Origin of the sequence: Stenotrophomonas sp. FR010 (assembly GCF_047520755.2) — a bacterium.
Lineage (GTDB): Bacteria > Pseudomonadota > Gammaproteobacteria > Xanthomonadales > Xanthomonadaceae > Stenotrophomonas > Stenotrophomonas sepilia.
Map to the genome: position 1 here is coordinate 56,187 of NZ_JAXBQT020000015.1, position 56,339 is coordinate 112,525.

The 56,339-nt window shown below is 66.4% G+C and carries 52 protein-coding genes and 3 pseudogenes; 24 read left to right on the forward strand and 31 right to left on the reverse strand.

Annotated elements, in window-relative coordinates:
• Positions 1–32: 32 nt before the first annotated feature.
• From ACM0PK_RS14605 to ACM0PK_RS14620, 4 genes are all read right to left on the reverse strand, one after another.
• Positions 33–716: a flagellar hook assembly protein FlgD gene (locus tag ACM0PK_RS14605; RefSeq protein ID WP_005416460.1), complete on the reverse strand. Its 684-nt coding sequence runs from the start codon at positions 714–716 to the stop codon at positions 33–35.
• Positions 717–739: 23 nt separating this feature from the next.
• Positions 740–1,147 carry a flagellar basal body rod protein FlgC gene (gene flgC / locus ACM0PK_RS14610; protein ID WP_005416461.1) on the reverse strand — a complete coding sequence of 136 codons (408 nt, stop codon included), beginning with the start codon at positions 1,145–1,147 and terminating at the stop codon, positions 740–742.
• 3 nt (positions 1,148–1,150) lie between these two features.
• Complete coding sequence (gene flgB / locus ACM0PK_RS14615; protein ID WP_005409576.1) at positions 1,151–1,546, reverse strand: flagellar basal body rod protein FlgB; 396 nt, start codon at positions 1,544–1,546, stop codon at positions 1,151–1,153.
• A gap of 138 nt (positions 1,547–1,684) precedes the next feature.
• Positions 1,685–2,629 (reverse strand): chemotaxis protein, encoded by a 945-nt coding sequence (locus ACM0PK_RS14620; RefSeq protein ID WP_005416462.1) that lies wholly within the window; start codon positions 2,627–2,629, stop codon positions 1,685–1,687.
• Positions 2,630–2,860: 231 nt separating this feature from the next.
• Between ACM0PK_RS14620 and flgA the strand changes: the two genes are divergently transcribed.
• The 4 genes from flgA to ACM0PK_RS14640 all read left to right on the forward strand — a co-directional run bounded on the left by flgA (position 2,861) and on the right by ACM0PK_RS14640 (position 5,545).
• Positions 2,861–3,517, forward strand: coding sequence for a flagellar basal body P-ring formation chaperone FlgA (gene flgA / locus ACM0PK_RS14625; protein WP_414607322.1), 657 nt, complete (start codon positions 2,861–2,863; stop codon positions 3,515–3,517).
• A 75-nt stretch (positions 3,518–3,592) separates the two neighbouring features.
• A complete protein-coding gene (gene flgM / locus ACM0PK_RS14630) occupies positions 3,593–3,898 on the forward strand; it encodes a flagellar biosynthesis anti-sigma factor FlgM (RefSeq protein WP_005409579.1) in 306 nt (101 codons plus the stop codon).
• Complete coding sequence (locus ACM0PK_RS14635; RefSeq protein ID WP_014037132.1) at positions 3,895–4,233, forward strand: FlgN family protein; 339 nt, start codon at positions 3,895–3,897, stop codon at positions 4,231–4,233. Before flgM ends, ACM0PK_RS14635 begins: the two co-directional genes overlap by 4 nt.
• A 91-nt stretch (positions 4,234–4,324) precedes the next feature.
• Positions 4,325–5,545, forward strand: a complete 1,221-nt coding sequence (locus ACM0PK_RS14640) for an ATP-binding protein (RefSeq protein WP_414607323.1) — start codon at positions 4,325–4,327, stop codon at positions 5,543–5,545.
• Between the two features lie 93 nt (positions 5,546–5,638).
• Here the strand turns inward: ACM0PK_RS14640 and ACM0PK_RS14645 are convergent, their stop codons facing one another.
• Entirely contained in the window at positions 5,639–7,411 is a 1,773-nt protein-coding gene (locus ACM0PK_RS14645; protein ID WP_005416466.1) for an EAL domain-containing protein, read from the reverse strand.
• A 4-nt stretch (positions 7,412–7,415) separates the two neighbouring features.
• On the reverse strand, positions 7,416–9,518 hold the full coding sequence (locus ACM0PK_RS14650; protein WP_072166974.1) for a sensor histidine kinase: 2,103 nt from the start codon (positions 9,516–9,518) through the stop codon (positions 7,416–7,418).
• 154 nt (positions 9,519–9,672) lie between these two features.
• Here ACM0PK_RS14650 and ACM0PK_RS14655 point away from each other — a divergent pair.
• Together ACM0PK_RS14655 and ACM0PK_RS14660 are read left to right on the forward strand one after the other, a co-directional pair.
• A pseudogene (locus tag ACM0PK_RS14655) lies at positions 9,673–10,378 on the forward strand (PAS domain-containing protein); the annotation flags it as partial.
• The gene (locus tag ACM0PK_RS14660; RefSeq protein ID WP_495498534.1) at positions 10,357–12,408 is read left to right on the forward strand and encodes an EAL domain-containing protein; all 2,052 of its coding nucleotides are present in this window, start codon (positions 10,357–10,359) and stop codon (positions 12,406–12,408) included. The pseudogene ACM0PK_RS14655 and the gene ACM0PK_RS14660, both read left to right, overlap by 22 nt.
• Positions 12,409–12,539: 131 nt before the next feature.
• On the opposite strand, the gene ACM0PK_RS14665 is transcribed toward ACM0PK_RS14660, so the two are convergent.
• The 8 genes from ACM0PK_RS14665 to ACM0PK_RS14700 form a co-directional block, all read right to left on the reverse strand.
• Complete coding sequence (locus ACM0PK_RS14665) at positions 12,540–13,046, reverse strand: hypothetical protein (RefSeq protein ID WP_414607325.1); 507 nt, start codon at positions 13,044–13,046, stop codon at positions 12,540–12,542.
• A 108-nt stretch (positions 13,047–13,154) separates the two neighbouring features.
• Positions 13,155–13,619: a hypothetical protein gene (locus ACM0PK_RS14670; RefSeq protein ID WP_164144557.1), complete on the reverse strand. Its 465-nt coding sequence runs from the start codon at positions 13,617–13,619 to the stop codon at positions 13,155–13,157.
• 134 nt (positions 13,620–13,753) lie between these two features.
• Positions 13,754–13,969 (reverse strand): hypothetical protein, encoded by a 216-nt coding sequence (locus tag ACM0PK_RS14675; RefSeq protein ID WP_414607326.1) that lies wholly within the window; start codon positions 13,967–13,969, stop codon positions 13,754–13,756.
• Positions 13,970–14,067: 98 nt separating this feature from the next.
• Positions 14,068–15,258, reverse strand: coding sequence for a methyl-accepting chemotaxis protein (locus tag ACM0PK_RS14680; protein ID WP_005416472.1), 1,191 nt, complete (start codon positions 15,256–15,258; stop codon positions 14,068–14,070).
• A 216-nt stretch (positions 15,259–15,474) separates the two neighbouring features.
• On the reverse strand, positions 15,475–16,089 hold the full coding sequence (gene hflD / locus ACM0PK_RS14685; RefSeq protein WP_005416473.1) for a high frequency lysogenization protein HflD: 615 nt from the start codon (positions 16,087–16,089) through the stop codon (positions 15,475–15,477).
• On the reverse strand, positions 16,086–17,228 hold the full coding sequence (gene mnmA, locus ACM0PK_RS14690) for a tRNA 2-thiouridine(34) synthase MnmA (RefSeq protein ID WP_005416474.1): 1,143 nt from the start codon (positions 17,226–17,228) through the stop codon (positions 16,086–16,088). The genes hflD and mnmA overlap by 4 nt, the downstream gene beginning before the upstream one ends.
• Entirely contained in the window at positions 17,225–17,686 is a 462-nt protein-coding gene (locus ACM0PK_RS14695) for an NUDIX hydrolase (RefSeq protein ID WP_414607327.1), read from the reverse strand. The genes mnmA and ACM0PK_RS14695 overlap by 4 nt, the downstream gene beginning before the upstream one ends.
• A 1-nt stretch (position 17,687) precedes the next feature.
• Positions 17,688–18,161 carry a hypothetical protein gene (locus ACM0PK_RS14700; RefSeq protein WP_005416476.1) on the reverse strand — a complete coding sequence of 158 codons (474 nt, stop codon included), beginning with the start codon at positions 18,159–18,161 and terminating at the stop codon, positions 17,688–17,690.
• A 112-nt stretch (positions 18,162–18,273) separates the two neighbouring features.
• Between ACM0PK_RS14700 and clpS the strand changes: the two genes are divergently transcribed.
• Positions 18,274–18,600 (forward strand): ATP-dependent Clp protease adapter ClpS, encoded by a 327-nt coding sequence (clpS, locus tag ACM0PK_RS14705; protein ID WP_005416477.1) that lies wholly within the window; start codon positions 18,274–18,276, stop codon positions 18,598–18,600.
• Between the two features lie 173 nt (positions 18,601–18,773).
• On the opposite strand, the pseudogene ACM0PK_RS14710 reads toward clpS, so the two are convergent.
• A pseudogene (locus tag ACM0PK_RS14710) lies at positions 18,774–19,590 on the reverse strand (APH(6) family putative aminoglycoside O-phosphotransferase).
• A gap of 138 nt (positions 19,591–19,728) precedes the next feature.
• On the opposite strand from ACM0PK_RS14710, the gene clpA reads away from it, so the two are divergent.
• Entirely contained in the window at positions 19,729–22,014 is a 2,286-nt protein-coding gene (gene clpA / locus ACM0PK_RS14715; protein WP_414607328.1) for an ATP-dependent Clp protease ATP-binding subunit ClpA, read from the forward strand.
• A gap of 72 nt (positions 22,015–22,086) precedes the next feature.
• Here the strand turns inward: clpA and ACM0PK_RS14720 are convergent, their stop codons facing one another.
• From ACM0PK_RS14720 to ACM0PK_RS14735, 4 genes are all read right to left on the reverse strand, one after another.
• Positions 22,087–22,581, reverse strand: a complete 495-nt coding sequence (locus ACM0PK_RS14720; RefSeq protein WP_414607329.1) for a hypothetical protein — start codon at positions 22,579–22,581, stop codon at positions 22,087–22,089.
• An 89-nt stretch (positions 22,582–22,670) separates the two neighbouring features.
• On the reverse strand, positions 22,671–22,889 hold the full coding sequence (infA, locus tag ACM0PK_RS14725; RefSeq protein WP_005409596.1) for a translation initiation factor IF-1: 219 nt from the start codon (positions 22,887–22,889) through the stop codon (positions 22,671–22,673).
• Positions 22,890–22,975: 86 nt separating this feature from the next.
• Positions 22,976–23,716, reverse strand: coding sequence for a leucyl/phenylalanyl-tRNA--protein transferase (gene aat / locus ACM0PK_RS14730; RefSeq protein ID WP_164229454.1), 741 nt, complete (start codon positions 23,714–23,716; stop codon positions 22,976–22,978).
• Positions 23,717–23,781: 65 nt separating this feature from the next.
• Entirely contained in the window at positions 23,782–24,906 is a 1,125-nt protein-coding gene (locus tag ACM0PK_RS14735) for a GNAT family N-acetyltransferase (protein ID WP_065196735.1), read from the reverse strand.
• Between the two features lie 191 nt (positions 24,907–25,097).
• On the opposite strand from ACM0PK_RS14735, the gene ACM0PK_RS14740 reads away from it, so the two are divergent.
• Positions 25,098–25,946 (forward strand): hypothetical protein, encoded by an 849-nt coding sequence (locus ACM0PK_RS14740; RefSeq protein ID WP_414607330.1) that lies wholly within the window; start codon positions 25,098–25,100, stop codon positions 25,944–25,946.
• Positions 25,947–26,606 (forward strand): N-acetylmuramoyl-L-alanine amidase family protein, encoded by a 660-nt coding sequence (locus ACM0PK_RS14745; RefSeq protein ID WP_414607331.1) that lies wholly within the window; start codon positions 25,947–25,949, stop codon positions 26,604–26,606.
• 100 nt (positions 26,607–26,706) lie between these two features.
• Here the strand turns inward: ACM0PK_RS14745 and trxB are convergent, their stop codons facing one another.
• Positions 26,707–27,678 carry a thioredoxin-disulfide reductase gene (trxB, locus tag ACM0PK_RS14750; RefSeq protein ID WP_005416486.1) on the reverse strand — a complete coding sequence of 324 codons (972 nt, stop codon included), beginning with the start codon at positions 27,676–27,678 and terminating at the stop codon, positions 26,707–26,709.
• Positions 27,679–27,911: 233 nt separating this feature from the next.
• Between trxB and ACM0PK_RS14755 the strand changes: the two genes are divergently transcribed.
• From ACM0PK_RS14755 to ACM0PK_RS14775, 5 genes are all read left to right on the forward strand, one after another.
• Positions 27,912–30,272 carry a DNA translocase FtsK gene (locus ACM0PK_RS14755; RefSeq protein ID WP_005416487.1) on the forward strand — a complete coding sequence of 787 codons (2,361 nt, stop codon included), beginning with the start codon at positions 27,912–27,914 and terminating at the stop codon, positions 30,270–30,272.
• Between the two features lie 39 nt (positions 30,273–30,311).
• Positions 30,312–32,255 (forward strand): DUF3857 domain-containing protein, encoded by a 1,944-nt coding sequence (locus ACM0PK_RS14760; RefSeq protein WP_065184880.1) that lies wholly within the window; start codon positions 30,312–30,314, stop codon positions 32,253–32,255.
• A 111-nt stretch (positions 32,256–32,366) separates the two neighbouring features.
• Positions 32,367–33,005 (forward strand): outer membrane lipoprotein periplasmic chaperone LolA, encoded by a 639-nt coding sequence (lolA, locus tag ACM0PK_RS14765; RefSeq protein ID WP_005416489.1) that lies wholly within the window; start codon positions 32,367–32,369, stop codon positions 33,003–33,005.
• Between the two features lie 241 nt (positions 33,006–33,246).
• The gene (locus ACM0PK_RS14770) at positions 33,247–34,524 is read left to right on the forward strand and encodes a replication-associated recombination protein A (RefSeq protein WP_414607332.1); all 1,278 of its coding nucleotides are present in this window, start codon (positions 33,247–33,249) and stop codon (positions 34,522–34,524) included.
• Between the two features lie 188 nt (positions 34,525–34,712).
• The gene (locus tag ACM0PK_RS14775) at positions 34,713–35,084 is read left to right on the forward strand and encodes a DUF805 domain-containing protein (RefSeq protein ID WP_164229451.1); all 372 of its coding nucleotides are present in this window, start codon (positions 34,713–34,715) and stop codon (positions 35,082–35,084) included.
• Between the two features lie 73 nt (positions 35,085–35,157).
• Here ACM0PK_RS14775 and ACM0PK_RS14780 read toward each other — a convergent pair whose 3' ends face one another.
• Positions 35,158–35,532 carry a hypothetical protein gene (locus tag ACM0PK_RS14780; RefSeq protein ID WP_005416493.1) on the reverse strand — a complete coding sequence of 125 codons (375 nt, stop codon included), beginning with the start codon at positions 35,530–35,532 and terminating at the stop codon, positions 35,158–35,160.
• A 320-nt stretch (positions 35,533–35,852) separates the two neighbouring features.
• Between ACM0PK_RS14780 and ACM0PK_RS14785 the strand changes: the two genes are divergently transcribed.
• From ACM0PK_RS14785 to ACM0PK_RS14825, 9 genes and pseudogenes are all read left to right on the forward strand, one after another.
• Positions 35,853–36,881, forward strand: a complete 1,029-nt coding sequence (locus tag ACM0PK_RS14785; RefSeq protein ID WP_414607333.1) for an alpha/beta hydrolase — start codon at positions 35,853–35,855, stop codon at positions 36,879–36,881.
• 122 nt (positions 36,882–37,003) lie between these two features.
• A pseudogene (locus tag ACM0PK_RS14790) lies at positions 37,004–38,378 on the forward strand (YncE family protein).
• A gap of 51 nt (positions 38,379–38,429) precedes the next feature.
• Positions 38,430–39,476, forward strand: coding sequence for a heme/hemin ABC transporter substrate-binding protein (locus tag ACM0PK_RS14795; protein ID WP_414607334.1), 1,047 nt, complete (start codon positions 38,430–38,432; stop codon positions 39,474–39,476).
• On the forward strand, positions 39,473–40,516 hold the full coding sequence (locus tag ACM0PK_RS14800) for a FecCD family ABC transporter permease (RefSeq protein ID WP_164229446.1): 1,044 nt from the start codon (positions 39,473–39,475) through the stop codon (positions 40,514–40,516). Before ACM0PK_RS14795 ends, ACM0PK_RS14800 begins: the two co-directional genes overlap by 4 nt.
• On the forward strand, positions 40,513–41,274 hold the full coding sequence (locus tag ACM0PK_RS14805; RefSeq protein WP_164229445.1) for a heme ABC transporter ATP-binding protein: 762 nt from the start codon (positions 40,513–40,515) through the stop codon (positions 41,272–41,274). Before ACM0PK_RS14800 ends, ACM0PK_RS14805 begins: the two co-directional genes overlap by 4 nt.
• 64 nt (positions 41,275–41,338) lie before the next feature.
• The gene (locus tag ACM0PK_RS14810; RefSeq protein ID WP_065178577.1) at positions 41,339–42,088 is read left to right on the forward strand and encodes a hypothetical protein; all 750 of its coding nucleotides are present in this window, start codon (positions 41,339–41,341) and stop codon (positions 42,086–42,088) included.
• Positions 42,089–42,503: 415 nt separating this feature from the next.
• A complete protein-coding gene (gene fusA, locus ACM0PK_RS14815; RefSeq protein WP_414607335.1) occupies positions 42,504–44,540 on the forward strand; it encodes an elongation factor G in 2,037 nt (678 codons plus the stop codon).
• 201 nt (positions 44,541–44,741) lie between these two features.
• Positions 44,742–45,014, forward strand: coding sequence for a hypothetical protein (locus ACM0PK_RS14820; RefSeq protein ID WP_005409616.1), 273 nt, complete (start codon positions 44,742–44,744; stop codon positions 45,012–45,014).
• A 110-nt stretch (positions 45,015–45,124) separates the two neighbouring features.
• Positions 45,125–45,880, forward strand: coding sequence for a SapC family protein (locus ACM0PK_RS14825; RefSeq protein ID WP_053496662.1), 756 nt, complete (start codon positions 45,125–45,127; stop codon positions 45,878–45,880).
• On the opposite strand, the gene ACM0PK_RS14830 is transcribed toward ACM0PK_RS14825, so the two are convergent.
• The 10 genes from ACM0PK_RS14830 to ACM0PK_RS14875 all read right to left on the reverse strand — a co-directional run bounded on the left by ACM0PK_RS14830 (position 45,837) and on the right by ACM0PK_RS14875 (position 56,337).
• A complete protein-coding gene (locus tag ACM0PK_RS14830) occupies positions 45,837–48,206 on the reverse strand; it encodes an ATP-binding protein (RefSeq protein WP_414607336.1) in 2,370 nt (789 codons plus the stop codon). The two genes, ACM0PK_RS14825 and ACM0PK_RS14830, sit on opposite strands and share 44 nt — an antisense overlap.
• Positions 48,203–48,829, reverse strand: coding sequence for a response regulator transcription factor (locus ACM0PK_RS14835; protein WP_414607344.1), 627 nt, complete (start codon positions 48,827–48,829; stop codon positions 48,203–48,205). The genes ACM0PK_RS14830 and ACM0PK_RS14835 overlap by 4 nt, the downstream gene beginning before the upstream one ends.
• Before the next feature lie 317 nt (positions 48,830–49,146).
• Positions 49,147–49,680 carry a lipocalin family protein gene (locus ACM0PK_RS14840; protein ID WP_005416504.1) on the reverse strand — a complete coding sequence of 178 codons (534 nt, stop codon included), beginning with the start codon at positions 49,678–49,680 and terminating at the stop codon, positions 49,147–49,149.
• Between the two features lie 8 nt (positions 49,681–49,688).
• The gene (locus ACM0PK_RS14845) at positions 49,689–50,762 is read right to left on the reverse strand and encodes an SAM-dependent methyltransferase (protein WP_005416505.1); all 1,074 of its coding nucleotides are present in this window, start codon (positions 50,760–50,762) and stop codon (positions 49,689–49,691) included.
• Complete coding sequence (locus tag ACM0PK_RS14850) at positions 50,759–51,544, reverse strand: DUF1295 domain-containing protein (protein ID WP_414607337.1); 786 nt, start codon at positions 51,542–51,544, stop codon at positions 50,759–50,761. The genes ACM0PK_RS14845 and ACM0PK_RS14850 overlap by 4 nt, the downstream gene beginning before the upstream one ends.
• Positions 51,541–52,086, reverse strand: a complete 546-nt coding sequence (locus ACM0PK_RS14855; protein WP_139727076.1) for a DUF2878 domain-containing protein — start codon at positions 52,084–52,086, stop codon at positions 51,541–51,543. Before ACM0PK_RS14855 ends, ACM0PK_RS14850 begins: the two co-directional genes overlap by 4 nt.
• A 1-nt stretch (position 52,087) precedes the next feature.
• Positions 52,088–53,347 carry an SAM-dependent methyltransferase gene (locus tag ACM0PK_RS14860; protein ID WP_065184860.1) on the reverse strand — a complete coding sequence of 420 codons (1,260 nt, stop codon included), beginning with the start codon at positions 53,345–53,347 and terminating at the stop codon, positions 52,088–52,090.
• On the reverse strand, positions 53,344–54,111 hold the full coding sequence (locus tag ACM0PK_RS14865) for a DUF1365 domain-containing protein (RefSeq protein WP_065178582.1): 768 nt from the start codon (positions 54,109–54,111) through the stop codon (positions 53,344–53,346). Before ACM0PK_RS14865 ends, ACM0PK_RS14860 begins: the two co-directional genes overlap by 4 nt.
• Positions 54,108–55,385, reverse strand: a complete 1,278-nt coding sequence (locus tag ACM0PK_RS14870; protein WP_053496656.1) for an NAD(P)/FAD-dependent oxidoreductase — start codon at positions 55,383–55,385, stop codon at positions 54,108–54,110. Before ACM0PK_RS14870 ends, ACM0PK_RS14865 begins: the two co-directional genes overlap by 4 nt.
• Position 55,386: 1 nt before the next feature.
• The gene (locus ACM0PK_RS14875; RefSeq protein ID WP_414607338.1) at positions 55,387–56,337 is read right to left on the reverse strand and encodes an acyl-CoA desaturase; all 951 of its coding nucleotides are present in this window, start codon (positions 56,335–56,337) and stop codon (positions 55,387–55,389) included.
• Between the last annotated feature and the right edge of the window lie 2 nt (positions 56,338–56,339).

Consider the following 56,339-nt stretch of genomic DNA (forward strand, 5'->3'; position numbering starts at 1 on the left):
GGGATGCTCCTGGTTGATGCGGGATGTGCGGCTCAGCTGACGCGGAGCACGTAGTCGATCGGGGCCGTGCCCAGGCCCTTGAGGTTCAGGTACAGGCCGTCGGATCCGACGGTCACGCTTTCCACCGGCGCCTGCACATAGGTGGACAGCTTGGTGCTCTTGCCGGCGGTATCGACATGGTTGGCAACGATGGAATACTTGCCCGGTTCCATGCGCTTGCCGTTGGCGTCCTTGCCGTCCCACTGGAAGGCGGTTTCGCCTGCTGCCTTGGCTTCCACGCTCAGCGAGGTGACCTTGGCGCCGGTGGCATCGGTGATATCCACGGTGATGATGCCGGCCGACGGCGCGGCCACCGTGCCCTCGACGCTGCCTTCCTTCTCCAGCACCAGCTTTTCCGATGGCACCAGCACCTGGTGGCCGACCAGCGCCGCGCCACGCAGCACCTGGTCGCTGGCCATCGATTCCTGGAAGCCCTTCACCGTCTTGTTCAGATCGGTGATGCCCTGCACGGTGGACATCTGCGCCATCTGCGCGACCATCTGCGTGTTGTCCATCGGCTTCAGCGGATCCTGGTGCTGCAGCTGCTCGGTCATCAGGCGCAGGAAGTCGGCCTGGTCGAGCGTGTTCTTCTTTTTCGTGGCGTTGCTGTTGGGGGCGTTCAGGCCCAGCGCGGAATAGACGTCCTGGCTGGTCTGATTGTTGACGGCGGTGGTCATGGCGGTATCCGGTGCTGCGGGCCTCAGCGGCCCATGGTCAAGGTGGCCAGGGCCAGTTCTTTGGCGGTGGTCAACATCTCCACGCCGGCCTGGTAATTGCGCGAGGTCGAGATCAGGTTGACCATCTGCGCCACCGGATCGACGTCGGGCTGGTAGATGTAGCCATCGGCGTCTGCCAGCGGGTGGCCCGGCTCGTAGCGCTTGATCGGCGCCGCCTCGCTCTGGGTGATCTCCTTCACCTTCACCGAGGTGATGTTGGGATCGTTCTTGCTGGTGACGGCCTGGAAGATCGGCTCCAGCGGCTTGTACACGGCGTCGGCAGAACCGGCGACGGTGTCGGCATTGGAGAGATTGGAGGCGATGGTGCTCATGCGCACCGACTGCGCCTGCAGCGCGGAGCCGGCGATATCGAAGATCGGCAGGTTGCTCATGGCTTATTGCCCCGTGATCGCGGTCAGCATGGAACGCACCTTGCTCTCGACGAAGCTGAGCGAGGCGCGGTACTCGAGCGCGGCTCGGCCATAGGCGGCACGCTCGGCATCGGGATCGACGGTGTTGCCGTCCAGGCTGGGCTGCACGCCCTCGCGCGCGATCTGGAACGGGTTCAGGCCACTACTGATTTCGTAGTGCTGCTCATGGGTGGTGGCCATCAGGCCGTTGGCATCCTGCCCCTGGGCATGGCGCAGGGCGGCATCGAAGTCCAGGTCCTGGGCCTTGTAGCCGGGCGTGTCGGCATTGCCGAGGTTGCTGGCGATCAGCTTCATCCGCTGTTCGCGCAACGGCATGGCCTGGGCGTGGACGCCCAGGTAGTCGGTAATCAGGTTGCGCACGGTGCACTCCCACGGGAACGTTGCCCGGGAAGCTGCAAGGGGTGTGCCAAATTCGAGAGGGTAGTGCCGGCCGCTGGCCGGCTCCCCGATGGATCTGCGGTTGCCGGCCAGCGGCCGGCACTACCGGATCAGTGGCCGTCAGGCCGCCATCGCCACCTTGCGCAGGCGGTCCAGCACGAAGTCAGCCAGCTCATGCGGCGAGTACTTGGCGACGAAGGCGTTGGCGCCGACACGCTCGACCATGGCGTTGTTGAAGACACCCGACAGCGAGGTGTGCAGCAGCACGTAGAGGCCGGCCAGGCCCGGATGGCGCCGGATTTCCGTCGTCAGCGTGTACCCGTCCATGGCCGGCATCTCGATGTCGGAGATGACCATGGCATAGCGTTCGGCGGGGTTTTCGCCCGAGGCTTGGATCTGCAAGAGGTGGTCGAGAGCCTGCTTGCCATCGGAAAGCAGGGTGGCACCCACGCCCAGCTGATCCAGCACGCTGCGGATCTGCTGGCGGGCCACGCGCGAGTCGTCCACCACCAGCACCTGCAGCTGGGGGCCATCGGCGGGCATTGCCATCGCCGGATCGAGTACGGCGTCACCGCGGACCTGGGCGATATCGGCCAGCACGCTTTCAACGTCGATCACCTGGATCAGCTCACCCTGGAAGCGGGTTACCGCGGTCAGGTAGCTCGACTCGGCGCCAAGCTCCGGCGGCGGGTGGATGTCTTCTACCGCGATGTTGACGATGCGTTCGACGCCGCTGACCAGGAACCCCTGGATCGAGCGGTTGAATTCGGTGACGACCAGGTAACCCGGCGAGGTATCGGCATCGGGCTCACGTTCGGGGTGGCCGATGGCCAGGCCCAGGTCCAGCACCGGCACCGAGCGGCCGCGCACGTCGGCCACGCCGGCGAACTGGCTGGGCAGGCCGGGTACCTGGAACAGCTCCGGGCGCCGCAGGACTTCCTGCACCTTGAAGACATTGACGCCAAAAAGCTGACGTCCGCCGAGACGGAACAGCAGCAGCGCCAGGCGGTTGTGGCCGGCCAGGCGGGTCCGCTGGTCGATCCGGTTGAGCAGGTCATGGGACATGGCTGCTGTATCGGCGCGTTGGGTGCCAAACTTGAGGGCGCTCTGCCACTGCGCGCTCCACACCGCAATTGTGGTGTCGCGCCATGTTCGACCGAGGCTCTTGTAGCCTCGAGCGATGCTCGGCTGGCTATTGGGCGCAAAGCGGTCGAGCATGGCCTGACTCTACAAGTGCCCCTCTGGCACACCCCTTGCACGCACCTGGGCCAGCTCTTGCCGATTGAAGGAGGCGCCATGTGCCGGGTCACATCTCTATTCGCCATCGCGCTGGCCGTGGCCTCGCCGTGGGCGGCTGCCGCCGACTGGCAGCCGGTGACAAGCATCCGCGCGGCGGCCTTGTCGACGCTGCCGGCGGGCAGCGAGGGCGAGGCCCAGGTGGCCGATGCGCTGCGCCTGCCGAAGTGCGGGGGGGCGCTAGAGGTGCAGCCCACCGCCAACACCACGGTGGAAGTCAGCTGTCCGGACGCGGGCGGCTGGCGCCTGTTCGTGCCGGTAAAGGTGCGGCGCAACCAGACCGTACTGGTGCTCAACCGCGGGATCGGCACTGGAGAAACCCTCACTGCCGCCGATATCACCACTGCCCAGCGTGACGCTGCCCGGATTGCCGGCGCGGTGCTGTCCGATCCCAATGCAGCGATCGGCCGCGTCGCCCGCCGTCCGTTGCAGGCCGGAGCCCTGCTGTCGAACAACGATCTGGTGGTGCAGCGTCTCATCAAGCGAGGAGACAATGTGGCCCTGGTGTCGCGTCGCGGCTCGGTCGAGGTCCGCATTGCCGGCCGTGCGATGGGTGATGCCGGTGAGAACGAACGGGTCTCGGTCGAGAACCTGTCCTCGCGGCGGATCGTGCAAGGCACGGTCGATGCCGCAGGTGACGTAATCGTGGCGCGTTGAATTACCGCAAAATATCCCTAAAGATCACGGCCCTGCGGCCGTTATCCCTTGTGAACGGCAACTCCAGGACACCCCATGAGCCAGAAAATCGACGGCAACCTGCAGGTCCCCCAGGCACTGCGCAGCGTGACGACCCCGGCCAACAAGCCCGGTGTCAGCACCGATGCGGCGGCGCGCCCGGTCGAGGCGGCCGACAGCCTGCGCCTGACCGGTGAGGCCACCAATCTGCAGGCCATCGAGCGCGAGCTGACCACCGCCCCGGCGATCGACGCCCAGCGCGTGGCCGCCGTGCGCGAGTCGCTGCAGAACGGCACCTACAAGATCAATCCGGACGCGATCGCATCGCGCATGCTCGATCTGGACCAGCAGCTGCACGGATGACTGCGGCGATGAGCGAGCCGCTGCAGCGTCTCGCCCAGGCCCTGGACGTTGAACGCCAGGCCCTGGTCGAGCACGACGTGCACGCCCTGATCCGGGCTACCGGCGCCAAGCTGGAAGCGTTGCGTGCGCTGGAAGGCGCGCCACCGGTGGGCGAGGGCGAACAGCTGCAGGAACTGGCCGAGCGCAACCGGGCCAACGGCGTGCTGCTGTCGCGCCGCCGCCGCGAGGTGAACTGGGCGCTGCGCCAGCTCGGCCGCACCGAAGACGCCTCGGCCTACGATGCCAAGGGCCAGTCGCACACGGTCAGCATCGGCCGGCCCCTCGCCGTCGCCTGAGGCGACGGCGGTCGCATAACCCCTCCCGGCGGGCTGAAGCCCGCTGCATGACCGCGTATATTGGGCGCCTGTTCGAACGTCCCGAGTCGCCGTGTCCGCTGCCAACGCCCTGGTTACCGCCCCCCTTCCGCCGCAGCCGGTGCTGCAGGCCCTGCTTGAGCGCCTGCGCGAAGGCCTGCTGCTGTTCACCGATGACGGGCGGGTGGCCCTGGCCAATCCGGCCGCACAGAACCTGCTGGCCGGTGGCGAGGACGGCGGGTTGCCGCCGCCGCAGCGCCTGCGCGAACTGCTGCCGCCCGATGCGCTGGAGCAGGCTCGCCAGCATGGTCACTGGAATGGCAGCCTGCCGCTGGGCGAGGGCGTGGTCATCGCCCATCTGTACCACCATGGTCCGGTCGGCCAGGGGCATTTCCTCGCCCTGTTTCGCCACATCGAAGGGCAGGAAGACTACGAACGCGAGCTGCAGCAGCGCCATGCCGAACTGCGCCAGGCCTACCTGCGCCTCAATGGCACCCAGGAAAAGCTGCTGCAGTCGGAGAAGATGGCGTCGATCGGCCAGCTGGCCGCCGGCGTCGCGCACGAGATCAACAACCCGATCGGTTACGTGCACTCCAACCTGGGCAGCCTGCAGGAATACCTGCGCAGCCTGTTCACCGTGATCGAAGCCTACGAGCGCGCCCTGCGCGCGCCGGACCCGAAAGCGCTGATTCCGGAAATCGATGATATCCGTGACCGTCTGGATATCGATTTCATCAGCCGCGACCTGCCGCAGCTGATGGCGGAATCGCGCGAAGGCATCGAGCGGGTCACCCGCATCGTGCGCGACCTGAAGGATTTCTCGTATTCCGGCCGCGACGAGTCGTGGAAGCTGGTCGACCTGCACGCGGGCCTGGAATCGACCATCAACATCATCTGGAACGAACTCAAGTACAAGGTCACCCTGGTGCGCGAGTTCGGCCAGTTGCCCCTGGTGGAGTGCCTGCCATCGGAGTTGAACCAGGTCTACATGAACCTGCTGCTCAACGCCGGCCATGCCATCGCCGAGCGCGGCACGATCACGGTGCGTACCGGCGTTGATGGCGATCACGTTTGGGTCGAGTTCGAAGATACCGGCGGTGGCATCTCGCCGGAACTGCGCCAGCGCATCTTCGATCCGTTCTTCACCACCAAGCCGGTTGGCAGTGGCACCGGCCTGGGCCTGTCGATCTCCTACAGCATCATCAACAAGCACCACGGCCGCATCGACCTGGACAGCACGCCCGGCGTGGGCTCGCGCTTCCGCGTGGTGCTGCCGGTCAAGCAGCCGCGCTGACCGCTTCTGGCAGTGCCGGCCGCTGGCCGGCAACCTCATTGAACCCGATATCCAGAGCCGCCGGCCAGCGGCCGGCTCTACCAGAGGGGAGGGTTACCGCAATGGGCGATCCTCGCCGCCATCTCCGCTCTCCACCGGCGCCGGGCCGGCATTGCTGCGGCGCTGTTCCTCGTACGTGCGGAACGCCTGGTGGATGTGCTTGCGCAGCTCGTCGTCGTTCCACGGCTTGGTCAGGAAGCGATAGATCGCGCCGCGGTTGATCGCATCGGTCACCGTGTTCAGATCGGTGTAGCCCGACAGCACCAGGCGGATCGTATCCGGGTACAGCATCTTCACCCGGCCCAGGAACTCGGTGCCGCTCATGTCGCTCATTCGCTGGTCGGACAGGATCACCTGCACGTCGTTGATCGCCAGCAGGTCGAACGCATCGCGCACGTTGCCGGCGGCCAGGATGCGGTAGCCGTCGCGGCGGAACAGGCGCACCAGTGAGCGCAGCACGTTTTCCTCATCATCCAGCAGCAGCAGCGTCCGGTCCGGACGTGTCTCAGCGAAGGCTTCCGGGCGCAGGTAGCGGCGGCGCAGGGTCATGCCGGCGGCATCGGCCGACATCGGTTCGCCGAACAGGTAGCCCTGGAACACGTCGCAGTCGTTGCGGCGCAGGAAGCCCAGCTGCGCCTGCGATTCCACGCCGTTGGCAATCACGGTCATGCCCAGCTGGTGGCCCATGGCGATGATCGCGCGGGCGATGGCCGCTTCACGATTGCCGGCCGGCGCGCTCTTGATGAAACTGCGGTCGATCTTCAGCTTGTCCACCGGGTAGCGCACCAGCGCGCTGAGGCTGGAGTCGCCGGTACCGAAGTTGTCCAGGCTCAGGCTGATGCCTTCGTTGCGCAGGTTGGCCAGCGTTTCGTGGACGAAATTGACGTTGTTGGTCAGCGCACTCTCATTGATCTCCAGCGTCAGCATGTGCGCCGGTACGCCCGCCGCCTGCAGCAGTGACATCACTTCGGCGAAGAAATTCGGCCGCAGCAGCTGCAGGGTGGACACGTTCACTGCGATGGTGAAGTCATCGAAGCCCTGGTCGCGCCACAGCCGCGCCTGCTTCAAGGCGCCTTCCAGCACCCAGGTGCCGATCTGCACGATGATGCCCAGGCGTTCGGCGGTGCGCATGAAGCGCTCCGGCACCAGCATGCCCAGGGTCGGCGACTGCCAACGCAGCAGCGCTTCCATGCCCACCACGTGGCCGTCGCGCGCGCTTACCAGCGGCTGGTAGCGCAGCTTCAGCTCGCCATTGGGAATGGCATCGACGATCTGGCGCGCGATGATGCTCTCGCTGTGCGCACTCGGCGGGGTGTCCACCGCATGGATGCGCACGGCATTGCCGCCTTCGCGGGCGGCCTGGTACAGCGCATCCTCGGCATGGTCGAGCAGGCGCGAGGTGCTGCTGGCATGTTCCGGGCACAGGCTCACGCCCAGCTTGCCGGTCATGAACAACGTGTACGGCAGCACCGACAGCGGCAGCTCCATCTGCTGGCGGATCTCCTCGGCGAAATCCTCCGGCAGCGGCAGATCGGCGGTGCGCGGCACCGCGATCAGGAACTCGTCGCTGCCATGCCGCCACAGCTTGCCGCGCCCGCGCAGGTAAGACTGCAGGCGCTGTGCCACCAGCACCAGCGCCTGATCGCCCACTTCGGCACTCATGTTCTCGTTGACCGATGCGAAGTGGTCGATGTCCACGTGCATCAGCATCAGCGCGATACCGCCGGAGGCCGCCTCGGCAACCATCGCCTGCAGCTCGGGGTTGCCGGCGCCAAGGCGGTCGGGGGCATCATCGATGCTGACCGGGGGCAGGTTGGGATTCCACATAGGCTCAGTATTCCGGTGAATCGACGGCAGCCCTGCTGGCCGCCTGGTAGGGGAGGTGGACATCGACCAAGGTGCCTTCGCCATGCGCGGATTCAATCCGCACGTGGCCACCGACGCTCTGTGCGCGCTCGCGCATCACGATCAGGCCCAGGCCGCGCGGGCCGTCCGGATCGAAGCCTTCGCCGTCATCGCGGATCTGCAGATGCAGGCCGCGCTGGCCGACATCGCGCAGCTGCAGCAGGACCTGGCTGGCGCGCGCATGGCGCAGCGCATTGGTCAGGCTTTCCTGTGCGATGCGGAAGCAGGCCTGTTCGATGCTGTTGTCGGGGCGATGCGGCAACGGCTCGATCTCGGCCCGCAGCTCCACCGGCGAGGAGCGGAACAGAACCCGCGCCTGCCAGCTGAGCGCTGCCTCCAGGCCCAGTGCATCCAGCTGCGGGGGGCGCAGCAGGGTGGAGATGTCGCGCAGTTTGGCCACGGTGGTGTCGGCCAGGCTGACGATCTGCGCCAGATCCTGCCCACGCCGCTGCGGATCGTCCTCTTCCAGCGCCGCGTGCGCCGACAGCTTGATCGCGGTGATGGCCTGGCCGATGTCATCGTGCAGGTCGCGCGAAATCGCACGACGCTCGTCTTCCTGCAGCGAGAACAGCCGCCCGGCCATCGCCTGCAGTTCGCGGTTGCTGGTTTCCAGCGCGCTGCGGATGCGTTCGGAATCACTGAGATCGCGCACGATCAGCAGCTTGCAGTCGCGGCCACCGTAGCGCACGTCGCCCACCGCCAGGCCGGCATGGAAGCTGCGGCCGTCGCCGCGCTGCATGGCCACCACGCTGCTGTGGCCCGGTCCCAGGTGCGGCTGGCCGGCACGCAGCTGGCTGCGCACCCGCGGCAGGTCTGCGGCAGCGACCAGCGCCGACAAGGGCTCGCCCAGCAGGGTATGGCTGCCGTAGCCGAACAGGCCGGCGGCCCAGGCGTTGGCGTACAACACATGTTCGTCGGAGAGGATCACCACGCCGTCGGGCAGTACCCGCACCAGCTCGCGGAACTGCTCCTCGCGCTCGCGCAGCAGTCGCCGCGACTGCTCGCGTTCGGTCACGTCCTGCAGCGTGCCCAGCACGCGGTTGCGGCCAGCCTCATCGAGACCACTGGCGGCGCGCAGGTGCACCATCAGCGCGCGCCCGTCCATCGACAGCAGCGGCAGCAGCACGTCCACCTGTACCGGCTCGCCGGAGCACAGCTCGGCCAGCAGCTGCTCGGTCTGGGTGGCGGTGGCCGGGTCGGCCGGCACCAGCAGTTCGTCGAAGCGGTGCCAGCGGCGGGCTTCGGGCGGGCGGCGGCCGAGCAGGCGATAGACCTGGTTGGAATAGCGGCCCAGCCCGGTGGACGGGTCCAGCTCCCAGGCGCCGATGCGGGCCAGTTCGTGGGCTTCTTCCACCCGTGCCAGCGCCTGGTCGCGACGCAGCTGGGCCAGGTCCTCGGCAGTGCGATCGATGGCGATCAGCAGGCGCGCATTGTGACCGTCGTAACTGATCGCGTTGGAGCGCAGTTCCATCTGCCGCAGCGCGCCATCGCGCAGCTGCAGCTGCGCGCGCAGGATGCACAGCTCGTCGGGCGCCTCGCGGATCGCCTCCAGCTTGGCCTGCAGCGCCTGGCCCTGGCCGGGTGGCCACAAGGCGTCGATGGTCTGTTCCAGCAGCTCATCGCGCTCCCAGCCGAAAGCGGTGCAGGCGGCTGGGTTGGCGTCGAGGATCGCCAATGTGTCCAGGTCATAGACGAGGATCGGGCCGGGGTTGCCCTCGAACATCTGCCGCAGGCGCAGCTCCGAGGCCTGCTGGCGGGCGTGGGTATGCAGCACGTGCTCGGCCAGCGGGCGCAGCAGCAGGTACAGCAGGCCCGCGCTGGCCAGGGCGAAGAACGAGCCCTTAAGGCCCTGCCACAGGGCCGCCTGCTGCGGATCGGGCACCAGCGCCTGCACCACGCTGTCGGTGGAGATCATCCAGGCCAGCGCCATTACCAGGTAGCTCAACACCACCCGTCGCCGGTCACGGCTCAGCGCCTGCGCCATCCGCGGGTCGGGAACTGGGGCGTTGCCGGTCGGTTCTGCGGGCATGGACGGGGTGGGTGAAAGGGGCGCCGGTCATCTTACCCCGCAGCGTGCCGTCACCACTCAATTATCCGCCGCAGGCGCCGTTAACCACTGCGTGCCCCGCTGACGGGCGAGTCATCCGGAGCAAGATCGCGTGGACCAAGGGATCATCGCCAGCCTGCTGCAGCACCCGCTTGCGTCGGCGCTGGTCATCGTCGACCGTACCGGGCGCCCGCTGGCGGCCAATCCGGCCGCGCGCGAGCATGGCCTGCCGGCCACCGTGGCTGCCTATGCGCCAATGCTGGAAGATCTACGCCTGATGGCCGCCGATGGCGGCATCGTGCCCTGCACGCTGCCAGGCGGCCCGCGCGGCCACTACGACGGCCACCTGCGCGCCGTGCATGACGGTGCCGGCAACCTGCTGGCGTTCACTCTGAGCATTCCCGAGCCGGTGCCGGTCGATGGGGGTGGGCGCTGGGAGCTGGCACTGGACAGCGCCGGCCATAGCCTGTGGGACTGGGACATCCCCAGTGACCGGGTGGCGCGCACGCCGGCGCTGGGTGACGAGACCGCCACTGAATTCCTGTCTCGCGTGCACGGCGAGGACATCGCCCAGGTGCGCGCCGCGCTCGACGAGCACCTGCGCGGGCACAGCGAGCAGTACAGCGCACAGTTCCGTTTCCGCCAGGCCGATGGCCAGTGGCGTTGGGTGCTCGATCGTGGCCGCGTGGTCGCTCGCACCGCCGATGGCCAGCCCCTGCGCATGGTCGGCACGCATACCGATATCGAGCAGCAAAAGCAGCTCGAATCGCTGCTGCAGGAACAGCAGCTGCACCTGAGCGAGGCCCAGCGCATCGCCAGCATGGGCAGCTGGTCGTTTGATCCCAACAGCGGGCATTTCTGGTGGTCGCCGGAACTGCGTTCGCTGCTGGCACTGGAGCAGGGCGCCGTTCCGGGCCAGCGGCGGTGGCTGAAGCAGCTGCATCCACGCTCCCGCGGCGCGCTGCGCGCGGCATGGCGGCGGTTGTGGCGCGATGGTCGTGGCGCCAACCTCGAGCTGGAGCTGACCCGCGGCCATGAGCCTTCGCAGCACCTGCGGCTGTGGATGCAGCCGCTGCTGGACATGGACGGGCAGCCCAAGCGCCTGCTCGGCCAGGTGCAGAACATCACCGAACAGCACCAGACCGATGCGTTGATCCGCTGGCGCACCGAACTGCTGAACCGGGTCTCCGCGCTGGGCCGCATCGCCGGCTGCGAGATCGAAGTGCAGACCCGCAGCATGCAATGGACCGAGGAGTGCTACCGCATCCATGGCCTGCGCAAGGAACCGATCACCCTCGACCAGGCGCTGGCGCTGTACACGGAGGACTCGCGCAACGCGTTCGAGGCGGCGCTCGCCCGTATCGCCAACGGCGGCCTGCCCGAGCAGCTGGACCTGTGCTTCTACCGCCAGTCCGGCCTGCGCGTCTGGGTGCAGGTGCTGATCGAGCTGGATCGTCGTGACGGACTGCCGCCGCGCTTCGTGGTGCTTTTCCGTGATATCACCCGCGAGCGCGAGGCCAACGAGCGCATTGAACTGCTGGCCCACTACGACCTGCTGACCGGCCTGCCCAATCGCGTGCTGCTCGGCGAACAGACCGCCGAGGCCATCGAGGAGGCTCGTGATCGCGGCACCTCGTTGGCGATGCTGTTCATCGACCTGGACGGCTTCAAGACCATCAACGACAGCTTCGGCCACGCCACGGGTGATGCGCTGCTGAAGGCTGCCGCCACCCGCCTGCACCAGAACCTGCGCAACAATGATCTGTTTGGCCGTTTCAGCGGCGACGAGTTCATCGTCGTACTGCGCGACCTGGCTGAGCCCGAGGATGCGGGACATGTCGCCCGCAAGCTGATCGCCTCGCTGGCCGAGCCGCTGCGCCGTGGCGAGACCACGCTGAAGGTCGGTGCCAGTGTCGGCATCGCGATGCTGGGCGATGCGCAGACCGATTTCGATTCACTGCTGCGCGCGGCCGACGCCGCGATGTATGCGGCCAAGGAAGCCGGGCGCAACACCTACCAGTACTACAGCCAGGACGCCTTGGCCCGCATCCAGCGCAGGCTGGAGCTTGAGCACGCGCTGCACGGTGCGATCGAGCGCGAGGAGTTCAGCCTGGCCTATCAGCCGCTGCTGCATGCCCACCAGGGCGAGCCGCCGGCAATCGAAGCACTGCTGCGCTGGCATCGCCCCGGCATCGGCTATTGCAGCCCGGCCGAGTTCATTCCCATCGCCGAGAAATGCGGCGAGATCGTACGCATCGGCGACTGGGTACTGAACGAAGCCTGCCGTCAGGCAACCGCCTGGGACCGGGCTGGACTGCACTTCGACCGCATCGCGGTCAACGTATCGGCGGTGCAGCTGCGCGACCGTGGCTTCGCCGAACGTGTGATCGAGATCTGCCATGCCCACGGCTGGCCGCCGCAGCGGCTGGAGCTGGAGCTGACCGAATCGGCGCTGATCCGTGACACCGACATCCTGCGCCACTGCTTCGACGTGCTCGAACGGCACGGCGTGCCGCTGGCGGTGGACGACTTCGGTACCGGCTTCTCCAACCTCAACTACCTCAACCGCTTCCCGGTGGGTCGCCTGAAGATCGACCGCAGCTTCGTGCAGGGCATGCTGCATGATTCGGGCACGGCCGAAGTGACCCAGGCCATCGTGCACCTGGGCCATGCGTTGGGCATGAAGGTGGTGGCCGAGGGCGTGGAAACGCACCAGGAAGAAGACATGCTGCGCCGCCAGGGCTGCGACGAAATCCAAGGCTACCTGTACTCGCGCCCGCTCAGCCCGCGCGACCTGGCGCAGTGGCTGCGCCAGCAGCGTCCGTTACCGATACGCACCGACGCCAGTAGCGAAGCAGTGCTGGTGCGCTGACCACCCGACGCTGGTAGGTGCCGACCTTGGTCGGCACGAATGCCTGCGCTCGGCGTAACCCCACCCTCGTGGGCATGGATCTTGGTCGGCACCAATGCCTGCACATGCGACCCTCCACGCGTGGCGTGGATCTATTTCGGAAACTCCGCCTTCAACTGCATGCGCAGCGCCTCGACAATGGCCGCATAGCGCCGCTTCTGCACCAGATAGCTGGCCAGAAACAGTGGCAGTACCAGCAGCATCGGCGCCACCATCGGGCGCATCGCCACCAGCGGCAACAGCAGCAGCGACAGCATCGCCACGAACCAGCTGCACAGGCCGATCACCCGTACCTCGTGCCGCCGTGCGTTGAGCACGACGCGTCCACGCATCACCGGGAAGTAGCGCAGGCCGAAGCTCGGCGCGAAGCTCTCGCGGAACGCCATGCTGCCATCGGGCAGCGCATGGAAGGCCAGTCGCAGCCACTTGTCCTGCGGCAGGTCACGCTCCAGGCTGCCCAGCGAGAGGCGGGCCTGCATGGCCGGTGACGCCGCGATGCGTTCGTTGAACAGGGCGATGCCCCAGCTGAAATAGCCGGCCACCCAGGCCATCAGAAGGACCGTTTCGATCAGGAGTACTGCGATCAGGGCGATGGCCATCGGTCTTCCATGGACGGGACCGGGCAATCATGTCATAGGCAGCCGTGGCCGGCCCCGCGGGGGGCGAGTCCGTGCAGTAGCTCATGCGTTTCTCGGGATCGACTTGGGTCAATCTTCTTCGGCGAGATCGCTTAGGTCCAGGATCTGCGGATCAACGCTGCTGGCTACGATGCTTCTGATCAGCCCCGGGCGGCGGCGAAGCGAGTAGGCGCGAATCGCATGGATGGGACTGAATTCACACAGGGGGTAGCGTGAGTGCCCCATGATGACGGGCCTGTTGAAGTGGATGTCCTTAGGGTCATCAAGTGGCAGGGCCCACTTCCCGCCGTGCAGCAGCCTGACGGTCTCCCCTAGATATCGGGCGAACACGACCCTCAGAGAGTCCCGCTCGTCCTCAGATAGCGTGGCTGCCATCAAGTCATGGAGGCGTTCCAGCCTGTCGAGGCTTTCGGGGCTGCCATCCAGTTCAATGCCATGCGTTTGAGCCTGCGCGACCAGCCATTCTATCTGGCCGTCCATCAGCATAAGGAATTGCTCAAAAGCCTCGCGGGCTTCTTCCAGATTGAACGTCATGCGGAGGCCAGAGAGACAGGGGGAGTGGGCAGTGTGTCCTCGTCCCCTTCCTCAGGCTATGCAACAAATCCTAAAAGGCGACAGGCAAAGCAGAGGTGCAGATATCGCGGCGGCCATCCACGCATGGCGTGGATCTACTTCAGGGCTTCGCCATCCAACCCCAGGTCCCACGCCAGCCCCAACAGCTCGTCGTCCGCCGGCGATGGCGCCGGGCGCGCGTCCGCCAGCTGCTGCAGCTCGCAGATTTCCTCGCGGGCGACCTCTTCCAGCTTTTGCAGCTGCTCACGCACGCTCGCGTTGCGCGGGCGCTCGGTGTCGGTGAGGGAGGGCAGGGCGCAGATCAGGGGCATGGTGCGCGTACAGGATGCATCCAGCGGCGGGTTACAGGCAAAGGCCCCGGACGAACCGGGGCCTTGCGGGCTGCCGGCGAGGGCAGCGGACATCAGGATCAGAACAGCTCTACCGTGCCGGCACCCATGCTCTGCTGGGCAACCGGCTTGTGCGGCGGGCGTTCCCATTCGCTGCGCAGTTCGCGCAGGCGGTTGCCGGTGCGCTGCAGGGCCGTGGCGATCTCTTCGTCGAACACGCCGCCATTGCGGTGCAGCAGTTCCTGCAGGGCCACCGCTTCACGGTTGATCGCGGTCAGGCGGTCCAGGTGGGTGTGCACGCCGCCCAGCGCCTGGGTGGCGATGTCTTCGAACTGCAGGGCGCGCACGGCTTCGGCCACGCTGCCATCGATCGCACGTGCGCACTCGGAGACTTCGCGCATGCCGTCGCCGAGCGAGGCATTGATCTGCGCGACATTGTCGAGCATTGCCGCCGCTTCCTGGCGTGCTTCGCGGGAGCGGTCCATGTCACGCGAGGCCATGTGCGAGACCGTCTCGCGCACCTTGGCGATGGCGTCCTTGGAGCTGTGCGCCAGCTTGCGGATCTGCTCGTTGAAGGTGGTCGAGCGCTCGGACAGGTTGCGCACTTCGTCGGCGACCACCGCGAAGCCTCGGCCGGCTTCACCGGCACGCGCGGCTTCGATGGCGGCGTTCAGCGCCAGCAGGTTGGTCTGGTCGGCGATCGACTTGACGTCTTCCAGCAGCGCGAAGATGCCATCCAGGTGCTGTGCCATCTGGTCGATGTGCTGCACGGTGGTGCTGCTCTGGCCGCTCACCTGTTCCAGCGCTTCCACCAGCTGTTCCATGCGGTGGCTGGCGTGCTGGGCGAAACGGGCAACGTCGAGGCCGGCATTGCCTTCATCGCCGGCGCGGTCGACGATGCGCGACAGCGCCTGGCTCTGCTGGCGCGACTTGCGGTTCATCGCATCGAAGCTGCCGCCCAGGCTGGAGACCGCCTGGCGGATCAGGTCGCGGGCGCGTTCCACTTCACCACGCGAACCGTCGATTTCGTTGCCGACGAAGTTGCGCAGTTCGGTCAGCAGCTGGTCCTGCTCACGCAGGACACGGGCATGTTCCGGGGAACGATGCGCCTGGGCGCGGGTGGTCCACCACGCAAAGCCGAGCCAGCTCAGCGTCATCGTGGTCAGGATCGCCCAGCGCAGGGCGGCCGGCCATTCGAAACCGATGGCGAAGGGGAGCAGCAGGGTCAGAGCCAGGGGGGCGGCCAGACGGATGAAAATGCGTGAGTACATGGACGTTCTCGGGAGGTGCACGGAGGATGTATCGGCCGTACCCCCTTTCTCTTTAACGTCGATGTGCTTGGAAGTGAATTCTGAATGCGCCGGTTTTCCGGCGCTTGGCGGCTTCGGGGTCAGAGCCCTTTCCGTGCCGGAAAGGGATCCGACCCCTGGGTAGGCAGCGGCGGGGTCGGATCCCTTTTCATGGAAAAGGGCTCTGACCCCACAGCCTTACGCCAGCTGCCGGTCCACGGCCTCGATCATCGCCTTGCGGCCGAACAGGAAGTCCCAGTAGCTGCCGCCCAGCTGGCGCCACAGCACTGCCGAGCGCACCGCGGCCAACAGCAGGGCACGGATCTCGGCCACCACGCCGGCCTGGCCCAGGTAGTGCGGGTTGCCCTGCACCATCACCCGCGGCTTGAGGTGGCTGATGGTGTCCGCGTACAGGCTTCCCAGGCTGGCCAGCACATCCGGGTGGCCGCTGTCGCCCAGTTCGGTGGCCTGGCGCTGGGCACGCTCGATGCCCGAAGCAACCTTGTTCACGGTGGCGCCATCCTGAACAAAGCGGCGCTCCAACTGCAGCACCGACAGCGCCAGTTTCGGCAGGATCGGATCCTGGCCCTGGTTGCGGAAATAGTTGTGCAGCAGGCGCAGCCCGGCCTTCAGTGCATGGCGGTCACCGAACACCGCCTGCGGCGAGGACGCATCGACACGGAACACGCTGTCCACGGCGGTGCGCACGGCGGCGGCGTCGGAATGGCCGGTATCGGCGATGCGGCGTACCTGCTGCAGGGCCTGGGCAATGCCGGCCAAGGCCAGGACGCGGTCGTCGACAGTGAAACTCATGCAGCGATTACCTCAAAAGGGGAGGGGGTGGTGCGCAGGCGCTGTTCCAGCGGCGCATCGGTGGCGGCGATCACCGCGCCACCCAGGCACACATCACCGTCATACAGCACCAGCGATTGACCGGGGGTAACGGCACGCTGCGGGCGCGCGAAGGTGACCAGCACGCTGCCATCGTCCAGCACGTCGACCGTACACGGCTCATCGGGCTGGCGGTAGCGGGTCTGGGCGGTGCATTCGAAGCGTCGCGCGGGTGGCGAGCCCGAGATCCAATGCGCCGGCTCCGATCGCAGGCGCTCGGACAGCATCCATGGGCTGTCGCGGTCCTGGTCGACGTACAGCACGTTGCTGGCCACATCCTTGCCGACCACGTACCACGGTGCGGCCGGGCGGCCGCGTACGCCGCCGATGTTCAGGCCCTCGCGCTGGCCCAGGGTGAAATAGAACACGCCCGGATGTTCGGCGATCACGCTGCCGTCGGCCGGGTCGAGGATCTGGCCGGGCCTGGCCGGCAGGTAGCGGCCGAGGAACTCGCGGAAATCCCGCTCGCCGATGAAGCAGATGCCGGTGGAGTCCTTCTTGGCATGGGTCGGCAGGCCGACGTCGCGCGCAATCCGGCGCAGGTCGGTCTTCTCCAGGTCGCCGATCGGGAACAGGGTGGCCGCCAGCTGCTCCTGGCCCAGCTGGTGCAGGAAGTAGCTCTGGTCCTTGGAGCGGTCGGCACCGCGCAGCAGCAGCCACTGGTGGCCGCGCTGGGTCACCCGTGCGTAGTGGCCGGTGGCGATGCGCTCGGCGCCCAACTCGCGGGCGGCATCCAGGAAATGCTTGAACTTCACCTCGCGGTTGCACAGCACGTCCGGGTTCGGCGTGCGGCCTGCGGCGTATTCGGCCAGGAAGTGCTCGAACACGCCCTGCCAGTACTCGCTGGAAAAGTCCCGGAAGTGGAACGGGATACCGAGCAGGCCGCATACGGCGACCGCATCGCGGCGGTCATCCTCGGCACGGCAGTCACCGCTGCCGTCGTCGGCCCAGTTCTGCATGAACAGGCCGGCCACGGCCTCGCCCTGCTGGACCAGGCGCCAGGCGGCGACCGAAGAGTCGACACCACCAGAGACGCCCACCATCACGCGCGGCGTGCTCATGCGACCTCCCGGACCAGCGAAAGCGGGTGGCGCTGGCCACCCAGGTAATCCGCCACCACCTGCCAGACCAGCGGGCTGCGCTGGCGCTCACCGGCGGCCTGCAGCTCGGCCGGGGTCAGCCACAGCGCGCGGTCGATGCCGGTGTCCAGCGGTTGGGCCGGGTCGTGCGAGACCGGGTATGCTGCGTAGCAGAAGCGCAGGAAGGCGGTGCCGTCGCCGGCAGTCCACTGGTAGCAGCCGATGAAATGGGTCAGCTGCACGGTCCAGCCGGTTTCCTCCCGGGTCTCGCGCAGGGCTGCCTCGGCCAGGCTTTCGCCTGGCTCGAGGTGGCCGGCCGGCTGGTTCAGCACCTGGCGGCCTTCAATGGTCTCTTCGACCAGCAGCACGCGGCCGCCGTCAACCACTACCGTGGCGACGGTGGCGTGCGGTGCCCAGCGCGGGTCCGGCGTGGCGTTCAACTCAGAACTCGTCCTTCTTGGTCAGCTCCAGCTCCATCGCGTCGGCGGTGCGGATGGCCGCATCGATGGCGTCGCTGAGCTGGTCCGGGGTGGCATCGGCGTCGATCTTCACCACGAACATGGCGGTGGTGTCCTGCTTTACCCAGCCCCCCATCTTGGCGTCCTGCGAATCCTCCAGCAGGCGGTTGGCCACGGCCACCGGGAACTGCTTGGTCTTGGCGTTGTAGGCCGGCGACCAGATCTCACGGATGTTGTGGCTGCCGAAATCCTCCACCGCCGAGCGCACGTAGACCATCTGGGTGCGGTCACCCTCGACGTCGAAGACCATGCGGTAGTCGCCATCCTCGTCGACTTCGTAGGTATAGCCCAGCTTGTCCAGATGGCGCGCCACGGACTTGTCGGCACTGGTTGCGGCAGTGGCAGAGCCGGCAGCGGCCAGCGCGATCAGCAGGGCGGGAAGAAGGGTCCTTTTCATGAAGATCCTGTGAAACAGTGTTGGGAGAGGATGCAATTGTGACGGTGGGCGTGCGTGCCGTCCAATCTGCGGCGGGCCGACGCAGGCCTGCCCGAGCCCCTATAATGGATGGATGCCCCATGAGTCCTCCCCCGATTCCCAGCACGAGCACGGCGTTGCCGTAGAGCCCGCGCGCCCGGAAGTGGCGCCGCCGCCGTTCTACCAGGTGATGCTGCTCAACGACGACTACACCCCGATGGATTTCGTGGTGGATGTGCTGCAGCAGTTCTTCAGCATGGACCTGGACAAGGCCACCCAGGTGATGCTGCACGTCCACACCCGCGGCCGCGGCGTCTGCGGTGTCTTCACCCGTGAAGTGGCGGAGACCAAGGTTGCCCAGGTCAACGAGTACTCGCGGATGAACCAGCATCCGCTGCTGTGCACGATGGAAAAGGCCTGACTGGCTGGTGATTCTCGTCCGGGCACAACGATCCCGGACCCAGTGTGCCCACCAAGGCGGGCACCTACCGAAGCAGAGGCCTGTAGAGCCGAGCCTTCGCTCGGCTGCTTTTCGTGCAGATGTTCCGCATTCCCGGAAGCACAGTCGAGCATGGGCTCGGCTACAGGTCGAGATCACCCCGCCGCCAGCGCCTCCAGCGCCAACCGTGCCACGGCCTCGTCGACCTCGGCAGGGTCGCCATCATCCCTGAACCATACCGCCGACAGCCCCGCACTGGCCGCGATCCAGCGCAGCAGGCGCGTGCGCTCCAGGCCGGCCAGTGCGCTGACCTGTTCCAGCCGGGCAGCAAACCGCTCCGGCCGCGTGGCCACGTGGATGCCCGGGCCACAGAGATCCGGATTGCTGAACATCGTCGTGTAGTCGAACGCACGGTCGCCCAGCAACCGCTTCGGGTCGATCGCCAGCCAGCCGCGCGCGCCGAAATCGAGCACGTTGTCGTGGTGCAGGTCGCCATGCAGGGGCCGGACCTCGCGCTCTTCCTGCAGCAACCCCTCCGCCAGTGATCTGCACTGTTCCAGCAGTGGCGGCAGCGCAGCCCTTGGCTGCAGCAGATCGGCGAACCATGTACGCAGGCAGACCAGTTCCGCTGGCGGCGCGCTCCGTGGCCGGTGCAGCCGTTGCAGGACCTGGCACAGGATCATGGTGCAGGCCTCATCGTCGCCCTCGATCGAGCGTTGCCGCAGCGAGTCGCCGCCGGCACGCTCGCTCGATCAGGATCGCCGGCCCGGCGTGGGCCAGCAGGCGGGCAGCGCCGTCGCCGTCCCACCAGCGCAGGAGGCGGTGGCTGTTCTGTTCCTCGGTTTCGCTGCTGATCTTCAGCATCGCCGGCGTGCCGGCAGCGGTCAGCACCGGCCAGAGCCGGGCATGGGCCGTTTCGATGGCCGGGCCATCACGCCGCAATCGCCAGCGGCTCAGGTAGGGTTCGCTCATGCCGGTTGAGGTCTTCTGGAGTGAACGAAGATCAAGCGTTCTGCAGTGCTAACGCCATCTGAACGCAGCAATCCGCTAGGGTGATGGAAATCGCGTAGTCAGGCCGCATATTGTTCCCATCTGCCGCCGGAGTAATCCATGTTCAGCAAAGACCTCGAACACACCATCGGCCAGTGCTACAAGCGCGCCCGTGAGGCCCGGCATGAGTTCATGACGGTCGAACACCTGCTGTTGGCACTGCTCGACAATCCGTCCGCCCAGGCCGTCCTGAAAGCCTGTGGTGCCGACGCCGAACGCCTGCGCCAGGAGCTGGAGCAGGCCATCGAGGCCTCAGTGTCGCGCCTGGCCGAAGATGACGGTCGCGATACCCAGCCGACCCTGGGCTTCCAGCGCGTGCTGCAGCGGGCCGTGTACCACGTGCAGTCCTCGGGCAAGAAGGAGGTCACCGGCGCCAACGTGCTGGTCGCCATCTTCGGCGAGAAGGACTCCCACGCCGTCTACTACCTCAACCAGCAGGATGTGACCCGGCTGGATGTGGTCAATTACCTGTCCCACGGCATCGCCAAGCTGGGCGAGGAAGGCGAGCAGCCGTCCTCCTCCTCCGACGGCGAGGGCCGCATGGAAGGCGGGGAGGGTGAGCCGAAGGCTGATGCCCTGACCGAGTTCGCCAGCAACCTCAACGAACAGGCCCGGTCCGGCCGCATCGATCCCCTGGTCGGTCGTGGTGACGAGATCGAGCGCACCATCCAGGTCCTGTGCCGTCGCCGCAAGAACAATCCGCTGTACGTGGGCGAGGCCGGCGTGGGCAAGACCGCCATCGCCGAGGGCCTGGCCCGCCGCATCGTCGAGGGCTCGGTGCCCGACGTGCTTGCCGACGCGGTGATCTATTCGCTCGACCTGGGCGCGCTGGTGGCCGGCACCAAGTACCGTGGCGACTTCGAGAAGCGCCTGAAGGGTGTGTTGACCGCGCTGAAGAAGGTGCCCAACGCAGTGCTGTTCATCGACGAGATCCACACCATCATCGGCGCCGGCTCGGCGTCGGGCGGCACCATGGATGCGTCCAACCTGATCAAGCCGGCCCTGGCCTCCGGCGAGCTGCGCTGCATCGGTTCGACCACTTTCCAGGAATACCGCGGCATCTTCGAGAAGGACCGGGCACTGGCCCGCCGCTTCCAGAAGATCGACATCGTCGAGCCGACCGTTGGCGAGACCTACGAGATCCTGCAGGGCCTGAAGTCCAAGTACGAGCTGCACCACGGCGTGACCTACTCCGACGAGGCGCTGCAGGCGGCGGTTGACCTGTCGGTGAAGCACATCGGCGACCGCCTGCTGCCGGACAAGGCCATCGACGTGATCGACGAGGCCGGTGCCCGCCAGCGCCTGCTGCCGGAAGGGCAGCGCAAGGAGCTGATCGACGTCGAGGAAGTGGAGGCGATCGTGGCCAAGATGGCGCGGATCCCGACCAAGCAGGTCAGTGCCACCGACAAGGACGTGCTGCAGCACCTGGAGCGCAACCTCAAGATGGTGATCTTCGGACAGGACCCGGCCATCGAGACGCTGTCCTCGGCAATCAAGCTGGCCCGTTCGGGCCTGGGCAATCCGGAAAAGCCGATCGGCAACTTCCTGTTCGCCGGCCCGACCGGTGTCGGCAAGACCGAGGTGACCAAGCAGCTGGCGCTGCAGCTGGGCATCGAGCTGGTCCGCTTCGACATGTCCGAATACATGGAGCCGCATTCGATCAGCCGCCTGATCGGTGCCCCTCCAGGCTACGTCGGCTTCGATCAGGGCGGCCTGCTGACCGAGAAGATCGTCAAGACGCCGCACTGCGTGCTGCTGCTGGACGAAATCGAGAAGGCGCACCCGGACATCTTCAACATCCTGTTGCAGGTGATGGATCGCGGCGTGCTGACCGATACCAACGGTCGCGAGGCCAACTTCAAGAACGTGGTGCTGGTGATGACCACCAATGCAGGTGCGGCGCAGGCCTCGCGGCGCTCTATCGGCTTCACCAAGCAGGACCACGCCACCGACGCGATGGAGACCATCCGCCGCAGCTTCACCCCGGAATTCCGCAACCGCCTCGACGCGGTGGTGCAGTTCCAGGCGCTGGGCTTCGAGCACATCCTGCGCGTAGTCGACAAGTTCCTGATCGAGCTGGAGATGCTGCTGCAGGACAAGCACGTCAGCCTGTCGGCCACGCCGACCGCGCGCGACTGGCTGGCCCACCACGGCTTCGACCCGCTGATGGGTGCGCGTCCGATGGCCCGCGTGATCCAGGACAGGATCAAGCGTCCGCTGGCCGACGAGCTGCTGTTCGGCAAGCTGGTCAACGGCGGCAAGGTGAGCATCGATGTGCGCGACGACGAACTGGTGGTCGAAACCCAGGCCGAACCGGAGCGCCTGCTGCCGGTCACGGTGGAATGAACTGACCCCCGGCCGGTTTCGGCGGACCTGAAATGACAAGGGCGGCTTCGGCCGCCCTTGTTGTACGCGACGTCAGCGGCTGCGCTGGCGGGCTTTCTTCTTGAAGGTGGCCTCGTCAACTGGTTCGATCTGCGACACGATGCAGCGGCTGGAATCGGTGTTCAGCTGGCTGCGGCCGGCAGCGCACAGCAGACCCTGCTGGCCGTCCGTAGCGAAGCTCAGTTTCCGCGAGTAGCCTGCCGCCGAGCAGTCGTCCTGGAAATGCACGACGTAGTGGTCCTGGCCATTGCGCAGCAGGATGTTGCGCGAGGCGCCGGCGCGCACCAGTTGCTGGTCGCTGCCCAGCTGGACGCAGTCACTGGAGGTGGAAAGAGTGTCGGCGGCGTGCACGGGCGCTGCGCTGGCGGACACGGCAAGGGCGACGAGCAGAGCGGTCAGCGGGAGCATGTTCATGGCGGGGCAGGGGGATGGCGATCCGGACTGGATCGGGTCCCACGATGCCGCCACGGATGCAGATGCGAATCTGCCGCAAGCAGGGCTGACCGACGTCACGGTGAGTTCGGTCACGATGACCTCCGGCAGGGCCGGATTGCAGGCATGACAAAAGGCCAGCAACCAGGGCTGGCCTTGTCGAAATGGCGCAGCGCGCCGACCGCTTACTTCATGCGGTAGGTGATACGACCCTTGGTCAGGTCGTACGGGGTCATTTCAACCTTGACCCGGTCACCGGTGAGGATGCGGATGTAGTTCTTGCGCATGCGGCCGGAGATGTGGGCGATGATTTCGTGCCCATTTTCCAGACGAACGCGGAAAGTGGTGTTCGGCAGCGTCTCGCTGACGGTGCCCTCGAACTCGATGGAATCGTCTTTCGACATGTAGTCCTGTGCGGTTCAGAAAACGGCCACGCTGGGCCTAAGGCGCGGTATTTTACGCGTGACCGGCCCAGCTTGCAAAGTTTGTGTTAACCGCCGGCCAAATGCTGGGCTGGCAAGCGTCCGACGGCCTGTGTCCACGAGCCTTCACGGCTGTCACGGCGCACGGCCTGGCGCACGTGCTGCAGGAATTCCGCGCGCGGCAGGTGTTCGGCGCCCATCCGCAGCAGGTGCGGATTTTCCACCTGGGCGTCGATCAGCTCCCAACCCCAGCCGTGAAGCGTGGACGCCAGTGCCGCCAGCGCGATCTTGGAACCACCGCTGGCGCCACTGAACATGCTCTCGCCGAAGAACATTGACCCGATGGCCACCCCGTAGATGCCGCCGACCAGCGACTGACGGTCCCAGACTTCGAAGGAATGGGCGAAGCCGAGGTCGTGCAACTGGCTGTAGGCCTCGACCATGGCCGGGCTGATCCAGGTGCCGTCCTGGCCGGGCCGAGGTGCCGCCGCACAGGCGCGCATCACCTGGCTGAAGGCGGTGTCCGCGCTGACCTCCCATGTACTGCTGCGCAGCTGGCGGCGGAAGCGGCTGGACAGGTGCACGCCGTCGGTGCGGAACACCATGCGCGGATCAGGCGACCACCACAGGATCGGCTCGCCCTGGCTGAACCACGGAAAGATGCCGCCTGCGTAGGCGTTGAGCAGACGCGCTGGATGCAGGTCACCACCCACCGCGAGCAGGCCGTCGGGCTGGCGCAGGGCGGTCTCGGCAGGAGGGAAGGGAGCGTCCGGCGCATCGGCCAGGCGCCAGGGCAGCTGGCGGGTCATGCCGGCATTGTAGTCGTCGCGGCCCCGCGCGAATGCCGTGGTAGATGCCAACGCTGGTTGGCTGGTCACCCGTCCGCGCGAAATGGGCTGTGCCCCAACAGCTCCTGCCGGTACCGCCGCACATCGCGCCGCTCCTGCCGGCACCACTCCTGCAGCGCCTCGGCGAAATCCGCGTCGGCCACCCAGTGCCGGCTGCGTACCAGCGTCGGCAGGAAGCCTCGCGCCAGTTTGTGCTCGCCCTGTGCGCCCGGCTCGAAACGGCTCAGCCCTTCGCGCAGGCAGTATTCGATGCCCTGGTAGTAGCAGGCTTCGAAATGCAGGCCGGGCAATGTGGCGCCACCCCAGTAGCGACCGTACAGCGTGTCACCACCGCGCAGGCAAAGTGCGCCGGCGATTGGCTGGCCTTCCTGCTCGGCCAGGAACAGCACCAGCCCACGTCCCAATGAAATGGCCAGATGGCGCAGGAAAGCCTCGGTCAGCGCCGGGGCATTGCCGTACTCAAGGAAGGTCTGCAGGTAGAAGCGATACATCGCCTGCAGGTCGGCGCGGCTGGCCTCGTCGCCATGCACCACGCGGAACGTGATGCCCTGGCGGGTGACCTTGGCCCGTTCCTGGCGGATGTTCTTGCGGTGCTTGTGGTTCATCGCGCCGAGGAACTGGTCGAATGTCGCCCAGTCACCCGGGTTCTGCCACTGGAACTGCACGTCCTCGCGCAGCAGCCAGTCATCGCCGAACAGCGCCTCGTCCGCTGCGGTGTGGAAATTGATATGGGCCGATGACACCTCCAGTGCTGGCAGTGCATCACGCAACACCGAAAGCAACGCGGTGCGATCTGAATCGTGACGGGCCAGCAGGCGCGGCCCGGTGACCGGCGAGTACGGCACCGCGCCCAGCCACTTCGGGTAGTAGTCGCGGCCATGGCGGGCATAGGCGTTGGCCCAGGCATGGTCGAACACGAATTCGCCGTGGGAGTTGGTCTTCAGGTAGCCCGGAATGGCGCCGATCAGGCGCTCGCCCTCCCACAGCGTGCAGTGCCGGGGCTGCCAGCCCCAGTCCTCGCGCAGGCAGCCGTGCTGTTCCAGGCCTGAGAGGAAGGCGTGGCTGACGAACGGGTTCTGGCCGTCGTGCAGGGCGTCCCAGTCCGTGGCGGGAATGGACTGCAGGGAGTCGAGGAAGCGGGGGGAGGGCATGGTTGGCAAGGATAGGCCAGGTGGATCACGAATGGTGTTGGCGGGGCTGGGTTGGTTTGTTTCGGTTGGAGGTGAGGAAAATTTGAATTCTCCATCCGTGTGCGCTGGGTTGCGGAATGCCTGAATTCGAAAGGACAGAGTGAGCTGCGCCGCTGGAGCGGTGCATTCACTCTTTGCATGGAGTAGCCAAAATGAACCAGAAGCTTCGCCTTGGATCCCTTTCTGTTCTGCTGTCTCTTGTGGGCGGCGGACTGTTGATCAGCCCCGCGCAGGCCGTTGACGCTCCTCGTGCGGTGGAGCAGGACACTGGGCTCGACATCCTCTTGACCCAGAAGGCACGCGACATTCTGGAGCGCGTTCGTCTTGTGGATGGCCAGGCGCGCAGTCGCCGGGTTGAGGTATCAGCAGATATCGCCAACGGTGTAGTGACCGTGGCGCTGGATCGGGTCTTCCTTCCTGCCGATTACGGGCCGTCGTTCGAGGATCAGCGAAGCGAGATCAGTTTTGGACTACTGCATTGGGCCGAGCAGGCGGCTCCGTTCAGTCGTGTCGTTTTTCTGTATGACGGGAAAGAGATCGAATACTACTTTCCTGAGATAAAGGCTGCGGACGATGCGGCGCGGGAAGCGGGGGAAGCGCTGCGGCGGACGCGTGGAACGCCTGGGTCCGGGATGGCGTTTGTCGCAGCCGGGCATGGGTATTTCTACAGCTACAAGGACAACCGGTGGGTGACCTCAAGGGATGAATGGAATGGCGTCTCCGAGGGGCTGTTGACTCCGTCGTACGCCGCAGACCTGAAGGCGATGATCGAGCAAAGGAGCCAAATGCCTGTCGTCCGTCCGCGCGTTCAGATCACGGGGACGACTCATCCGCCGAGTGGTGAGGAGTGGTGGACCATAGCTGCGCGCTACGCAATTGCGGAGCAGTATCCGGCCGAGACAAAGATATGGAATACGTACGCAGGCAGTACGCTTTGGGATCGGGAGGAGCGCGAAGACATCAATAGTCGGCCGCTTCTTGCAAACCATCACGGCGCTTAGGTGCCGATTCATCTGCACAGCAATGGAGAACCCACGGGGGCCGCGCGCGGTACTCGTGTGATCGTGCAACCTGGTAGGCCGATGGATGCTGCCCTTGCACAGAGCGTCCTGTGCTCTATGAAGGAGCTGATTCACTCGGTTCCGGTGTATGCCGATTTTGCGGTAGCCCCAGCTCCCCACGCTGAAAACAAAGGGGAGAATCGTGAGGCAAAGATGCCGTCAATCATTGTTGAGACGGCCTTTCATACCAATCCGGATGATGCCAAGGCCCTCCAGGATCCCGTCTTCCGCACCGCCTCCATGAAAGGCGTCGAGAAGGGCTATCGCCTGTGGGCACAGGGCAAGGCTTGTGAGCCTTTGATGCTCCACCCTATCCCCGATGTCGAGGTTCCGCTGCAGGCGATGCGCGAGCTGACAGTGGCTTTCGCGGGCAATCCCCAGTACCCCCTGGAGCTTGAAGTGGTCGTGGCAGATTGTGATCGGCCCGGATACTGCACGCCGTGGAAGGGCCGCTTTGAGGATCCGGATGCGCCGGTGAAGTTCGGAGTGAGCTGCTCATCCACGGAGCCCGGCTCAGTCCGCTGGAATGTCCTGATGCGCGATGCGGACGATGTCGTCGCGGCGCCGGTGGCGTTCACCCAGTCCTGTGTCCGGGCCTGAGTGGTGCCTGGAGCGGGTAGTGGGGTTGCGAAAACGGGCGCTTGCGCGCCCGTTTTCCTTAGTCGAGCATGGCTCGACTCTACAGAAGCAGGTTCGCTTCTCAGCTGGCCTTCCCCTGCGCGTCCAGGTAGCGCTCGGCGTCCAGTGCGGCCATGCAGCCGAAGCCGGCCGAGGTGATCGCCTGGCGGTAGTGCTGGTCGGCTACGTCGCCGGCGGCGAACACGCCTTCCACCGAGGTCTGGGTGGCGTTGCCGCCCAGGCCCGAGCGGATTTCCAGGTAGCCGTTGTTCATCGCCAGCTGGCCGTCGAACAGGGTCGTGTTCGGATGGTGGCCGATGGCCACGAAGAAACCGTGTGCGTCGATGTCGCGGGTGCTGCCGTCCAGGGTGGACTTCACGCGAACGCCGGTCACGCCGGCATCGTTGCCCAGCACTTCCTCCACCTGGTGGTGCCAGACGGTCTCGATCTTGCCTTCGGCGACCTTCCTGAACAGCTTGTCCTGCATGATCTTCTCCGCCTTCAGGGTGTCGCGGCGGTGGACCAGGTAGACCTTGCGGGCGATGTTGGACAGGTACAGCGCCTCTTCGACGGCGGTGTTGCCGCCGCCGACCACGACCACGTCCTGGTCGCGGTAGAAGAAGCCGTCACAGGTGGCGCAGGCGGAGACGCCGCGGCCCTTGAAGGTCTCTTCGGTCGGGATGCCCAGGTATTTGGCGGTGGCGCCAGTGGCGATGATCAGCGCGTCGCAGGTGTACTCGTGACTGTCGCCGATCAGCTTGAACGGGCGCTGCGACAGGTCGGCGGTGTGGATATGGTCGAAGATGACCTCGGTCTCGAAGCGCTCGGCGTGCGCCTGCATGCGCGCCATCAGGTCCGGGCCCATCAGGCCGTGGGCGTCACCCGGCCAGTTGTCCACCTCGGTGGTGGTCATCAGCTGGCCACCCTGCTGCAGGCCGGTGATGACGACCGGCTTCAGGTTGGCACGGGCGGCGTAGACGGCGGCGGTCCAACCGGCCGGGCCGGAACCGAGGATGACGAGGCGCTGGTGGCGGGAGGGCAGGCTGGTGCTCATGTAAACTCGCGAAAAGGTAGATGGGACAAGGCGCTGGCGATGTTTGCGCAGCATCCATGGCTGCTCATAGAGTGGCGGCTGGGGCAGGGCGATTCAAGCCGATGAACAGAACGCCGTCATCCAGCGGTGGTTCCGGGCCTCGGATTGCCTTGCCGGACGTCGCATAACTGAAAACTGACGCCGTCTCATTTATTATCAATCACTAACAGCGCATTCCAAAGGTATGGTCTAAGGTGGCGAAGCAGGTCCCTGAACGCTCCAAGTCGGACGACAGCAAGGCGTCACGTCGCACGGCCGCGGCGGCGACGACCGACAATCCACGCCGCCAGCGCCTCTGGCGCGATCTGGGCCTGATCGCCATCGCGCCGGCCCTGCTGTACCTGGCGGCCAGTCTGTTCACCTATTCAGCCACGGATCCGGGCTGGTCGCATACCGGCAGCGTGGTCGCGCCGGTGCATAACCTCGGCGGCCGCGCCGGGGCCTGGATTGCCGACGTGCTGCTGCAGCTGTTCGGCTACATCGCTTTCCTGTTGCCGGTGGTGCTCGGCGCACTGGCGTGGATCGCCATGTTCGGCCTCAAGCGCGAGAGCAAGGGCGAGAACGATCTGGACCCGGCGCTGCGCCTGGTCGGTCTGGTCGGTTTCCTGATCGCCGGCACCGGCTTCCTGCACGTGCGCCTGTTCAGTGGCGATGTCGCCAGTGCCGGCGGCATTCTCGGCAAGCTGGTGGGCAATTCGCTCACGGTGGGCTTCGGCGCGCTGGGGGCGAACCTGTTCGTGCTGGTATTGCTGCTGGCCTCGATCACCCTGGCCACCGGGCTGTCCTGGTTCACGGTGATGGAGAAGATCGGCCGTGGCGTGATGTCGCTGGCACCGTTGCTGGAACGCAAGAAGGAAGAAGTCAGCGAGTGGAAGCAGACCCGGGTGATGCGCGAGGAGCGCCAGGAAGTGCGCAAGGCCGACGCCGAGGTGCGCGCCAAGCGCGAGCCGGTGAAGATCGAGCCGCGCCCGGAGCCGGTGATCGAGAAGAGTGATCGTGCCAAGCGCGATACCCAGATTCCGATGTTCCGTGGCGTCAACGGCGATGGTTCCGACCTGCCGCCGCTGGCGCTGCTGGATGATCCCAAGCCACAGCCGAAGGGCTACGACGAAGAAACGCTGGAAACGCTGTCGCGGCAGATCGAGTTCAAGCTGAAGGACTTCCGCATCGATGCGCAGGTGGTCGGCGCCAACCCAGGCCCGGTCATCACCCGCTTCGAGATCGAGCCGGCACCGGGCATCAAGGTCAGCCAGATCAGTTCGCTGGACAAGGACATCGCGCGCGGCCTGTCGGTGAAGTCGGTGCGCGTGGTCGACGTCATCCCGGGCAAGTCGGTGATCGGCCTGGAAATTCCCAACGTCACCCGCGAGATGATCTTCCTGTCCGAGCTGCTGCGCTCGAAGGAATATGACAAATCGGCCAGCGTGCTGACCCTGGCGCTGGGCAAGGACATCGCCGGCCGCCCGACCGTGGCCGACCTGGCGCGCATGCCGCACCTGCTGGTGGCCGGTACGACCGGTTCGGGCAAGTCGGTGGCGGTCAACGCGATGGTGCTGAGCCTGTTGTTCAAGGCCTCGCCGAAAGACCTGCGGATGCTGATGATCGACCCGAAGATGCTCGAGCTGAGCGTCTACCAGGGCATTCCGCACCTGCTGGCGCCGGTGGTCACCGACATGAAGGAGGCCGCCAACGGCCTGCGCTGGTGCGTGGCCGAGATGGAGCGCCGCTACAAGCTGATGAGCGCGGTGGGCGTGCGCAACCTGGCCGGCTTCAACAAGAAGGTGAAGGAAGCCCAGGACGCCGGCCAGCCGCTGATGGATCCGCTGTTCAAGCCGAACCCGGAGCTGGGCGAGGCGCCGCGTCCGCTGGAAACGCTGCCGTTCATCGTCATCTTCATCGACGAATTCGCCGACATGATGATGATCGTCGGCAAGAAGGTGGAAGAGCTGATCGCGCGCCTGGCACAGAAGGCGCGTGCGGCTGGCATCCACCTGATCCTGGCCACGCAGCGCCCGTCGGTGGATGTGATCACCGGCCTGATCAAGGCCAACATCCCGACCCGCATCGCCTTCCAGGTCAGCTCCAAGATCGACTCGCGCACCATTCTCGACCAGTCTGGCGCGGAGACCCTGCTGGGCCACGGCGACATGCTGTACCTGCCGCCGGGCACCGCGCTGCCCGAGCGCGTGCATGGTGCGTTCGTGTCCGACGACGAAGTACATCGCGTGGTCGAGCACCTCAAGGCGATGGGCCCGGCCGACTATGTCGACGGCGTGCTGGACGAAGTGCAGACGATGGGCGACGGCGTGGTCGTCGGCGCCACTGGCCTGCCCGAGACCAGTGCGGCCGGCGACGAGTCCGACCCGCTGTATGACGAAGCGCTGCGGGTGGTCACCGAGACCCGCCGTGCCTCGATTTCCGGCGTGCAGCGCCGGCTGAAGATCGGCTACAACCGTGCAGCGCGACTGATCGAGGCCATGGAAGCGGCCGGCGTGGTCAGCCCGCCCGAGCACAACGGCGACCGCACGGTGCTGGCACCGCCGCCGCCGAAGTAAGACCCGACGTATCCCCCACGACGTCCAAGGAACCGACGCATGCTTCACCCCGTACCAAGCGCGCTGGCGCTGGCGCTGGCTGCCCTGATGGCTGCCGGCCCGGCACTGGCAGAAACCGCCACCTCCGCGCCCGCCACGGCGCCGCCATCCACCAGCGGCGATACCGAAGCCAGCAATAATTTCAGCATTGTCCGTTACCGCGCCGACTACCAGGTGCGGCCGGATGCGGGCAATGTGCAGACCGAAACCTACGAAGTCCTGCTCAAGACCAAGGCCTCCGTCGAGCAGTTCAGCCAGGTGCGGCTGAGCTACAGCGAGAAGATGGAAACGCTGGAAGTGCTTGGCGCCTACACCATCACTGCCGACGGCCAGCGCCGCGACGTTCCGGCCGACCGCATCTACACGCAGGAGAGCTACTCCAGCGCTTCGGCGGCGATGTATGCCGACCGCAAGGTGCGGGTGATCGTGTTCCCGAACCTGGCCCCGGGCACGCGCCTGTACTACCAGGTGCGCCGCACCCAGGCCACGCCGTACTTCCCGGGCTATTTCGGCCTGTGGGAGACCTTCAACGTGTTCACCGAGTACGAGGACGCCGAGGTCACCCTGAGTGCGCCGGCCAACCTGCCGATGTTCGTCGACAGCCGCGGCGTGCAGGGCAGTGACCGGCCGACAGTGAAGAATGGCCAGGCGCAATGGCGCTGGCGCTACCAGCGCCGCGAGGCGATGCCGGCGCAGAACTGGTCGGCGGCGGGCTGGGAGTTCGGCCCGAACATCATGGCCAGCACGTATCGTGACTGGTCGCAGATGGGGCGCGCCTACCAGCTCAAGGCGGGCCCGGCGGCCCAGGTGACCCCGGCGCTGCAGGCGCTCGCTGATGAGATCACCGCCGGCATCAGCGACCGCCGCGAACAGGCTGATGCGCTGTATCGCTGGGTCGCGCAGAACATCCGCTATGTGGCGGTGTACCTGGGCAACGGTGGCCTGGAGCCGAACAGCGCGCAGAGCATCCTCGACAATCACTATGGTGACTGCAAGGACCACGTGACGATCCTCGAGGCGCTGCTGGCGGCCAAGGGTATCGCCAGCTCGCCGGTGTTGATCGGTGCGGGGGGCGGCCCGACGCTGCCGAGGATTCCGGTGCTGGGCCGCTTCAACCACGCCATCACCTACATCCCCGAATTCGATCTGTACCTCGATTCGACCACCGCGTGGGCGCGCTTCGGCCAGCTGCCGGAAGGTGACCTGGGTGCGCCGGTGATGCGCACCCGCGACGCCACGCTGGCGCGTACCCCGGCCAACACGCCGGAGCGTAACGCCACCTCGATGGAAGTGCGTTTCACCTTCGACGCCAACGGCAACCTGCGCGGCGAGACGATCCCGAAGCTGGGCGAGAACGCCGAGATCGGCATGCGCGCGCAGTTCTCACAGCTCAACGCGCAGAACCGTGCGCGCGCTGAGGAGCAGATCATGGCCGCCTCAGGATTCGATGGGCGAGGGCAGCTGCAGATCCAGGGCGTACCGGTCGACCTGACCCGGCCGTTCGGCTACCGCATGGCCTTCCAGGCCGAGGACTACGCCGACTTCAGCGTGGCCGGCGGCATGGCCGTGCCGGACCCGCCGGGTGGCGAGTCGGTGCGTGGCTTGTACGCCACCGCCTCGGCGCCGGCCAACGAGACGCCTTTCTACTGCAATGCCAGCCTGCGCGAGGAAACCTATCGCCTGCAGTTCCCGGCCAATGCGCCGATCATCGCCATTCCGGCCAGCCAGCGCTTTACCAATGCCGCTGGCGAATACCGGGTGGACTGGAGCCGCGAGGGCCAGGAGGTGATCGTGCACCACCGCTTGCAGCAGAACGCGGTGCGTGGCCCCGAGGCGCTGTGCCAGCCGCAGGACTATCCGGCGTTCCGCGCGCTGTACCGCGAAGTGCGTCGCGGCTTCCGCGGCCAGGTGCTGTACGGCAAGCTGCCGGCATCTGACGGCTGAATCGCCGATGGACGTTCAGGGCGGCATAATGTCGCCCTGATCGCCCATTCATCTTCCCCCGGGCACACTGGCAACCACCTTTCCTGGCGCCCGCGCCCACAGGATTTCCGCATGAACTTCCGCTTCCGCCGTTTCCTTGCCACGACTACCCTGGCCGTCGCCTGTGCCGCTGCCGGCAGTGCCTGGGCCGGTGCCCGCGATGACCTGAAGACTTTCACCAGTGGCCTGAAGGGCCTGGATGGCCAGTTCAGCCAGCAGGTGTTCGACAGCCGCGGCAAGGTGAAGGAATCGACCAGTGGCCGCGTGGCCCTGTCGGCGCCGCGCCTGTTCCGCTGGGAATACGTGCGCCCGCACGAACAGCTGATCGTGGCTGACGGCAGGAAGGTCTGGATGTACGAGCCGGACCTGGAGCAGGTCACCGTGCGCGAGCAGGGCAAGGAAGAGCAGAACAGCCCGCTGACTGCGCTGATCAACCCGGCGCTGCTGGAACAGCAGTACGACGTCAGTGAAGAGGCTGCGCAGCGTGATGGCCTGCAGTGGCTGTCGCTGTCGCCGAAGCGCGAGACCGAAGCCAGCTTCCAGTACGCCGCGCTGGGCTTCAATGCCCAGGGCCTGGCCAAGATGGAGATCACCGACGCGGTCGGACAGCGCACCGTGATCAGCTTCAGTGGCTGGAAGCGCAATCCAGGCTTTGCTGCCGGCACCTTCAGCTTCACCCCGCCGAAGGGCACGGACGTCATCGGTAATTGACCGAGGATGCCGGGCATGACCCGGCGCCACCTGCTCCGGTGGGTGTCAACCGGCACCGCCTTGGTGGGTGTCAACCTTGGTTGACGCAATTTTGATCTGCCGGCCAGCGGCCGGCACTACCGGAATCGTCGTCACCTTGTCGCGGTACAATGTGCGGGTGGCAAGACATCGTTCAACTTCCTTCCCCGGCCCCGATCTGCTGAGCGTTGATCGGGAACATCTGCGCCCGCTGGCCGAGCGCATGCGCCCGCGCATCCTCGACGAAATGGTCGGGCAAAAGCGCCTGCTGGCGCCGGACAGCGCGCTGCGTCGCGCGGTCGAATCCGGGCGCGTGCATTCGATGATCCTGTGGGGCCCGCCGGGCTGCGGCAAGACCACGCTGTCACTGCTGCTGGCCGAGTACTCCGATGCCGAGTTCCGTGCCATCTCCGCCGTGCTGTCCGGCTTGCCGGAAGTGCGCCAGGTGCTGGCCGAGGCTGCGCAACGGTTCGCCGAGGGCAGGCGCACCGTGCTGTTCGTGGACGAGGTGCATCGCTTCAACAAGGCGCAGCAGGATGCCTTCCTGCCGCACATCGAGCGCGGCACGATCCTGTTCGTCGGTGCCACCACCGAGAATCCGTCGTTCGAGCTGAACTCGGCGCTGCTGTCGCGTTGCCGCGTACATGTGCTGGAAGCGGTATCGCCAACCGATATCGTCGAGGCGCTGGAACGCGCGCTGGGCGACCGCGAACGCGGCCTGGGCGAGGAGGGTATCGAGGTTGCGCCCGAGCTGCTGCTGGAAATCGCCACTGCCGCTGATGGTGACGTGCGCCGCGCACTGACCCTTCTTGAAATCGCCGCCGAACTGGCGGGTGGGGAAGGGGGTCGCATCACCCCGCAGACCCTGACCCAGGTGCTGGCCGATCGTACCCGCCGCTTCGACAAGGGCGGCGAGCAGTTCTACGACCAGATCTCAGCGCTGCACAAGTCGGTACGCAGTTCCAATCCGGATGCCGCGCTGTACTGGCTGACCCGCATGCTCGATGGCGGTTGCGATCCATCCTACCTGGCACGTCGACTGACCCGCATGGCGATCGAGGACATCGGCCTGGCCGATCCGCGCGCGCAGAGCATGGCGCTGGAAGCCTGGGACATCTACGAGCGGCTCGGCAGCCCGGAAGGCGAGCTCGCGTTCGCCCAGCTGGTGCTGTACCTGGCCAGCACCGCCAAGTCGAACGCGGGCTATGCCGCGTTCAACCAGGCCAAGGCCGACGTGCGCCAGAGCGGTACCGAAGAGGTGCCGTTGCATCTGCGCAATGCGCCAACCAAGCTGATGAAGGAGCTGGGCTACGGCGCCGAATACCAGTACGACCACGATGCCGAGGGGGGCATCGCGCTGGACCAGACCGGTTTCCCGGATGCGATGGGCGAACGGGTGTACTACAACCCGGTGCCGCGGGGCCTGGAGATCAAGCTGAAGGAAAAGCTTGATCGGCTGCGCGCCGAACGTGAGGCGGCGAGGGCCGCGAAGGGCCGTTGAGCTGGCTTATGTAGCATCGAGCGATGCTCGACTCCGCTCTGGACCGACCCAGCAGCACCTGCGGAAACAGCAGCCGGGCATGGCTCGGCGCTACAGGGGTAATGGCAGTCGAGTGTGGTTCGTCACCACATTGTCCTGCGGGCGCTCCTTTGGCACACTGCGCGGCTGCTTTTTCAAGGATTGATGCCGTGCAGGAAATGATTCTGCCGTTGAAGCGTTATGCCCAGTTCGAGGGTCGTGCCAACCGTCGCGAGTACTGGATGTTCCAGCTGTTCCTGTTGATCGTCTCCGCCGTGCTGATGGTGCCGCTCATCGCCGGGCTGGTGATGCAGTCCGACGTGCTGGGCATCGCGTCGATCATCCTGTTCGTCGTGTTCTGGCTGGCCACGTTCGTGCCGGTCATCGCCGTCACCGTGCGCCGACTGCACGACTGCAACCAGTCGGGCTGGATGTACCTGCTGGCCTTCGTTCCGTTCGGTGGCCTGGTGATCTTCGTGTTCGCGCTGCTGCCAGGTACACCGCAGGAGAACGTCTACGGCCCGGCGCCTGCGGGGCCGTGAGACTGCGTGAGTCGAGCATGGCTCGACTTCTACAGGGCGGGAAAACGAAGCCGGCGTTTCGCCGGCTTCTTTCTTACTTGATGCTGCAGTCGCCGAAGGAAAGGTAGTCCGTTCCCGAGCTGAACTGCAGCGTGCAGCTTGCGGTGAAAGTCGCGCCTTCTTCCAGCGCGCCCAGCTTGGCCGCCTGGTGCTCGTCGTCGCTGGTCAGCCGGGCCAGGACATTGCCCTGGTCGTCGCCGGCCTCGATCAGCGGCTCGCCCGCCAGGTTGCTGGAGACGCCCAGGGCAACGGCAGTGAATGTCACCGTCTGGTTGAGTTCTTCCATGCCCAGTGACGAATTGCCGGCCTCTTCAAAGGCCTGGTAGAGCGTTGGCAGATCCTGTGCGGCATGGGCGGCCAGCGGTGCAAGCAGGCCGAGGGAAAGGGCGATCAAGGCGGTGCGCTTCAAGGTGTTCTCGCAGTCACGGGATTCATTCCCGTGGATGGTGGTCAGTAGATCCACGCCATGCGTGGATGGGTTTGGCAAAGGACAGGGCGCGGCCGGCGACTCGATTGCCCATCCATCCGCAGCCCTGCGAGGGAAGGGCGCTCCTGCGCCCCGCTGCCCGGCAAAATAGTGGATCCGGTGTTTCCGGCGCAACCGGGAAAATGAATGCATCGCGCGCGTGATACACAGCGTGACGTTTGATCGATGTGATAATCATTCGCGTTTAAGGTAGACTGCGGTCCCCTGAGAACCGGCGGCCTTGGCCGCTCCTGCCGCCACTGATGAAGCTTTTCGTCCTGCCTTCGCGCCGTGGCCCATTGGCCCGCGGCCTGGCTGCCATGATGATGGGTCTGCTCCTGGCCACTCCTTACGCCCATGCGCAGCAGCGCAATCCGCTGCAGAAGATCGGCCACACCGTGCTGGACGAGCCGGCGGCCAGCTATCGCTTTGAACGTTTCGTGGTGGACAGCCCGGACCAGCAGCGCCGTTGGCGGGTGAACCTGGCGATTCCGGCCAGGGCCGGCAAGACCCCATCCCCGGTGCTGTACGCGCTGGATGGCAATGCCGTGGCCATGGTGCTGGACCAGCCGCTGCTGGCCGAGCTTGCTGCGCGCAAGGCACCGCCGGTACTGGTGCTGATCGGCTACGACAACGACCTGCGCATCGATTCCAGGGCGCGTACCCGCGACTACACCGCGTGGATCGACCGTGCCGACGACGGGAGCGGCACGACCCAGGCCGTCGGCGGCGGCGCTGCGGCTTTCCTGGATGTGATCGAGCGCCGCATCAAGCCGGAAGTCGAGCGTCGCGCACGCATCGATACGCGGCAGCAGGCGCTGTGGGGGCATTCGCTGGGTGGGTTGTTCGTACTCAATGCGCTGTACACGCGTCCGGCTGCGTTCCAGTCCTATCTGGCGGCCAGCCCGTCGCTGTGGTGGAGCCAGGGCGCGGCGCTGGGTGATCCGGAGCAGCAGTTCGTGCAGAACGTGCACGGCCAGCCGGCCAAGCTCTGGCTGATGCTGGGCGGCGCCGAGCGCGTCGGTGATCGCGGCAAGCGCGATATGAGCAACCCGCGCGTGGTTGCGCACCTGCGCCGGATCAGTGGCGCCACCCCGGATGCGGCGATGCAGTTGTCCGAGCGGCTGGGCAAGGTGCCGGGCCTGAGCGTGCAGTACCGCGAGTTCGATGGCCTCGGCCACGGCCCGATGCTGCCGGCATCGTTCCACGCTGCGCTGCATGAGCTGTACGGCGTGACTGACCGCAGCGCCGGCGATGGCGTGCCCAATGGCGGTGACAGCGCCGCCGAGTGAATCCCTTCGCACGCGATGCCGTGCGACCCCACTACCCAGGCGAGGCTGCCGATGTGCAGCGGCCCAGGCAACCGATGAATCCCGCGCCACGTGGCGCGGCCTACGTGTGCAAGGAGCCTGCCATGTCGTTCCGTCCGTCTTTCCGTCTCACCTCTCTCGCCGCCGGTCTGCTGCTGGCGGTGACCGCCACCGCCCAGCCGGTGTTCGATCAGCCGGCCAACGCCACTTTCAAGGGTGAGGTCGTCTCGCGCGGTGAGAACGTGGTTCCCGGCAGCACTGCCGATGTGGTTGGTCGTGGCTTCGTGCCGGGCCAGAAGGTCAGCCTGCTGCGTGGCGACAGCGTGCTCAACACGCAGCCGCTGGTGGTCGATGCCGACGGCAACTTCAAGACCCAGCTGAGCATTCCGGCCGATGCGGTGCCGGGCACCCACCCAGTGGTGGTGCGCGAGCCAGCCGGCTGCGGCCACGGTGCTGAAGCTGCGCGTGTCGCCGCAGCTGCCGCTGTCCGGCCAGGCGCAGTTCGCCACCCAGTCCAACAAGCTGGTGCCGGGGCTGTATCAGTCCGCTTACAGCGCCGCCAGCAACGCGGTGTTCGTCACCTCGGCGGTGGGCCGTCCGCCGGTGACCCAGTCGCAGTTGCTGAAGCTGGATCCGAAGTCGCTGAAGGTGATCAAGGCGATCACCCCGGCGCAGGTGCCGGGCAGCACCAACGGCGCGGTCTATGCGGTCTACGGTGTGGGCGTGGATGACGCCAATGGCAATGTCTGGGTCACCAATACCCGGCAGAACTCGATTGCGGTCTACCGCCAGAAGGACCTCTCGCTGGTCCACCAGTTCCCCGTCGACACCGTGCCGCATGCGCGCGACGTGGTGGTCGACGGCACCCACGGCAAGGTGTTCGCTTCGGCCACGGGTGAGGACCACCTGTCGGTGTTCGATGCGAAGACGTTCAAGGAACTGCCGCAGGTGACGCTGGAGTCCGGCGTGGATGATGGCAAGTTCACCCCGATGAGCCTGGTGCTGGACGAGAAGGGCGGCAAGCTGTTCACCGTCAGCATCGGCACGCCGGAAGCGGCGGTGATCGATGTCGCCAGCGGCAAGGTCGACAAGGTCATCGACCTGGGCAATTCGATCAGCGCCTCTGGCGTGGCCTTCGACGCAGCACGCAACCGCCTGTACGTGGCCTCGCAGGGCACCGACAACCTGCTGATCGTCGATGTGGCTTCCGGCAAGGTGCTGCATGACGTGCCGGTCGGCGCCGGCGCGCTGAACGTCGCCTTCGATGCTGCCTCCGGCCTGGCCTATGTCAGCAATCGTGGCGCCGGTACGGTCACGGTGGTGAACGGCGACGGCAAGGTGGTGGCCAACCTCGATGGCGGCACCCTTCCGAACCATGTGCGTGCCGACGGCAAGGGCAACGTGTTCGCGGTGAACAAGTCACGTGGCACCGAAGATCCGAAGGGTGACCGCATCACCCGCATCACCCCGAAGCAGTAAGTCACAGGGCAGGGCGGCGTGCGCGTCGCCCTGCCAGCAAGGAGAACGTCCATGAACATCGCGTCCCGTCTGCGCCCGTGTGCGCTTCCGTTGGCTGTTTCGCTGGCGCTGGCCGCCTGCAGTGGCTCGTCAACGCCGTCTGATGGCCACAAGACTGCCGAGCCGCCTGCCGCAACAGCTGCTGCCGAAACCGCGTTGCCGGCAGGCTGGCAGCGCCTGGCCGGTGCCGAGATGCCAGCGGTGCATGAACAGAGGGCCGTGCTGCCGGCCAAAGTGCATTCCGATGACGGTGCTGACATTGAAGTGTCCGACACCAGCCGGATCATTGCCGGTGGTGACGACGTCATCGCGGTGATCGAGGCGCTGGGACTGGGCAAGCAGGTATTCGCTGCGCCAACCAACACCACCACCCAGGCCGGCCTGGCTGCCCCGCACCAGTTCCTGTTCAACCGCACCACGGGCGTGGAAGGCGTGCTGAGCCTGCAGGGCTCGCTGTTCCTCGGCAACAGCCTGCGCCGCCACACCGAGCTGGCGAAAAAGCTGCGCGAGGTGGGCGAGCCGGCGGTGGTCATCGATGACCTGCAGCCGGCGCCGGACAAGGTGCGCAAGGTCGCTGCGGCACTAGGGCTGGCCGAAGCGGGGCAAACACTGGCCACGCAGGTGCAGCGCCAGCTCGACGAGGCTGCAGCGATTGGCAAGGGCCTGGGCCATGCGCCACGACTGATCCACGTATCGGCGACCGGCGCTGGCGGCTCGCCCACCGTTGCGGGTGCCGACAGCGCCTCGGCGCAGCTGATCGCCCTGGCCGGCGGCATCAACATCGGCACCGAGGCCGGGGTGAAGAACTACTCGCAGCTGAGCAACGAGGGCGTGGTCGCGGCGGCACCGGAAGTGATCCTGGTGACCGAGCACGACCTGCAGCTGTTCGGCGGTGCCGATGGCCTGTGGAAGGCGTACCCGACGCTGAAGCAGACCCCGGCCGGGCAGGCCAACCGGGTCTGGGTGATGCCGGATGTGCAGCTGAAGTACACCAGCGTGGGTTCTGGTGCGGGCGCGCTGGCACTGGCCAAGGCCCTGGCAGCGTTGCCGAAGGCATGAGTCCGGCGGATCGGCGCCGCCGTCGCGGGCGGGCGATGTTGATGGTGGTGTTGCTGGCACTGCTGGGGGCAGTGCTGGCGTCGTTCGCCGTGGGTCCGTTGCGGTTGCCACCGCTGGAGGTGATGCAGGCGCTGGCGGTGAAGCTGGGCCTGCTTGACCCACAGGCGGTCAGCAGTCGCGACCTGGCCGTGGTCTGGCAGCTGCGCATTCCGCGCGCCCTGTTGGGCGCAATGGTTGGCGCCTCGCTGGCGATGGCCGGTGCCAGCCTGCAGGGCCTGTTCGGCAATCCGCTGGCCGACCCCGGCATCGTCGGTGTCAGCCAAGGTGCTGCGCTCGGGGCAGTCGCTGCCATTGTTCTCGGCGCTGCGGGCGCCGCCGGTTGGCTGGTGCCGGTTGCCGCCTTCGTCGGTGGCGCCCTGGCCATCGGCCTGACCTATGCGCTGGCGCGGCCGGGCAAGGGCAGTGGCAATGCGACGCTGCTGCTGGTCGGTATCGCGATGGCGGCGTTCTGTTCGGCGCTGATCGGTTTTCTCACCTATATCGCAAGCGAAAGCGAACTGCAGTCGCTGGTGTTCTGGCAGATGGGCTCGCTGGCACGTGCCAACTGGGCCGATGTGGTGGCGGTGGTGCCGCTGTTTGCGATTGGCGTGTTCGCGTTGCAACGATTGGCAACGCCGCTGGACATGCTGGCGCTGGGCGAGCGCCAGGCCCAGCATCTGGGGCTGGATGTGACCCGCACGCGGCGCCGACTGGTTGCGTTCAGCGCGCTGCTGGTGGGGGCGGCGGTGGCGTTTGCGGGCTCGATCAGCTTCGTCGGCCTGGTGGTGCCGCACGTGGCGCGCCTGCTGGTGGGTCCCGGCCATCGCTGGTTGCTGCCGTTGTCCGGCCTGCTGGGTGCACTTCTGATCGTGGTGGCGGATACGGCCGCGCGCACGCTGGATCCGCCCGCGGAGATTCCGCTGGGCCTGTTCTCGGCCGCGCTGGGTGCGCCGTTCTTCCTCTGGCTGGTGCTGCAGCAGCGCCGCAAGGCGGTGCCATGAGTGTGCTGCTGAAGCTGCACGATGTGGTGGTGCGCCGCCAGCAACGCGAGATCCTGCACGGCATTTCCTTGGCGTTCGAACCGGGTACGGTGACCGCACTGGTGGGCCCGAACGGTGCGGGCAAGTCCACGCTGTTGGCGGTCGCGGCCGGCGACCTGCGCGCCGATGCGGGGGAGGTGAGCCTGTTGGGCAGGCCGTTGACCAGTTACAAGGCGGGGCCGCTGGCGCGCGAGCGCGCGGTAATGCCGCAGGAGCACGGCGTGCGTTTTGCTTTCAGCGTCGAAGAGGTGGTGGCGATGGGGCGATTGCCGCATCCGCCGGATCCGCGTGTGGACGACGCGCAGGTGGAAGCTGCCATCGATGCCGCCGAACTGCAGGCCCTGCGCCTGCGCGAGGTGCAGCAGCTGTCCGGTGGTGAGTCCGCCCGGACCACGTTCGCGCGCGTGCTGGCACAGGACACGCCATTGCTGCTGCTGGATGAGCCCACTGCTGCGCTGGATCTGCGCCATCAGGAGCGCACGCTGCGCAGTGTGCGTGCCTGTGCCGAAGCCGGTGCGTGCGTGATCGTGGTCCTGCACGACCTCAATCTGGCCGCAGGCTATGCCGACCGCATCGTGCTGCTGGAGCAGGGCACGGTGGCGGCCGATGGCACGCCATTGCAGGTGCTCACCGAAGACAACCTGCAGCGCGTGTACCAGCAGGATGTAGTGGTGCTGGAGCATCCGCGTCGTGGGGTGCCGCTGGTGGTGGTGACCTGAGCGAAGGTCCGCCAGGTTGCTCCGGGTATCATGGAGGCTTCGTTTTCTTCAATGGACTGATGCCATGTTCCGCACCGTTACCCGCAGCGTGCTGCTTGCCGCGATGATTGCTTCCGTTTGCGCAGCCCATGCAGCGTCGACCTCCCAGGTTTCGCTGACCAACGCGGCCGAGAATGCCTCGCTGATCGAAACCCGGCATTCCAGTGGCGACGGTGCCGCGGTGACGTCGATGAAGACGCAGTACTTTGCCAACGAGGAAATGTCGGTGAGCTGGGACGACCAGCAGGTACTTGTGCTGTGCAGTGAAGCGGCGTACCTGCAGATTCCTGCCGCCAAGCTCAAGGCCGGAGCGCTGACTACCGAGCAGCGGCAGATGATCGTCTATCAGGCACTGATGTCCGGCTTGGGGGCTGTCGCGGGCGTTGTCGGGCCGGCAGGCGAGGTGGTAACCGTGGCGGATGACGGTAGCGAGACCCGCAGTGTTGGCGAGAACAGCTGGGCATACGGTATCGAGCGCTACGACGTGATCAGTCAGCGGCTGCCGGATGGTGCTCTTCGGGTCCGAACCCGCAAGACGGAAACCGTGAATACCACGCCGCCGGCGGGCCCGGACGACACATTCAGCACCGAAGATGATCAGGCGGCACGCCTGTCCGAGCTGGCGCCGGTGGGGAGCTGGATCGAGGTCGTGATTCATGGTGGCCCACGGCTGCCGCACGTGGACCCGGCGATTTCGTTGAAGGGCTGGATGTCGATGGGGGATGACCAGCCTGCAACAGTGGCCGAGGCGCGCAAGCTGCACGGCTGCAAGTGAGGGCTGCCAGGGGGCAGAACCCTTTGCCCGGGGCAAAGGGATCTGACCCCGATCTTTGCTGGTCTCATCGTTCTATTTATGTTTGCAATATTCACTTGCGCGCCAGATTGGCAGGTCTAGAATGCGCCCCATGAACCGGATGCCGCTCCTGAAGTTTTTCACCCTGACCCGCGCAAGCGCGGAACGGGCGTGTCTGCCTGGAGCTCCACAGGGCCGCTGAAGCGGCTATCGCTGGATCATCCACAGAGCGCCCTTCGGGGCGCTCTTTTCGTTTCTGCAGTTTCATTTCCCTAACCCGACGTACCGCAAGGAGAACGTGCCATGCACCAGATCGCCGAGACCGAACGCTAGCCGCGCACCCTGTCGCCAACCGGGGTGCGCGGCCCCCATCGTTGGCTTTGCAGGAACCTATCTCATGAACACCCAAGTCCTTTCCCGCCGTCGCAACCTTGGCATCATTGCCCACATCGACGCCGGCAAGACCACGCTGACCGAACGCCTGCTGTGGAAAAGCGGCGAGATCCATCGCGTCGGCGAAGTGCACGACGGCAATGCGACCACCGACTTCTCGGCGATCGAGCGCGAACGGGGCATCACCATTGGCGCGGCCGCCGTGCAGGCGCAGTGGGCACCGCGTGATCTGCCGCCGCATCGGCTGACCCTGATCGACACCCCCGGCCACATCGACTTCGCCATCGAAGTCGAGCGATCCCTGCGGGTACTCGACGGCGCCGTGGCGGTGTTCTCGGCCGTGGATGGCGTGCAGCCGCAGTCCGAGACGGTGTGGCGCCAGGCGCGTCGCCATCGCGTGCCGCTGATCGCTTTCGTCAACAAGATGGACCGCGTAGGCGCTTCGTTTGAGCGCGTGCTGGAGCAGCTGCAGGACAAGCTGCGCGCGCGGCCGTGGGCGCTGGGCGTGCCGTTGGGCAGCGAAAGCGGCTTCAATGGCTGGGTCGATCTGGTCGATGAGCGCGTGCTGCAGTGGCAGGAAGGCGGCGCAACCACGGTGACTCCATGGGACGAAGCGGCGCGGGCCCAATGGCAGGCCCAGCGCGATGCGCTGGTCGAAGCTGTGGCCGATCATGACGAAGAACTGGCCGATGCCTGGCTGGAAGGTCGCGTGATCGATGCCGGGGCGCTGCGCGCGGCAATCCGCCGGGCGACGCTGGCAGGTGCAGGCGTGCCTGTGCTGGCCGGTGCTGCGTTCAAGGACAAGGGCATCGAGACGCTGCTGGATGCCGTGGTCGATTACCTGCCGTCGCCGCTGGATCGCCCTGCTGTCAGCGCCGAAAGCGATGAGGGCGAGGTGATGCTGCCGCCGGATCCGGACGGTCCACTGGCAGGCCTGCTGTTCAAGATCACCCACCAGCAGCACGGCGCGCTGAGCTTCGTGCGGCTGTACTCGGGCACCTTGAAGGTGGGCGACGCGGTGGCCAGTTCGCAGCATCCGCAAGGGCGGCGTGTCAGTCGCCTGGTGCGGGTGCAGGCCGACCAGACCCATGACATCGAGCAGGCCGTGGCCGGTGACATCGTCGCGGTACTGGGCTGGAAGGATGCGGTCAGTGGCGAGACGCTGAGCAGCCGTGCGCAACCGCTGCGGCTGGAGAACATCCAGGCCCAGGCGCCGGTGCTGGCCTGGCGGTTGGAGCCGGCGCGTGCGGCGGACCTGATCCGGATGGCGCAGGGCCTGGCCAGCCTGGCCCAGGAAGATCCTTCGTTCCGCGTCGAAACCGATCGCGATACGGCCGAAACCCTGGTCTGGGGCATGGGCGAGCTGCACTTGGAAGTGATGGTCGAGCGCCTGCGCAGCGAATGGAAGGTCGACGTGGCCGTAGGTGCGCCACGCGTGGCCTACCAGGAGACGCCGATGCGCCCGATGACCGGTGTCGTCGGGCGGCTGGTCAAGCAGACCGGTGGCCAGGGCCAGTTCGCGCACGTGGTGCTGGATGTGACGCCGCGCGACGACGACCTTGTCGTGTTCAACGACCGCATCGTCGGTGGCGTGGTGCCGCGCAGCTTCATCGCGGCGGTGGAAAAGGGCGTGCGTGCTGCGCTGTCGGAAGGTCCGCAGGGACATCCGGTGGTCGGCATCGAGGTCAGTCTTGTCGATGGCCAGACCCATGCCAAGGACTCTTCGGAGATGGCATTCCATCGCGCAGGCGCCGAGGCGATCAAGGCGGCGCTGGCCGAGGGTGGCACGCAGCTGCTGGAGCCGGTGATGGCGGTGACGGTGCATTCGCCGTCGGCGTCGGTGGGTGATGTGGTCGGCGACCTCAACCGGCGCCATGGCCGCATCGCCCGCATCGAGGACCAGGACGGTCGTGCCGAGGTCAGTGGTTTCGCGCCACTGGCGCAGCTGGTGGGTTACACCACCTCGCTGCGTTCGCTCAGCCAGGGGCGGGCCAGCAGTGAGGCGCACCTGCACGGCTATGAGCCAGTACGCGCGGCATAGGCAAGGTGAGGGGAGCCCGTTCGCGGGCTCCCTCTTTGCATTGCGGTGGGTTCCGTATCCACACCATGCGTGGATGAGGCCGCATCGGTGTGCGAACGTTTGCATTGCGCTGCAACAAATTCGCAGAAAAAGCTGGATTAAAGTGATGCCTCACGATAAATTGCGCACCCCCCGTTGCTCGCCGCCGCCCGCACCCCTCTCATGCGTGATGACAAAGACCCCGGAACCTTGGAGCTGACCCTGCCGCGCAAGCGCGGTCGTCCGCCCAAGTTCGGGTACGCGATGAGCGATGCGCAGCGGGCGGCGCGCTATCGTGCGCGCAGGGCAGGGCAGGCCAATCATGCCGACGTGCGTTCCTGCAGCGACATGGTGCTGCTGGACAAGATCCGTGCGGCGGTCAGTGCCCGCGACACCGAGCTGGCCGGTTTCCTGGTCCACGTACTCTGGCAGCGCTACCCCCTGCAGCTGAAATAGTTCGCCGGTGGGGTGGCCGTTGTCATCGAGCTTGTTGATAATGCGGGATTCAGGTTGTTCCCGCTGGCGTGCCCGGGATGGCAGGCGCGCATGATCGAACGGTTCCCAACATGACCACCACCAGCGACACCACCACCGAAGCGGCGCCGAGCGGCGCCCCCCTGTTCTATACCCGCCCGGTGCCGCTGCAGGCCGATGTGCATGCCGATCTGCGCATCCTGCCGGGCAAGCTGGAGTTCGCCGCCGGCAACAATGCCATTCCGCTGGTGCTGGGCGAGTTCTCGCTGGCCCTGCACCACTTCCCGATCCTGTTTGCCGGCCCGAGCGCGGTTCCGATGGCTGCCGTGGGCGTGTCCGACCAGAACCTGTTCATCAAGGATGGCCTGTGGGAAGACGAGGCCTACATTCCCGCCTACCTGCGCCGCCACCCCTTCATCTTCATCGACACCGGTGCGGAGAATGATTTCCTGCTGGGCATCGACGAAGAGAGCCCGCGCGTGGTCAAGGGGGGCGAGGAAGGCCAGCCGCTGTTCGTTGACGGCAAGGCCACCGAGATGGTGCAGCAGGCCCTGGAATTCTGCGGCCAGTACACCCGCGAACACGAACAGACCCAGGCTTTCTCCAAGGCCCTGGTCGACAACGGCCTGCTGGTGGAGCGCAACGCCACCGTGCGTATCCCGGATGGCCGGGAGTTCAACCTCAACGGCTTCCTGGTCGTGGACGTCGAGAAGTTCGTGGCGCTGCCGGAAGCAACCGTGGTCGAGTGGCACCGCAGTGGCTGGCTGGCACTGATCCACCAGCACCTGATGTCGCTGGGTCGCTTCAATGACCTGACCCGTCGCCAGGTCGAGCGTCTGGCCGCGTGATCAAGGGGTTGGGCAGGGTTCCCGCGACGCGGGCGCCCTGTCCGGCCTGCAGTACGCACAGCAGGCGACGTGCGTCGGTCCAGTCTGGCGTGGCGTCCTGCGCCAGGTCGACCAGCTCGGCCGCGACGGCGGCGTGCTCGCATTGACCCAGCATCTGTAGCGCGCCCTGCAATCGGTGCGCGTGATGACCGAGCGCCGATGCGTCTGCACGATCGACAATCCGCTCGATCCTGCTGAGTTCATCGCAGATGTCGGCGCTGTAGGCCGCGTCCATTTCAGTCACCTGCTCAAGTGCGTCCACGCTCTCCGGCGCCGGAATGCCCAGCGCAGCGAGCAGTTCGGCGGCGCGCAACGGCTTGGCCAGCACCGCATCGAAACCCGAGCGACGGCAACGTGCGTGGTGACCTCGCCCGGTGCGGGCGGACAAGGCGATCAGGCGGAGCGGATGCCCGTTACGGGCGCGCAGTTCGCGTGCCAATGCGTAGCCATCGATGCCACGCAGCCCGATGTCGATCAACGCGGCAGGGCGGGGGTGGCGTATCTGTTCGGCCAGCGCGCTGGCCGCATCTTCCAGGGCACATACCTCGGCGCCCCAGCGCCGCAACTGTTCAGCAATGACGTGGCGATTGAGTGCGTGGTCCTCCACCAGCAGCAGTTGCAGCCCGGCCAGTGGCGTGCCCTCCACGGGCATGTCCCGGACACTCTCGGCAGAGTCAGCTGCGCACACCGGCAGGCGCAGGATGAAGCGGCTGCCGCGACCGAGGACGCTGTGCACGGTCAGATCGCCTCCCATCGCACGCGCCAGCTCGCGTGCAATGGAAAGCCCGAGGCCACTACCGCCACGCTGATGCCCCTCGCTGCCTTGACGGAAAGGCTGGAACAGTTCGGCTACCTGTGCTGGCGCGATCCCGATCCCGCTGTCGATCACCTCCATCAGCAGCTCCTGCGGCCGCGCTGCTGGAAGCAGTCGCAGGCGCAGCTCGATGCCGCCGATATCACTGAACTTCACCGCATTGGCCAGCAGATTGCTGGCAATCTGGCGTAGCGCATCACTGTCTACCAGAATGATCGGCGAAGGTTCGGCCGGGGCATCAAGATGCAGTTGCAGCCCTTTCCGTTGCGCCTGTGGCCGAATGGCCTCCAGTGCCTGCCGGCAAAGCCGGGTCGCATCACAGGCTTGTGCATGCGGCCTGAAAGCGCCGCTGGCGAGACGCGAAAAATCCAGTGCGCGATTCAACAGGCCGCGCAGGGATTGGCTGGCGCTGCTGGCAGCGGCGAGCAGATCGCGCTCGCCTTTCGGCAGTGCCGATTGTCCAAGCAGCTCGATCGAGGCCAGTACGGCCTGCGCAGAATTGCGCATCTCGTGACTGATCATCCCGATGGCCTGCGCGCTGCGGCGGTCGCCCCGTACCCGCAGGTGACGGGTCATGGGCCACAGCAGCAGGGCGACCAGCAGAGGGGCCAGCAACAGCCAGCCGCGCGGGGGCGAGGCCTGCATCCAGTCCAGTGCGTTCCCCGCCGCTGCTGGCAGGGTCTGGCCTGCCCACAGGTGGAGCAGGCTCGCATGCTCCTCGAGTGTGATCTCCCGCAATGCCTGTCCGATGCGTTCAAGCAGCTGCTGGTCTTCCTGGCGGACGAGCAGGTAGAGGTCGGTGGAGAAGTCGCTGTCGAATGGCTGCAGGCGCAGGCTGCCGTTGAAATGGCGTCGAACCAGCGGGCGCAGCGTGGATTCCAGGCCAATCGCCACGTCGGCCACGCCGGATTGCACTGCCGCCAATGCTGCGTACCGATCAGGCAGGGGCTGCAGCCGGATCTGAGGGTGATGCGCGCGCAGCCAGCCGGCGTAGGGCCCGCCTTCAACCACGGCCACGACCCGGCCGTCGAGCCCGCGTATCTCCCGTGGCAGCCATTCGCCGGCGCGCCCTGCCAGCAGAGTGGCGCCACCCCGGAAGCGGCTGGACGCGGCAAGGTCGGGGCAGGGTAGCTTCTGGTGTCTCGCACCGCCAAACACCATGACCAGGTCGGCCTCGTGATGGCACACAGCGAGGATTGATGCGGCGGTCGTCGGGTAGGGCTGTTCCAGGAAGCTGAGTTGGGCGTGACGCGCCACCAGGTTGGCGTAGCCATGGGCGAGCGTCGGCGGTGATGACGGATCGGCCATCGCCGCGGGCGCGGGGCGTAGGGACGGGGCGGTGGAGACCCGCACGCTGCTGCCCGGCAGCCAGCGTGGTGACCGGATATCTTCCGCCGACGCAGCGGGAAGGAGAAGCAGCACCAGCAACCCGAGGATCAGCAGGCACGGGCGCAATGGCGCATGGCGCCTCACGGAGACTCCAGCCGTTCACGCAGCGCATAGATCTCCACATCGCTGCGCAATCCCAGCTTGCGCAGCACCGCGACCTTCTGTGTGCTGACGGTCTTGATGCTGCGGTGCCGGCGCAGCGCGATCTCCGATACGGTCAGGCCTTCCAGCAGCAGCTCCAGTACCTCCCGCTCGTTGCGGCTGAGCTCGCCAAGATCACCGGCCAGCCTGACGTCCGGCGGAATCCGGATCAGGCCCTGGAAGACGCGCACGATGGCGTCGGACAATGCCGCAAGGGGTTCGGCCTTGCTGACGAACCCACCGAGTCCGGCATCGATCAGGCTGTTGAGATTCGTGGTGGGAGAGAGCGTGGCGAAGGCCAGCATTGGTGTGCGCGGGAATTCGCGACAGAGCAGCGTAACCAGCTCGATGCCGCCCAGGTCGCCACGGGCGAGCGTGAGATCGATGATGGCCACATCCACGGGCAAGCGGTGCAGGCTGTCGATCAGCGCACCGCTGCAACCATGGCTGGCGACGATGTCGAACCGGAGATCGCCTGACAGGTGCAGGGCGGTGCCGCGACGGACGACTTCATGATCGTCCAGGAGCGCCAGGCGAAGCCGGCGCGGTGCAGGAAATCCATTCATGCGCGGGAGGTGGTCAGCGCCCGTGGGCGTGGCCGCCATTCTGGCGCCGCTGTCGCGTCGAACATCGAATTTGTTGCGCTTTTACGACTATTCCTAAAGATCGATGTATGAGCTCCATCGATAAGAGCTGATCCATGGGCTGGACGTATCGTCAGGTTGAAAGCCGTGTGGACGCAGTGTCCTGGCGCGCTCTCGCTGGGTACAGGTGGCCTGGGTTGCAGGGCTGCCGGCACCCTTCGAGGGGGGGGGGTATTAATGTGACGCGTCACGCCGAAGTGCCTGGTCACCCGCGAGCCGAGTGGTGGGCGGTTGGCGATCTATCGCACCGACTGAGGTACGCGCCTGAGCCTGCCGGTGTCGTAGCCCATGGCCGCGATGCGCTCCACGGCGTGCTGGTAGTCGCTGTCCGACACGTGCGGGGTACGCGCCATATACCAGACATAGTCGCGCTTGCTGCGTGCGACGATGGTCTGGCCATAGTCGTCGTCCAGCCAGGCAATCACATACTCAGCCTGGATCGGCCAGACGAACTGCATGCCCCAGATCGCGCCATTGCCGTTCTTCTCCACCCGGCCAACCGGGTGCATCGACTTCTGCGGGGCGTCGAAACTGCCCTTGCGATAGGTGAAGGTCGTCTGGATGCGCCCGTCCGGCCGCAGTGCATAGCTCTCCACCGCGTCGAAGGCCTCGCGCTCCGGCCATGAGGGTATGTGGGCGATCACATACCAGTCGCCCATGAAGCGCGGCACGTCCACCGAGGGCGGGCGGGGCAGAGGACGGGTATCGCTGGAACTGCAGCCGGAACCGAACAGGCTCAAGGCCAGCAGGGGAAGCAGGGAGCGCATGCGCATGTCACACCTCAACGGGGACGGAACAGATAGTGGGCAACCAGCCACTGCTGGCCATCGTCGTAGCCGAACAGCTCGGCGCAGGCCATCCAGAACATGCGCCAGCGCTGCCACCAGATCTTCGCCGCCGCCTGGCCGTAGGTTGCGACCAGAACCGGCATCACCGCCTCGCGGGCCGCATCCTGGTTGGCCAGCCAATGGTCGGCGGTGCGCTGGTAGTGGGTGCCGTCCAGCAGCCAGCGCTGATCGAGTCGCAGGTCGCGCTGGAAATGCAGCAGGGTGTCAGCGGCCGGCATCAGGCCGCCGGTGAAGAAGTGGCGCCCCATCCAGTTGTCGCCGCCCTCGGTCTCGAACGGGTACATCAACGTGCGATGGGCGAAGATGTGCACGAACAGCGCACCGTCGGGCTTCAGCCACTGCGCGATGTGCGCCAGCAGTCGCTGGTAGTTGCGCACATGCTCGAACATTTCCACCGAGACACAGCGATCGAAGCGTGCCGTGGGCAGCTCAAGCTGGTTGACGTCGCGGGTCAGTACCTCGACGTTGTGCAGGCCCCTGGCCTGGCATTGCGCCATGATGTGCTGGCGCTGGCTGTGCGAGTTGGACACCGCAGTGATGTTGGCCTGCCGATAGCGTTCGGCCATCCACAGGGTCAGCGAACCCCAGCCACAGCCCAGTTCGAGAATCTGCTGGCCGTCGGCAAGTCCGGCACGCTGGCCATAAAGTTCCAGCATCGCCTCCTCGGCCTGGTCCAGCGTTTCGCGCCCGGTGGGGTAGTAGCAGCTGCTGTACTTCAGCCGCTTGCCCAGGCAGGCCTGGAAGAATGCCGCGGGAACTTCGTAGTGCTGGCGGTTGGCCGCGTCGGTATGCAATGCGAGCGGACTGTCGGTCAGTTCTGCGATGCGACGGCTGAAGCGCGCGGACTGTGCCTCGATACCTCCCGCCGATTCCTCATGCAGGCGTTGCGCGCACAGGCGCCGGATGCCGGCACGCAGCGCCGCATCGGGAACCAGCCCGCGTTCGGCCCAGGCGATCAGCCCGGTTTCCGCATCTTCGGCCGGATTCAGTGACGGGATCGCGCTCATGCGGAATGCTCCTTGGAAGAACGGGGGAACCAGGGAAAGAACATGGGCGTGCTGCGCTGGTAGGCACGGTAGTCGTCGCCGCGGCTGCGCAACGCCTGCTTCTCGGTGAAGGGGATACCGCTGAGATAGCGCAGGAACAGATACATCAGCAGCGGCCCGGCCCACGCCAGCCACCACAGGGGGGAGCCGACGGCAAGCAGCACATAGGTGAACCAGTGCAGCCACTCGAAGAAGTAGTTGGGGTGGCGTGAATAACGCCAGAGCCCTTCGCGGCAAGTGCGGCCCTTGTTCGCCGGGTCGGCGCGGAAACGTGCGAGTTGGCGGTCGGCCAGGCTCTCGCCGCCGACGCTCAGCAGCCAGGCCAGGGCTGCGGCGACTGTCCACGGTGTCAGGCCAGCATGGGGATTGGCTGCCACCGCAACGAAGGGCAGGGCGAACAGCACGACCAGCAGCGCCTGCGCCATGAAGAAGCCAAAGATCTTGCCCTGGTGGCTCTGCCAGTGTTCGCGCAGATAACGGTAGCGCCCGTCTTCGGGTTCACTACGGACCCGGCGCCACAGGTGCAGCGCCAACCGGCCGCCCCACAGGCCGCCGAGCAGGCCCAACGCAACCCGAGGCAACATCGCGCCATCGCCGAGCAGCGCCAGCAGCAGGGCCGAGGCACCCACGCACTTGGCCCAGAGCACGTCGACAACGCCGATGTTCTGGTGGCGGCGCTGCCAGGCCCAGCCCCAGCTCATCACCAGCACGGCATACAGCAGTACCCACAGCAGATTGATCATGACGATGCTCCGGCCAGGGAGGGCGGGGTGGTGCGAGAGCCGCGACGCGCGGTGACGCACAGCAGCGAAAGCGCGATGCTCCAGCCCGCACCCAACACCAGCAGGCCCTGCCACGTGGGTGCGGCGAAACGGACCGCATCGAAACCGCGCGCTGCGGAGAGGTAGGCCAGCGGTGCCAACAGCAGGCCGAACAGGGCCGGCAAGGCAGGGTGGCGCAGCAGGAAGCGCATCGAGGTGGTCAGCGTCATCGCGAACGCGGCCCACAGCGCCATGATCCAGGGAGGCGGCACCCAGCCCAGCGGGGCGGCGGCGTAGCGCACGGTGCCGCTGGCGGCAGCACTGGCGTCGACCAGCCATGCGCAGGCCAGTGCCAACACCATCAACCGAAGATCCAGCCGTGGTTGCGGCGACGTCAGCAGCTGGCTGCCGATGTAGAGAGAGGCTGCCAGCAACGCCGGCCACTGCCAGCCGCGCCCGGCGCCGGCCACGGCGCACACCCAGACCAGTTGGTTGCCGAGCAGATTGGGCCAGAATCTGCGCATCTCAGCTACCTTGGCCCGATGAGGCGCCCGGGCGATGCCCCGGGCGCGCCATCAGCAGATGGGAGACCCCGATCGAGCGCTCCAGGAAGCCGCCCTCGCAGTAGGCCAGGTAGAACTCCCAAAGGCGGCAGAAGCGCGTATCGAAGCCTTGCGCCTGCACGTCGGGCAACCGGTCAAGGAAGCGCTGGCGCCAGGCGCGCAGTGTCAGCGCGTAGGAGTGGCCGAAGTCCTGCTGGGCGATCAGCTGCAGGTCGCTGGACCGCGTTTTGGCGGCCATGATCGCGTTGATCGACGGAATGAAGCTGCCGGGGAACACATAGCGCTTGATGTAGTCTACGCTGCGCCGGGCCTGCTCGTAGCGATGGTCCTCGATGGTGATGGCCTGCAGCAGGGCAACGCCATCAGGCTTGAGCAGGCGCTGCAGCGTGCCCATGTAGGTGTCCAGGTATTCCGCGCCGATGGCTTCGATCATCTCGATCGACACCAGCTTGTCGAACTGGCCCTGCAGGTCGCGGTAGTCCTGCATCAGCAGCGTGACCTGGTCCTGCAGGCCGGCCGCCTGCACGCGCTGGGCAGCCAGCGCGTGCTGCTCGGCGGAGATGGTGGTGGTGGTGACGTGGCAGCCGTAGTGCTGCGCCGCGTGCAGCGCAAAACCACCCCAGCCCGTGCCGATCTCCACCACGCGATCGCCCGGCTTGAGCTGGAGCTGCTGGCAGATGCGGTCCAGCTTGCGCCGGGAGGCGGATTCCAGCGACTCGTCTTCTGTGTCGAACAGGGCGGAGGAATACATCAGGTCGGGCGACAGGAACAGGGCAAAGAAGTCGTTGCCGAGGTCGTAGTGCGCGGCAATGTTGCGGCGGCTGCCTTCACGGCTGTTGCGGCGCAGGCGGTTCCAGCCGCGCAGCAGCCAGCCACCCACGCGGGCCGGGCCGCGCTCCATGCCGTCGAGCAGGTCGCGATTGCGCACCAGCAGCCGGATCAGCGCCACCAGGTCATCGCAGTGCCATTCGCCCTGGATGTAGCTTTCACCTGCGCCCACGCTGCCTTGCGCTGCAACCTTGCGGTAGAACGCCGGGTCATCGATGGTGACGGTCACCTGCAGTTCGCCATGGGCTTCGCCCAGCCAGACGTCGCCGAGTGCATCACGCACGCACAGGCGGCCGTCGCGCATGGGGGCAAGCTGTTCCAGCAGGCGGCGGCGCAGGAAGGCATCCAAGGCGCCAGGACGCGGCAGGGCGACCAGGGGAGTCATCGAGTTCATCGCGGTTTCTCGGCAAGGGCAGGGTGGTCATGCACGGGGTTGCGCTTCAGCCACAGCCGCAGCGCGTGCCAGTGGATGGCGGCCATCACCTGCAGGGTCATCAAGGGATAGCAGGCCAGGACCCGGGCCAGCCCGCGGCCATCCAGCGCGTGCCGCTGCATGGTCTGGGTGGCATCAAACTGGCGAACGCCTTGGCGCCAGACCTGCATGTGCACGCGCAGATCATCATCCGGGCAGTTGAACCGCCAGTCGTAGTGGCAATCCATCGGCATGAACGGTGAGACATGGAAGCGCTTGTCGAACCGCCAGCGCAGCGAGGCGCCTTCGTGGGTGGCCGTGGCGACTGGCAGCACATAGGCGTGCCGTTCCTTCCAGGGCGTATTGGTGATCTCGGCGACGATGCAGTCCAGGGTGCTGCCATCGGACTGGTAGCAGTAGTAGAAGCTGACCGGGTTGAATACGTGCCCGGCGAAGCGAAGATGGGTGAGCAGGCGTACCGGGCCGGTAGGCCGATAGCCCAGGGTGGCCGCGGCACGGTCGCGCACCGCATCGGCCAGTGGTTGTGCGGGATTGCCGAAGTAGTCGCTGCGGCGGAACTCGGCCAGGTTGCGGCGATTGACCGACCACAGCCAGCGCCCGGCGAACACGGTCTCCAGCTCGTCCAGATCGAGCAGCAGCTGCGCGATCGGATAGCGGAATGCGTGGGGCTGCGGATGATGCCGTCGGTGCATCACCTGCCCGAAGTAGAGCGCGCTGGCACTCACGCTGCCACCTCGCCGGGTACAACGCTGTCACGGTGCGCGGTGCACTCGCGCATCGCGTCCACCACGCGGCGGGCGCTGCGGATGCCGTCTTCGTGGAAGCCCCAGCCCCAGTATGCGCCCGCGAACCAGGTGTGGCGGCGGCCCTGCAGCTCTGCCCAGCGCTGCTGGGCACGGATAGCGGCATGATCGTGCACCGGGTGGGCATAGTGCAGCCTGCGCAGCACCTTGGCCGGATCGATCGCCTCGCTGCGGTTGAGGGTCACGACCAGCGGGGTGTCACCGGGCAGGCCCTGCAGGAGGTTCATGCAATAGCTGACCGTACAGGGCGCGCCTGGATCCCTGGGAACGTGTGCATTCCATGCAGCCCATGCCTTGCGGTTGCGCGGCAGCAACGATGCATCGGTATGCAGTACTGCTTCGTTGGGCTGGTAGCGGATGGCGCCGAGCACTTCGCGTTCGGCCGGATCGGCGTCACGCAGCAGGGCAAGCGCCTGGTCGCTGTGGCATGCCAGGATGACCTCGTCGAAACCCTCCACGCCCGCCGCGCTGTGCACGCGCGCGCCCCACGGCATGCGTTCGACCGAGTGAACCGGGCATTCCAGCCGCTCGCGCACCCGCCAGCGGGCGCGAAGGGCATCGACATACCGTGCCGAGCCACCGCTGACTACCCGCCAGGGTGCGCGCCCGGTCATCTGCAGCATCTGGTGGTTGGCCATGAACTGGGCCAGGTAGCGGGCCGGGAACTGCATGACCGTGGCGGTCGGTGACGACCACAGTGCCGAAGCCATCGGCAGCAGGTGCTCGTCGATGAAAGCGGTGCCGTAGCGCTGGCTGCGCAGGTACTGGCCCAGTGTCGGGCCTTCGTCTTCCGCCAGCAGCAGCGGCGCATCCCGGTAGAACCGGCGCAGGTCGGCCAGCATTCCCCAGAAGCGCGGCGAAACCAGATTGCGACGTTGGCAGAACAGGCCATCCAGCGAAGTGGCGTTGTACTCGACGCCACTGCGCTCGCTGTGCATCGAGAAGCTCATGGTGGTCGGCTGCGAGGCCACACCCAGTTCTTCGAACAGTGCCGTCAGCAGTGGGTAGTGCAGGGGATTGAAGACGATGAAACCGGTATCCACCGCCATGCGCGTGCCGTCCACCTGCACGTCATGGGTGTGGGTATGCCCGCCCAGGTAATCGTTGGCCTCGAACAGCGTCACTTCGTGTTCGCCGTCCAGCCACCAGGCACTGGCCAGGCCGGCAATGCCGGAGCCGATGATCGCGATGCGCATGTCAGTACCTCGCCTTGGCCAGTACCCACTCGGGGATGGGCTTGAGTCCCCTTACCAGGCCCATGGCCGCCATTGCGCGCAGCCCGTACCAGGTCAGGTCGATCTCCCACCAGCGGAACCCCTGGCGGACGGTCCCAGGGAAGAAATGGTGGTTGTTGTGCCAGCCTTCACCGAAGGTAAGCAGCGCCAGCCAGAGGTTGTTGCGGCTGTCGTCACGGGTCTCGAAGCGCCGCCGGCCAAAACGATGGGCCAGCGAGTTGATGGTAACGGTGGCGTGGAACAGCACCACGGTGGAAATGAAGAAGCCCCACACCAGCAACTGCGGGCCAGAGGTGTGCAGTCCGGGCGCCCAGCGCTCCAGGCCGGCGCCGAGTGCGTACAGCGCGGCAGCCAGCAGTACCGGCACCGCCGTATCAAAACGGTCCAGCCAGCGCAGTTCCGGGAAGCGCGCCAGGTCAGGCACGCGCGATAGATCCGTGGCGAATGCCTCGCGGGTGAGGAACCAGCCCATGTGGCTGCGCCAGAAGCCGCCTTCGCGCGGCGAGTGCGGGTCCAGCGGTTGGTCGGCATGCCGATGGTGATGGCGATGGTGGGCCGCCCACCACAGCGGCCCACGTTGCACGCTGGACGCGCCGATCACCGCGAACACGAATTGCACCGTTCGCGATGCCTGGAACGTCCGGTGCGAGAAGTAGCGGTGGTAAAAGGCGGTGATCGCAAACATGCGCACTGCGTAGAGGGCTGCGGCGACGATCACTACCGTCCACGAGATACCTACCCAGATCACCGCGATGCAGGCCAGGTGCATCAACGCGAACGGTACGGCGCGCAGCCAGTCGATGCGTCCGGGCTCGCCAGCGGCGTGGTCTGCAGCGCTGCCGGTGTCGACCCAGCGCTTCAGGGTGCGCAGCAGGCGCCAGCGTCGGCGGGGGAGGGGCGCTACAGAGGCCATGG

Coding starts and splice junctions, on each gene's coding strand:
- ACM0PK_RS14605 (WP_005416460.1), bottom strand. CDS start 716: ATGACCACCGCCGTCAACAATCAGACCAGCCAGGACGTCTATTCCGCG.
- flgC (WP_005416461.1), bottom strand. CDS start 1,147: ATGAGCAACCTGCCGATCTTCGATATCGCCGGCTCCGCGCTGCAGGCG.
- ACM0PK_RS14620 (WP_005416462.1), bottom strand. CDS start 2,629: ATGTCCCATGACCTGCTCAACCGGATCGACCAGCGGACCCGCCTGGCC.
- flgA (WP_414607322.1), top strand. CDS start 2,861: ATGTGCCGGGTCACATCTCTATTCGCCATCGCGCTGGCCGTGGCCTCG.
- flgM (WP_005409579.1), top strand. CDS start 3,593: ATGAGCCAGAAAATCGACGGCAACCTGCAGGTCCCCCAGGCACTGCGC.
- ACM0PK_RS14635 (WP_014037132.1), top strand. CDS start 3,895: ATGACTGCGGCGATGAGCGAGCCGCTGCAGCGTCTCGCCCAGGCCCTG.
- ACM0PK_RS14645 (WP_005416466.1), bottom strand. CDS start 7,411: ATGTGGAATCCCAACCTGCCCCCGGTCAGCATCGATGATGCCCCCGAC.
- ACM0PK_RS14650 (WP_072166974.1), bottom strand. CDS start 9,518: ATGCCCGCAGAACCGACCGGCAACGCCCCAGTTCCCGACCCGCGGATG.
- ACM0PK_RS14660 (WP_495498534.1), top strand. CDS start 10,357: ATGGGCAGCTGGTCGTTTGATCCCAACAGCGGGCATTTCTGGTGGTCG.
- ACM0PK_RS14665 (WP_414607325.1), bottom strand. CDS start 13,046: ATGGCCATCGCCCTGATCGCAGTACTCCTGATCGAAACGGTCCTTCTG.
- ACM0PK_RS14670 (WP_164144557.1), bottom strand. CDS start 13,619: ATGACGTTCAATCTGGAAGAAGCCCGCGAGGCTTTTGAGCAATTCCTT.
- ACM0PK_RS14675 (WP_414607326.1), bottom strand. CDS start 13,969: ATGCCCCTGATCTGCGCCCTGCCCTCCCTCACCGACACCGAGCGCCCG.
- ACM0PK_RS14680 (WP_005416472.1), bottom strand. CDS start 15,258: ATGTACTCACGCATTTTCATCCGTCTGGCCGCCCCCCTGGCTCTGACC.
- hflD (WP_005416473.1), bottom strand. CDS start 16,089: ATGAGTTTCACTGTCGACGACCGCGTCCTGGCCTTGGCCGGCATTGCC.
- mnmA (WP_005416474.1), bottom strand. CDS start 17,228: ATGAGCACGCCGCGCGTGATGGTGGGCGTCTCTGGTGGTGTCGACTCT.
- ACM0PK_RS14700 (WP_005416476.1), bottom strand. CDS start 18,161: ATGAAAAGGACCCTTCTTCCCGCCCTGCTGATCGCGCTGGCCGCTGCC.
- clpS (WP_005416477.1), top strand. CDS start 18,274: ATGCCCCATGAGTCCTCCCCCGATTCCCAGCACGAGCACGGCGTTGCC.
- clpA (WP_414607328.1), top strand. CDS start 19,729: ATGTTCAGCAAAGACCTCGAACACACCATCGGCCAGTGCTACAAGCGC.
- infA (WP_005409596.1), bottom strand. CDS start 22,889: ATGTCGAAAGACGATTCCATCGAGTTCGAGGGCACCGTCAGCGAGACG.
- aat (WP_164229454.1), bottom strand. CDS start 23,716: ATGACCCGCCAGCTGCCCTGGCGCCTGGCCGATGCGCCGGACGCTCCC.
- ACM0PK_RS14735 (WP_065196735.1), bottom strand. CDS start 24,906: ATGCCCTCCCCCCGCTTCCTCGACTCCCTGCAGTCCATTCCCGCCACG.
- ACM0PK_RS14740 (WP_414607330.1), top strand. CDS start 25,098: ATGAACCAGAAGCTTCGCCTTGGATCCCTTTCTGTTCTGCTGTCTCTT.
- trxB (WP_005416486.1), bottom strand. CDS start 27,678: ATGAGCACCAGCCTGCCCTCCCGCCACCAGCGCCTCGTCATCCTCGGT.
- ACM0PK_RS14760 (WP_065184880.1), top strand. CDS start 30,312: ATGCTTCACCCCGTACCAAGCGCGCTGGCGCTGGCGCTGGCTGCCCTG.
- lolA (WP_005416489.1), top strand. CDS start 32,367: ATGAACTTCCGCTTCCGCCGTTTCCTTGCCACGACTACCCTGGCCGTC.
- ACM0PK_RS14770 (WP_414607332.1), top strand. CDS start 33,247: ATGCGCCCGCGCATCCTCGACGAAATGGTCGGGCAAAAGCGCCTGCTG.
- ACM0PK_RS14785 (WP_414607333.1), top strand. CDS start 35,853: ATGAAGCTTTTCGTCCTGCCTTCGCGCCGTGGCCCATTGGCCCGCGGC.
- ACM0PK_RS14795 (WP_414607334.1), top strand. CDS start 38,430: ATGAACATCGCGTCCCGTCTGCGCCCGTGTGCGCTTCCGTTGGCTGTT.
- ACM0PK_RS14800 (WP_164229446.1), top strand. CDS start 39,473: ATGAGTCCGGCGGATCGGCGCCGCCGTCGCGGGCGGGCGATGTTGATG.
- ACM0PK_RS14805 (WP_164229445.1), top strand. CDS start 40,513: ATGAGTGTGCTGCTGAAGCTGCACGATGTGGTGGTGCGCCGCCAGCAA.
- ACM0PK_RS14810 (WP_065178577.1), top strand. CDS start 41,339: ATGTTCCGCACCGTTACCCGCAGCGTGCTGCTTGCCGCGATGATTGCT.
- fusA (WP_414607335.1), top strand. CDS start 42,504: ATGAACACCCAAGTCCTTTCCCGCCGTCGCAACCTTGGCATCATTGCC.
- ACM0PK_RS14820 (WP_005409616.1), top strand. CDS start 44,742: ATGCGTGATGACAAAGACCCCGGAACCTTGGAGCTGACCCTGCCGCGC.
- ACM0PK_RS14825 (WP_053496662.1), top strand. CDS start 45,125: ATGACCACCACCAGCGACACCACCACCGAAGCGGCGCCGAGCGGCGCC.
- ACM0PK_RS14835 (WP_414607344.1), bottom strand. CDS start 48,829: ATGAATGGATTTCCTGCACCGCGCCGGCTTCGCCTGGCGCTCCTGGAC.
- ACM0PK_RS14840 (WP_005416504.1), bottom strand. CDS start 49,680: ATGCGCATGCGCTCCCTGCTTCCCCTGCTGGCCTTGAGCCTGTTCGGT.
- ACM0PK_RS14845 (WP_005416505.1), bottom strand. CDS start 50,762: ATGAGCGCGATCCCGTCACTGAATCCGGCCGAAGATGCGGAAACCGGG.
- ACM0PK_RS14850 (WP_414607337.1), bottom strand. CDS start 51,544: ATGATCAATCTGCTGTGGGTACTGCTGTATGCCGTGCTGGTGATGAGC.
- ACM0PK_RS14855 (WP_139727076.1), bottom strand. CDS start 52,086: ATGCGCAGATTCTGGCCCAATCTGCTCGGCAACCAACTGGTCTGGGTG.
- ACM0PK_RS14860 (WP_065184860.1), bottom strand. CDS start 53,347: ATGAACTCGATGACTCCCCTGGTCGCCCTGCCGCGTCCTGGCGCCTTG.
- ACM0PK_RS14870 (WP_053496656.1), bottom strand. CDS start 55,385: ATGCGCATCGCGATCATCGGCTCCGGCATTGCCGGCCTGGCCAGTGCC.
- ACM0PK_RS14875 (WP_414607338.1), bottom strand. CDS start 56,337: ATGGCCTCTGTAGCGCCCCTCCCCCGCCGACGCTGGCGCCTGCTGCGC.